Genomic DNA, 57,671 nt, shown 5'->3' on the forward strand with positions numbered 1-57,671 from the left:
AGAAATATATTAAGGGTGACAGGAAGTAATAAAAATGCTCCTGCCAGTGCAAAATATTGAGAGATCAAAAGCAGGCCGGCAAGAATTTCTACAACTCCTAAAAGCGGCCAGAAATAATCGGGAGCTTTTAGTCCCCCGATAAAAGCTTTCATTTGTACTACATGAGCAGGTGGTTCTATGCTTTGCTCTGTGGCAGCTTTGCGAGCCGGATTAGGAATAAATTTCCTAACACCGGCATACACAAAGAGAGCACCTAAACTCAATTGTAACACTATAAAAAAGATGGAAATTATTTTTTGCATTGTTTTATTTAATCTAATAGTTGATATTCAAACTCAGGATAACCACGCTCACCATCCTCTGAATAAAGTCGGGTAAATCTGATTTTATAAAAGTTTTCATCAGCATCTTTAATTACAAAAAATCTATCATCAAAAAGCTGTGGAGCGGATCCCGGCCCACCACCTTGCCTCCAATTGGCTCCTAGTGCATTAATTTCAGATTCAAATGAAACTTCTGTTGTATGCTCAATACTAAATTCTTCAAAAGAAAAATCCTCAACCATCACCAATGAAACAGAAGTCTGATTTCGGTTAATAATAATGTAATCGTTATAGCTATATGGAATAGCAGGCTGACCAAATGATACAATTTCTGTATAGGTACCATACATGATGTCCCAAGTGTCTTTTGCAGGTTCAAATTCTGTTTCCCCCTGATCCAAATCGAAGAACTTGAAATTGTATGCTGCGTCTTTCTGGATTTCTGTGGTAGAAAATTCAGTTGCGTCTATATCTGCATACTGAATGCTGTACCCATCTCCATTTCGGTTAATTTTAACCTTCTTCCAATCACGGTGATCGCCTAATCTTTTAATAATGTAAACTTTGTTTTCACTATCATTTGCACTTATTTCAGCAATTGCCGTTGCTGATAAATCTCCATTGGGTGAATCTATCCATGCTACCGCTGCATTGGTGGCCATAAAACCAATTTGCATTTCGTTGGCAAAATCTACAGTATCCTCAGCAGTAACATTAGTTAAATCTACTTTATCTATAGCACGAGCCATTACTTGTGCAGATGAATTGAGAATGACACGGAAGGTGTTATCGGTAGTGAAACCCAAATCCCAGCTATATTTATCTACCGAGCGTACAGAATGTTTGCTTAGATCTGCAAAGGATTGTAAAGGGAAATCTGCTCCTCCGGAATTTAGCTCCAAACGACCGGAAGCTGAGAGGAAATTCTCAGAAAATTGAGCTGTCAATTCATTATTTACACCAATCTGAAAGAAATCATCAGAGGTGGATTGCAGTTTAAAACTGATACTTTGGTCTTCTTCAATATTTAATCCGGCTCCTTTGTGCACATGAAAACTCAGCTGATTGACTCCACTTTCAAATGGTATTTGTAAGGTATTATTTTCTGCTGCAGGCATGGTATAAAAGTCATTTTGCTCTCCATAAGTAAGGTTACCCGCTTCAATAGATAAATTTAATATCCCGGATTGATCAGTAGCTCTTGAGAAAATAATTTCTATCGACTTTTCAGATTCCTCGCCAGAAAAGCCAATTTCCGAAGCTGAAAAACTCACTGACAAGGCTTGTACCTGCTCATCATCATCACAGGAAAACAGGAATAAGCTCAGAAATGAGCAGCATAGCATGAAAAAAGTGTTTTTGATATTCATTTGTTTATTGGTTTAGAAAATTGATATTGTAATCGTAAGAAAAATGAGCGGCCATAAGCCACCGAAGTTTGTCCGGAATTTCCTCCTGAATGTGCTCCACCGCTCAAATTGTCATTAATAGTTTCAATATTTAACAGGTTTTTAATCCCGGCACTCATACTGAACTGACTGGAAATGGATTGAGTGAGTGTTAAATCCAGCCAATGAAAAGGATCTATTTGTTGCAGTTCAGCTTGTGTACCACCTGATTCGTCATTGACTAATCTGTAGTCTTTATTGGCCCCTGTGAATTTGTAAAAGAAAGCGGTTTGTAAGCCCACAGCGGGGAAATGATATTGGATGGATAAATTGGCCTCTGGTGAATAGATAAATTCAGGCACCTCTGTTGGGGCATCTTCACTTAATTGTTGGTAGCGGCCAATAAATGCTGTACCAGCCTGAAGTTGAAGTTGCTTTACATTGTACCGCAAACCGGCATTTATCCCTTTGGTTTTAAATACACTGATATTTTGATAGGTAGTAGGCAAATCGGCCCTTTCCGGAGTGTAAAAACCGATTTTATCGTTAATGTCATTATAAAAAGCACCGGAATTAATCTTTAACTTATCAGAAAACCGGAAATTGAGGTTAGCGGTATAGCTATGGGATGTTTCCGGTTGCAGTAGCTCATTCCCAATAATATTATGATTGGCATCTATAAATTCATGGTACAGTTCCCGAATGGAGGGTGCTCTAAACCCTCTTCCATAACCTGCCCGGATTTGTACATAGGAGTTGATGTCATATTTTACATTGACAGAGGGTGTAGGTAAAGTGTGGAAAATGCTGTTGACTGTATAGCGGATTCCAGGCCTTACTTTTAGCCTGATTTTATAATTAAGTTCTGTTGAGGCAAAAAAGGCCACATCGGTAAGCTCTTTATATCCATCCGATAAAGTGGTACCACCAGCTAATTCATAGGTAGACTCAAGGCCTAATTGACCATTGGCTGTCCAATCAAATGCCGTGAATAATTTTCCTTGAAATGTATTGCGGCTGAACCATGACTGATAAAAAATAGTATCTTGTTCAGTAGCCACAGTAGGCGTTTCTTTGCCTGTAACCATATTGGTGTTATATTGAGCTGTAGTCCTGCTATAATCGGTAAAGGAATTGGCGGAGTTTAGCTTCCAATTACCCAATGAAAATCCAGCTTGCAATTGATGCATCCAGCGTACCGTATTGAAAGCCTGATCTGTTGCAAATGGGTCAAGTAGGGGATTATTGGAATTTATATTCCCCAAATCAAGAATTTCTTCTGATAATTGTTGTAGTTGATAACTAAGATTCCACTGATTGGCAGTGTAATTCAATCGGCCGGAATTCATCCATTGTGTTTTGGGATACCACTCCTTGTTTCTTCCCTCTCCTGCACCTGTCCAGCCGCCAAAGTGGTTCCAACGGCTTTGAATTTCTCCATTTAAATTAGAGGTAATTCTTCCACCAAAGCGGAGAGAATAATTATGGATTCCATCTTCCAATAATGAATATTCATTTCCGACTGTTTCTTCCTGTATACTAAGGTTGAGAAAAACAGATTGATCAGTTTCCTTTTTTGTAATGATGTTTATGACTCCGGCCAATGCATCAGCTCCATAATTAACGGCCATGGGACCTTCCACTATTTCTACTCTGTCAATCATTTGCACATTGATCTGGTTAAGATCAATTTCATTGCCTGTACCTGTTCTTCCTACCATTGGCACACCATCAATAAGGATTTTAACATACTGTCCTGAAAGCCCTTGCATATTAATCCTTCCATTTCCTACAGCGTTGTCGCGGGAGAAGCGGATATTCAGTTGTTGGGAAAGCACTTCTTCCAGGTTGGTAGCCCCCATGGCTTTTATCACTTCTGAATTTACAGTTTTGACCTGGTATACGGCATTTTTTGCTGACTGAGCTTCATACTGCCCGGTTACCACTACCTCTTTTAATGTAGAGGATTTTGCTTCCAGTTGATAATTGAATGAAGCGCTGTTCCTTATTGTATCTGAATGTGAGTGAAAGTTTAGGTGGGAGATTTGTATAATAAATGGAGGTTTAATAGAGATAGTTGCTTTTCCTTTTGTGTCAGTCCAGCTTGTTTCTGACTTTCCGGCTTTTGATAAGGATGTTACGCTAATCACAGCATCTGAAATAGCCAGGCCATTATTGTCTTCTACATAGAAGTAAACCTGGCCAACTGCATAATTGGCAGTCAGTAAGTATCCAATAATTGCTACTATAACTTTGGTAAACGACATCTTTATTTTTAATTAGATTTATTCTAAACAGTGCAAAGATGGGACTTGCAGGTTATTCTGGCAATAGCTATAGGTAGGGAATTTTGGGATAGCTAGTGGTAGTGAAGGTAAAGTTTGAACTGCAGAGTTCCGGTATTTTTTGGACTACAAGTGATGTAGGAAAACTTAAAACAAAGTTTATATACTCAAGTAACTTATTCCTGATTGAATTGAAAAGCTATCGCCACCTGAATAAGCTGCGTAGGTTTAGACAAGGATAGCTTTTGCATAATGCGTTTGCGATGGGAGTTAACGGTATGTTTACTAATAAACAATTGATCTGCAATTTGCTGGGAAGACTGTCCCTCTCCTATCAATTTAAGCACTTCCAACTCTCGATCACTTAATGATTGTAATTCTTCCTGAACCGTATTTGAGTTGCTATGATTTTGAAAGATATAGCTAAGAAGTTCGCTACATAAATATTTACCAGATTCCCGGGCTGCTATCAAAGCATGCGTAAACTCATATTCCTTACAATCCTTACAAATCATTATATCTGCTAAATCAGCCTCAACAGTTATTTTTTTGCTTTCGATTCGATACAGATCAGCAATTAAAATGAGTTTAACAGCAGGGTTAGATTTAATGAAATCTTTTACTTCCTGATCATTAAGATAAAATTCAAGTGGAACGATTATAATAATTGAATTCCATTGGTGATATAAAGCTAAAATATCATCTATATGTGTGACAATACGAGTTTTAGTGATAAAATCCATTCTTTCAGCCATAGCAAGTATTCCTTGCTGAATAATATGCGCCACACCATAGACAAAAAGTTCCATGACGTAAAATTAATATTTAATTGGACTTATTCTAAATAATATCTTTACTATTTCGAGGGCCTGTAATAGTTAATTCTAAGAAGTCGCTTTTGATAATAATATGAATTTGACTGAAACACCTGCGGAACGGAACTAATTAGAGAATGGTACCATTGTAATAATAACTAATACATTCAATACCGATAATAATTAATGAGAAAATCAACAAAACTAGCAATATTCTGCTCTTCCCTTATACTTCTTATACTAGTAGCATTTAACCTGCTCACAAGATCCCAGATTGACAATTCAAAACTTATCTCAACTGAAAATAATGAGAATATGAAAGTAAACTTTATAAATGTTACAGATGATCGTATTAAAGAAAGTTTTATGAAAGTAATGAAACGCTATAAGCCCTTACACGATTACGAAATCACACTTAACCAAGAGAGAATAAAAGAGTCTACTATGCAGGCTCAACCACTTATTAATTTCCGTAATTTATTTACAGGTATTAAAAGCTATCAAATAAAGCTTGGTGTTTATGTACGTGATAGTGATACACTGGCTATCGCTGACCTTCCTGAAGATGTACTTACAGGCTGGTTTGCCCATGAACTGGGTCATCTTGTAGATTATGAGCCATTTTCCAATTTTAAAATGGTTTTCTATGGCCTCAGATACTATATTTCAACAAGCTTCAGGAAAAAAGTAGAACATGCTGCTGATTATATTGCCGTTGATTATGGCTTTCATGAAGAGATTATTGCCACTAAACAATATATTCTTGAACATGACTTACTCGAAGAAAGCTATAAAGCACAGATAAGAAGGTATTATCTTTCAATTGATGATATAAACGTTTGTATGGAAAAAGAGCCTTTACTTAAGCCTGTTCCTGAAGTATAAGCATGGTAGTAAATGTAAAGGATTCTTACAAGGAATATTGACTAGAATTCCTGTAAGTAACGTGTACATAGCTCAATAAAAATACTCTTTAAATATATTGTTCAGCTGTTTGTCAATCACCTTTGGTTCTAAAGGTGACTTATCATCCATTGCACTTTTTCTGTAAAATGCAATCTCGTTATTATAAGCATCCAATATAATAACCTGTAAGTAAGATCGGGATTTTATGGGAACCGGATAATACGTTCCAAGGGTTAATATCCCTATACCTATGCTTTTGAAAACCTGCCCTGTATAGTTGCCTTTACTTCGAACAAAACCATCTACAAGCACAGCCATTGCAAAGCGTGTATTATTTTCTTCCATCATGCTTTTAAGTACTTCGGGTAATTGAATTCCATGTATACTTCCCTTATAGTCAATTTGATCAATTAAGTAGATTACATCAGCCTCTGCTTTTTCTCTATCATCAAAAAACTTATATTTTATGGAACCACTAAGTTTATATTGATCAGATTTATTGATTAGTATGGAATCTGTTAAATTCCTTGATTCTAAAGATAGTTCTTCATTTAAAGCCCCCAAATTACCTTTCTCTATGAGATGAATAAAACTGAAAGGTTGGAAATAATGCAAATTATTCAATTCATTGGAAGAAACTGATGAAGTTTGCATCCTGCTTGTAGTGCAGCTTCCCAAAACAATCAAAAGAAACAAATAGAGGAGATTCCGAGTATTGTAAAATGACATATCAGCTATCTTAAAGTGTAAGGAAACTCAAATCTAGATAATTTGATATATAATAAGGATGAAAAAGTTAGGATTTATTTTTCAGAAGTACTTACTATTTCCCACATACTGAGATTATTTTCAGAGCAACAGCTTTTGCCATTTCAATATTTTCGTGTAGGTCATCAGAAATATTTACATTCACATTAAATATAATATTGCTTTTCAAAACTTTGAGCTGTAAACTTTTAAAACCAGTGATGTTAATAACTCCCCAGCAAGCAACATCCCCTACCCCTTCCAATAAGACATATTCTATATTGGTTTCCTCTTTTTGTAATTTATGTCCATCGTATTTGTTAACTATGGGTGTTTGCTGATTGGTTTCAGAAGACAATCCATTTTGCGGTTGACTAAGCCTGTACATATGCTTAAAGTAATCAACAAAGCTTTTATCATTACCAATCATTGGGTAATTAAGGAGATCCATGTTACCTACAGCAATAAAATTATTAGCTTCCAATTCCACAGATCTATCTCCCATTGTCATCATAAATGTTCTGTCTGATGGCCACTGGTATCTTACATTCATATATTTAGGTTTGTCAATTATTTGGGTGTTATCTTCCACCCTAACCTCTCGAACTGGTACCTTTACCATTTGAGCTATTGTACCTGGATCGATTAATTCCGAGGGAAATTTTTCTTTTGCGGTCAGACAGGAATCAGTACTATTAAGAAGCAGTTTGTTAGTATGGGAGTTCCCCTGCCCTGCCTCTGCGCAACTAAAAATTACGATTACCAGGGAAAGACTGGCGAGTTGTAGTAGTTCTTTCATTTAATAGCATTATTGGTTAGATATATCGATAAAGCCTTTCTTTTTTACCAAAAATTTATTCATATGAGATACACACCAAAATTTTCAAAAAGAGATCATTATTTGAAAATATTTTAGTTTAGACCTGAGTGCGATTTTAATATGAGCAAGAATTGACGCTATCATTAAAAGTCGAACTCAGGTTTTAGAATAATTATGAAAAGAAAATGTGCTTATGCTATTCAAGAAAATTTAAAATCTCATGGTATACATCAGCTTCCTGCCATTTATTGTCAGCTTTGAATTGGGGGTAACCTTTCAGGAAATATTTGCCATGCATACTACTGTATTCATAGGAAGGCTCAGGAAAGGCATTAAAGCCCTGTGGTAATTTTCTTTGCCCGGCCGATCCAATTACCCAATCATGTTGCCAACCCAGAAACAATTTAAGGACGGTATCCAATCCAGTTGCCAACACCCTTTTCATTGTAGTGTCAAGCCTGCCTTTCCCACTCACCAAATGCCTGTTCCAATCTGCTACCATGGCTTTAAAAATAACAGGATGTTCAAGAGGATCACCATACAGTTTCTCCAGAAAAGGGCTGTTGGATTTCATAGCTGCAAGTCCGGAATTCTTTCCAATATAACTTAGTCCAATGCTGGCAATGCCCAATAATAGTTTCTGTAAAGGTACGGGAGCACCTATATTCATCACTGAAATCCATTTCGAAAGCCCCGCAATGGAATCCACAAAGCCAGAAGGTCCTCCTGAAAAAATAAGTACCTTCCTTACTTTTAGCAGATTTGCACTTTTTAGGCTGATGGCCAAATGCATAGCCAATAAACCACCTCTGCTTGCTCCCAGTAAGTCTACCAAATTAGGGGCAAAACAATAGTCCTTTAAAAAGTTGTCAATCAGCCATTGGGCATTCTCCTCCGGTGTATCCCAAAAATAGGGATGATCGAAAGCAAGAATTTGTTCATAATATCCATTTTTGATAAGAAAGTTGAGGAAGTTATGATCAGTATTCAGATATTTTTTGGTTATAAAATTATCAAAGGTGCCATAAGTATCCTTGAAAGTACCATGAACCAAAATCAAGGTTTTAACCGATAGATCAATATCACTTCCTGTCTCAATTTTAACAAATTGTCCATTTTCATTAAGTAAATCTACTTCCGGAACAAATTTTAGTAAAGCGTATTTATTTTTCCCTAATTTATCCAATTGGGATTTCAATATCGACTTCTGGGTTTCCCTCGCAATGGCTGATCCAATCCCTTTCAAGGCTTCCTCAGGTGTGCGGGCACTACGAACAAAGGTTAATATTTTAATAATAAAGCCTGTTTTCTCCAAATCAATAAGCTCTCCATTTTCACTTACAATCTGATCGGGATCCTCATCTGATACTTCCAGATAATTAACCGGGCCACAAAACCGCTCTTCGCTTCCATCCTCTTTACCATCGGGCTTTAGTTTTTTTCCAAATTGGAAAGGAATATGATAGGTCAACCTGTTCCTTAAATCCAGTCTATTATCTTCATCAGTAGGTTGCGGTGAAATATACTCTATAAAAGCTTCTTCTTCGTTATAATTGTTCTTTTCGCTGTGTTGCAAATACACTACTGCACCTTCATTGTTCTCCAGGAAAATATCAAGGCGAAGTTCTTTCATATCCTTTAATGAAATGAAACCTGGTTTTTCTATTTCCAATTTATTTAAATCAATGTATCGTTCCCGTACTTTATTCTTTTTCACTGGGATTTCAGGATAAATATCATACAGCATCTCAATTTGCCTGAGGGTAGCTCCTTTTGCTTCTGTTAGCTGACCAGACTCAGAGAACTCAATAATCCCCTGTTCCTGAAAAAGCTTATCATCTTTCCAGCCAAGGGTTCCCCATATCTCATTTATTTTTTCTGTTTTTGAAAAGGGAAGCCTGGCCTCAATTTCTTCGATCTGAGATAAACCAAATGCATGATGATTTCCTAAAGGAATAAAATTGGTACTTCCATTGGTTAGTTTATGGTCTGTTGAGAGGTTGAAAATCATGGGTTATGGGTTTTGCAGTTTAAATTTAATACGAGAAACAATATTTTTTTTTGTAGCACTATTTGTCTATCAGTCTATTCATACTTTACTTAAAGCTTGTTATTCATGCCAAATAGATTTCATAGGGTAAACAACCACTGAATTTAAAGTCAGATTTGAATTGTTTGATTCAAACTTCATTTGATTAAAAGGTTTTTCAGGAAATAATATCTCCGTCATCACTACTGTATAATCATCAGCAAAGAACTCAATACTTGAGGCATCTAAATAAATTCGTAGATTGATTATAGGAGTGTTACTGACCCTTGGCGCAAAGTGTGTTCCATCAAATTTATCAGAAAATGCTTTTCCACCAATTTTATCTCTTACCATATAAAATTTATTGGAAGCACTATCCATACCTATTATAAATTGCTCACTTCTTTCATTTTCAAATATTATCTCAAACCCTGCTCCTGTATTCCCCTGGTCAATCTGCATATTTATTTCTAACTTATCAGAAGGTAATGTAATAGCAGAAGCTGATGTTACTATTTCAGAGCGGTTATACATTTCAGCTTTTTCAATATCCCTTAGTTTATCTAATTCTTTTACGGGTATAGAAGCTAATCCTTTTCCTTTCTCGTTCTCCACTAACCTTAATTCTCTTGGAAGAGTCATAGCACTGCGCCATCTTTCAGTTGGGACTGTCTGGGCATAATCCCAATTACTCATCCAGCCAATAAACAAGCGTCTATTATCGCTTTGAGGTATGTCCGACCACGTCACCCCGGCATAGTTATCAGTTCCATAGTCTAACCATCTGGTGCTGTCATCAATGGCTGTAAATTTATTACCATCAAAATCACCAATAAAATATTGAGTAGCTGATCCTCCATTAGGCCCGCCAGGATTGATGCTTAACAATAATATCCAGTGATCATCTAGTCGGAATAAATCAGGACATTCCCAAACTCCTTTGTGTGAGCCATGACTCGCACCAAAATCACTACTTTTAGTCCAATCTTTTAAGTCATTTGATTTATAAAAACTGACATGATCTTTTACCGCAAGTGTCATTATCCACTGATTTTCAGCTTCATGCCAAAAAACTTTCGGATCTCTGAAATCTTTAATTCCCGGATTTTCTAGTACTGGATTAGCTTCATATTTTATCCATGTCCGACCTTTATCATTACTATAGGCAATTCCTTGCGTCTGATATTTAACCTCCCCTTTCTGTTCAGCATCCATATCATGGTAAGTATAAATAGCAACTATAGGTGGTTTATTATCTTTTCCAAAACCACTGCTGTTTTGCCAGTCAATCACTGCGCTTCCACTAAAAATGTATCCCAATGAATCGGGTTCCAAAGCTATAGGTAAATGATTCCAGTGAACCAAATCTTCACTTACAGCATGGCCCCAATGCATCGGGCCCCATACAATACTATCCGGATAGTACTGATAAAAAAGATGGTATTCACCCTCAAAATAAACCATTCCGTTAGGATCATTCATCCATCCACTATCAGGAGAAAAATGGTATTGAGGACGGTATTTTTCTTCGTACTGTAATCTATCTGTTATTTTTTTTTCTTTTTGGTTGCAAGCAATAATTAGCAGAAGTGTTATAATGAGGAGCCAGGTTTTTTTCATACTAAAGATTTTGATTAACTAATTTAGATTAATTAGTCAAACAATTCAAGTTCACCAAAATAAAACCTCTCCTAACTGTGGGAACTTAGCATTCAAACATTGTATGACAAGGAATTTCTTATTTCAGAAACCAAAGATCAGTATTGTAATAATTAAATTTTCCCTTCAATCATTACACCTAATTAAGTAATCATGAAAGAATTTAAAACCTCATGATTGAAAGAAGAATGATGAACAAATGATGTATTAATTTGATCTAAATAGTTCGTTCTGATCATTTAAAGCAAGTTATACAGTTAATGTAGATTTTATCGAAATCATATACTGATGTATTTATGATGTAGTCCATATCTTGGAAATATTATATTTTGTCGTGAAATTGAAGATGAAACGAATACAAAATATTTTAATCAAAAACCTATGGAAACCATGCTTACATTTAAGAAAAAACGATCAAAAATCAGAAACTTACCTATCAAGGCTCTTTGCCTTTTAGGGTTGTTATTTTTAAGTCATTTGGCTGTTCAAGCTCAAATCGGTCCCATCATTTGGGAAGATAATTTTAATTCACTCAACAACGATATATGGCAGCCTGATATTGGTGATGGGTGTGACATTGGATTATGTGGATGGGGAAATCAGGAATTACAATCTTATCAGGCAAACAATGTTTATATAGATAATGTGCCGGGAGAAAGTGGTAATAATGCCCTGGTGCTGGAAGCAAGAAATGAAAACTCCGGATCCAGAGCTTTTACTTCAGGCAAAGTAACCACTAAAGGAAATTTATCAGTCCACTATGGACTAATAGAAGTCCGAGTGCGAGTGCCTGATTTAAATCAGGGATTATGGCCAGCAGCCTGGCTATTGGGTACTGCCAACTTGACCTGGCCAGCCAATGGCGAGATAGACATCATGGAAATGGGATTTAGCCAGGCGGCCAGGGATGAGCAACAAGAACCCAATTCAACAGTCAATAATTATATAGGTGCCAATGCGTTTTTCCCAATTCCCGGTGGTGGAGTGGGCAATATAGCCTATGATGTAGATTACAATCAACCCTATGTTGCCAGCACTCCCTTAAATGACCGCTTTGTTACCTACCGAATTTATTGGGAGCCCACTCAAATCCGTTTTACAGTGTTGGATGGCAGCCTGGAGCACGACTTATATGCCAATCCTTTTCCTATTGATCCAGAGGGTGTAACAGCTCCATTTTCAAGACCCTTCTATATGTTGTTGAATTTGGCTGTTGGTGGTACTTTGCCGGGCACCTTGAGTAACGGCCAAGTAACAGCTCCTTTGCCTGGAAAGATGTATGTGGATTATGTGCGTGTATATGAATGGAATGGTCACGGAAGTGTTGAATTCGATTATAATGACCTAATAGCCGAAACAGGAGATTTCGGAGTTTACACAGATAACACACCTACTAATAGCCAACTGGTTTTTGGTACAGATGCGGAAATTTATGCCTGGGGAGAGACCCTGGAAGAAGGCAACATCGCTCCTTATGAAGGAGATAACGTAATCGCCTGGAATACTACCACCTCTAATAGTTGGTTTGGTGGCGGTATAGCAGCCTTAAACGGCAAAGATATGTCTAACTACGTAGAAGACGGAAGTCTGAAATTTAAAATTAAAATCCCCGGCAATGTAGCTTTCAGAATTGGTATAACCGATAATTACACCAATGAAAAGTTTATAGAATTTCCTGCGGGTCAATCACAATATGGCTTAACACGAAATGGAGATTGGGGACAAGTGGAAATTCCATTAGCTGATTTTGAAGGATTGTTGGCATTTCAGAATATCAACTATATGTTTGCTATTAGCAGTTTAGATGGGGCTCTTCCTTCTTCTACCTTTCAATTTGCTATAGATGATATTGTTTGGGAAGATGGTAACTCACAAAATCCGCGTGTAGTAAGTAGCATTTCAATTTCACCAGCCAATATAAGTATCACCAATGGGCAAACTCAGCAATTTGAGGCCAATGCGTTAGATCAATATGGTGATCCTATTGCTGCCAATTTTAGCTGGAGTACTACTGGAGGTAACATATCATCTTCCGGCTTATATACAGCTACAGAGGCGGGAAGTTTTGAGGTAACTGCCACTTCAGGTTCTGTAAGCCATAGTGCGAATATTACTGTTACTGCTTTATCAAATGGTACCACACTACCCGGTACAATACAAGCGGAAGATTATGATGAAGGTGGACAAAATGTAGGATATTATGATACAAGTGCCGGTAATACTGGAGGTGCTTATAAGAGCGATGATGTTGACATTGAAAATGCTAATGACGATTCCGGTACTTACAATGTAGGTTGGATTGAAAATGGAGAATGGTTGCAATATACCATCAATTCCACCGCTTCCTCAGGAACTTATGATTTTAGTTTTAGAGTAGCTTCACCTAACGGGAATGGGCGATTTCATCTGGAAATAGATGGTGTAGCGGTAACAGAAACCCTAGAGGTACCCAATACCGGTGCATGGCAAAACTATGTCAATGTAAATGCCACGAATGTTTCTATTAGTGAGGGACAGCATACCATGAGGTTGGTGTTTGATAACAGTGGCCTGAATATTAATTATATGGTGGCCAGTGAAGTGCAAAACAACAATAACAATTGTAATCAGACTGCTTCGAATGGTGATTTTTCTGTTGAAATTTCCAATGATAGTAATAACCCCAGCATTTCTTTTATTCCTGAAAGAGCTGGGGTTGGCAGCCCGACAAGCATATTGTATTACAGCACCAATCCAAATGCTACATTTCCAGGGTATGGAGTTTCTCCCAATATTCCCTTCACTATAAATGCCAATGAAGGAGAAACTGTCTATTTTTATTATACTTATTCTGTCCCTGAAGGTGGCGAAAATAATACTTTTGGCAATAAGCAAAGCTTTGTGGTAGGGAATTGTGGAAACAATAGTGCCAGAACATTAATTTTGGCCAATGATAAAATAAGTGAGAATGATAAAATGATCAGGGTCTATCCTAACCCAACGAAAACTTATTTAAACATTGATATCACTGATGCAGAAATATATACTACTATTAAAATCTTCACTGTTCACGGAAAGTTGTTAAACCAATTTTCAACTGAAGGAAAAAATAGTATTAGGGTCAACACCTCAAGTTTCCCTAGTGGGATTTACTTTTTGGAGTTATCAGGCAACTCTGGTACCGAAACAGTAAAAATAATTAAGTAAAACAAAAAGAGGTTGTCTCATATTTAAGACAACCTCTTTTATTTCTAGTTTAAGAAAAACTTACTCTTCATCATAAATAGTTGATGGCCAGCTATCATTACTGGTATTTACGTCAGGTATGATCTTTTTCGGATCAATAGTAATGGATTTTACTTCCTTGGCTGTTGTAATCAGATGATTCCAGCTGTTACCGCGTTGCCAAATTTCAACAGGTAAATTGATCATTTCCTCTGTGCCATCCTGGTAAACAACTTTCATGTTCACAGGCATAGGTACTTCTCCTTTATTGGACAACACCACCAAATATCTACCCTGATATGGATATACACCGTCAATGGCTAAATCTATATTTCCATTTCCGAAAAACCATGTTCTCCAAAACCATGAAAGATCCTCTCCTGCCACATTTTCTATAGTATTGAAAAAATCATCCGGCTGAGGATGCTTATAAGCCCATCTTTCAATGTAAGCAGTAAAAGCATTATCAAATCTTTCATGTCCTAAGATATATTCCCTCAACATAAAAAGTCCCATGGCAGGCTTCACATAAGCAATCATCCCTAAATTACGCGTATCAACCACATCCGGGAAAGTAGCAATTGGCTCCCTTGATTCACTGGTCAACCAACTGGCATATTGTCTGGGCTGGTGCAAATCATCTGCGTATTCACCTTCATTAAACACTTCTGAAGAATAGAAATTGATAAAAGTATTGAAGCCTTCATCCATCCATGCATATAATCTTTCATTGCTACCTACAATCATTGGAAACCAGTTATGACCAAATTCATGATCTGTAACGCCCCATAATGATTTACCCTGTGATTGATAACCGCAAAATGAAAGTCCGGGATATTCCATTCCTCCAATGTCAGCAGCGACATTCACAGCTGCCGGATAGGGGTAGTTAAACCATTTTTTTGCATAATGTTCAATAGAGGCTTTTGTGTATTCCGTGGAACGACTCCATGCATTTTCCCCATCACTCTCTATAGGGTAAGCTGATTGAGCCATGGCAGTTTTTCCATCAGGTAAATTGATTCTTGCTGCATCCCAGATAAATGCTTTTGAGGTAGCAAATGCCACATCTCTGGAATTCTTCATTTTGAACTTCCATGTAGATGTACCTGATTGTTTCGGGCTGGTTTTAGCGGCATCACCTACTTCCTCAGGAGTAATGATATACACTGTTTCATCACTATTGGCTGCCTTGTTCATCCTGTTTTGTTGCTCGGAAGTCAACACTTCATTTGGATTGAGTAATTCTCCTGATCCCACTACTATATAATCAAAGGGAACAGTCACATTGTATTCAAAGTCACCATATTCAAGGTAAAACTCACCTGCTCCTAAATAGGGATGAGTGTTCCATCCTCTTACATCGTCAAAAACTGCTAAACGAGGGTACCATTGTGCCATGGCAAATATAGTTCCATCTTCAACATCAAGCTGGCCCATTCTGTCCATTCCTGTAGTAGGAATAATATATTCGAAATTCATGGAAACAGTGGCTGTTCCTCCTTTGGCTTCAATTGGCTCATTGAAAAATACTTGCATTCTAGTATCAGTTATGATATGTTTATCTGAAGCATCTCCTTTTCTGCCACTTTTGGCATTGAGGTTACTGATTTTGTAACCTCCATCCATATCTCCTGTATAACGATTGCCCTGTATAGGTGTAGTTAAAGTTCCTCTTGATTCCTCAGTAAATCTGTTTTGCTCCATTTGCAACCAGATAAATTCCAGCTCTTCAGGGCTATTATTAGTATAAGTAATGGTAATATTTCCTGTTAAAAGATCTTCCTCCGGATTCAAAGTAGCATTTATTTTGTAATCGGCACTGTTTTGCCAATATTCCGGTCCCGGTTTACCGGAAGCGGAGCGGTATCGATTGCCATCGCGGTCACCGAAGAAATCAAAAACTTCTTGTTTGTTTGAATCTACCTTTTGTGCCGAAACTGTAAATGTAGCAGCCAGCATTAAAAGGAAAGTAAGTTTGATAATTTTCATAAATTTATTTTTAAATTAATATTTTTTATTATCACGAAATTACTAAAGATTTATTTCTTAAAAGAAGGTTATTTTATAAATGGTGGCATCCTACAATCGAAGAAGTAAATGCTTTTTCAATTGAACAATACCCAGTAAAATTTTCTTCTCAATTTTTATTGATTCTAAAACCGGTTTTGAATACGTAAGGGATAATTTTAGAACTATACTTACATAATTCACTTCTCATGACAACCATAATCCAAAACAATCTTAATGTTTTCATTACTTCTAATTATATCGACTAACAATGTATTAGATTTCTTTCGTATGAGATCTCCCACAGTAACATAATCATAAAACCCGCTTATTTCATTTTGGAATTCTATCTTAATTGATGTTTTTCTTCCTACTTGATCAAAAAATAAAGTAGGATAATTATGCTCATTAGTATCTCTAAACTTTTTAATTACAACTCCATTAAATGTTTGTATTTTCATATTTCTACTCCATCTACATTTGTCTAGCTGATATAGCTGAGCAGAATCCCGGCTGGGTAAAATTAATAAAATCATAACAACTAGTATAATTCCCATCGAAACTATCATAATAAACTCTTTGTTCTTCTTGAAAATCATAATCCGCCCATTTTTAATTTAATATATTGAGGAGTTTTTGCTGGTCTAAAAGTCCATGTGTAAGTTGAGATATTGGTTGAGCTCGTTCCCACCATTCCCAGGCCTATGCTCCTTGTCCAGCTGCTTGACTGCTGTCTAAATGGGTAATAGTTGCTGGCCTGTATCGCATTGCTCTGGTTTACTGTCACCTGTAGGTCGTCAAAATACACTTCTGCAAGCTGTATACTTTCGTTTCTATAATTATAGTGGCAACATCTTTAATATCCTAATAGTGTAGGTGAAAAAGTAAATCATTTTAATCATTGACCACAGCCAGACTGTCTGTGCTTTGGCTGACTGACTTAATTCTATTAATGAAAAATGAATATAAAATACGAAGCATAGCTGCATGTATAGGAATATTAGTGATTTTAGCATAGTGGCTAGAGAGAAAGTTGGTTGTAGTTTAGATTCCACAGTGGAAAATACCATATTAATAAACCAAAACATTCCAATTTAGACGGTTCAAGCCCACTATCTTTTCTATCTTTGTAAAAATTATTTATCACAATAATCTTATATAGTTTATGAAAAATATAGCAGTGATTGGTTCAGGTACCATGGGCAATGGAATTGCACACGTTTTTGCACAAAATGGTTATCAGGTAGCTTTAATTGATATCAATAAAGAAGCCTTAAGCAAAGCCATGGCTACCATTGAAAAAAACCTTGACCGTCAGGTGAAGAAGGAGCTTATTGATGAAGCTAAGAAAGCAGATACCCTGAAAAATATTACTACTTATTCTAACATGAAAGAGGGTGCTGCCCTGGCTGATTTAGTGGTTGAAGCCGCTACTGAAAGAGTAGACCTTAAATTAAATATATTTAAGGAGCTGGATGCAATTTGTGGAGACAATACCATCTTTGCTTCTAACACAAGTTCAATTTCCATCACCAAAATTGCCTCAGTAACTAACAGGCCTGAGAAAGTAATCGGCATGCACTTTATGAATCCGGTGCCGGTCATGAAATTAGTGGAAGTGATCCGTGGCTACAGCACTTCGGATGAAGTAACAGCAAAAGTGATGGAGCTATCCAAAAAGCTTGGTAAAATACCTGAAGAGGTAAATGATTACCCGGGTTTCATTGCTAATCGTATTCTGATGCCTATGATCAATGAAGCCATCTACAGTTTGTTTGAAGGTGTAGCAGGTGTTTCGGAAATTGATTCTATTATGAAATTGGGAATGGCACATCCAATGGGTCCTTTGCAACTGGCTGATTTCATTGGTCTGGATGTTTGCTTAAGTATCCTCAATGTATTGCAGGACGGATTAGGTGATCCTAAATACAGAGCTTGTCCTTTATTGATAAACATGGTGCAGGCAGGTAAACTAGGAGCGAAATCCGGTGAAGGTTTCTACACCTACGGGCATGGCACCAAAGATTTAATTGTAGCCGATCGTTTTAAAAAATAATGGAAGGACTGAATCCTGAAATTTTAAAAGATTTAGTAAGAGTAAAGATGCCCTTTGGTAAATATAAGGGCTCTTTACTTTGTAATTTACCTGTCTCTTATCTGGAGTGGTTTAAACGAAAAGATGGTTTTCCTGCAGGTAAATTAGGCATGCAACTGGAAACTTTGTGGGTGATTAAAACCAATGGATTAGAAGAATTATTGAATCCTTTAAGAAATGGGTTAAGGAGATAAAGCCAGCTACTACTCATTAGGTCAGACCGCAGGTCAGTACCGGGCTTTGCTTTTACTGGTTATTGCGAGCATGCTATTCCGTGACAACGGAATTCATGTGAAGCAATCTGTTGGCTATTAACTAATTTACCAATTGTCAACCGAGCTCGTTACCCTTAAAAAAAGATTGCTTCACCGCCTTATCGTTCATACTGGCTATAGAATACCCGAAAGCGGATTCGCAATAACCATTCTAATCTTATTCTTTTGAAATATCACGACTGAGAAACAACATGTCTGACCTTTTCAAGGTTCACATGGCCTAATAGCTCAAGCTTTACTCCTGCTGGTAATTGCGAGCATGTTATTCCGTGGGAGCGGAATACATGTGAAGCAATCTGTTGGTTATCAACTATGACCACAGCCTAATTCATTAGGATACGCTATATGAATTAGCACCTTGTTTGCCCTCGTCTTGTGTCTTCACAAGCCAGCAGGAAGAGCCTAAAAGAGGAATTGATAAAGTTTTGCCACACTTCGCTCTTAAGGATGTTCTAATGTTAATTTTCTAAATATCACGACTGAGTGCTGTATTGATGCCGTAGAATCATCATACCTTCTTTATCCTCTGAATATAAATAGCCGGAATCAGCAGCAACATCAATGTTGGATTAATAATTAATCTGTGAATGAAAGAAATATAGGTATGGTTAATATTAAATTCAAACCTGAGCAGGAAGTACGGAATCAAAAGAAAGAAGAAGCCAAACAACTCCACTGCAAAGCCGAATTTCACATATTTTTTATCATAAAAGATCGCGAAAATCATCAATAACATCAGGTTATCATTTAACAAAAACCTGATAGTTCTGTTGAAGATGAACCTTTGATTTGAATTGAGTTCCGCAGATAGCAAACTACTATAGTCGAAGTGTTGCCCAATGAAAATAATTCCCAGGCAAACCATACTCAGGATGATTAAGGAAATCCTCAGTGGCCGATCCGGTTGCAAGAGTGTTTTATTTGCCATTGACCTTAAATATCCAAAGTGCCCAAGAAAGGAAAACTGCTATATAAATAAAGGCTGTGAAAAGGTATTTATGACTGAAGTATAAAAAAGAAGGCATAGAAATGGTTACATGATAGAGTAAAATGATTCTTCCCAGATTAAAGAAATGGATAGTAAGCAAACCTGCCGGAATAAACCATAACATTTTCATGGAAATACGACCATAGGCTATCATAAACGAAATAAATATAATCATTACATTCAACCCATTGCAACCTTCATAGACTGACAAAATAGGATGATCCCCCCTAAAGATGTAGATACTTTTCAAATCCTCCTTTGGGCCGGTACTGATGTCTTGGTTATACCATGATAAAACCTCAGCTGTTTGCTCCGTCACCCATTTTGTCATTGGGTCAGCCTCTCCTTTATAAGCCTCAAGATAGAAGCCATATAAAACATTAAGAATTAAATAAAGACCAATAAATTTGGCTAAAAATAAAATAGAAGGTCTGAAATCCTGATACAAACTCACTTTTTGACGGGTTTAGCGGGTACTCCTATTGCCACTTGCCTGGCCTCAAGGTTTTTGGTTAACACAGCCCCCGCACCCAATACAGAGGACTTGTCCATTCTAAGCCCATTCAGAATACTTGCCCCGCTACCCACAAAAGACATTTCCTCTAACACTACATTACCTGCCAGATTGGCTCCAGGCATTACGGATACAAAATCATTCAGTTGACAATCATGGCCGATAGTGGCATTTAAGTTAACCACCACAAAGTTATCAATTCTTATATTAGTAGTAAGGTTGGCTCCTGCACAAATGATGCTGCCCTTTCCTATTGTCATCACATCATTTAAAATGGCATAAGGAGAAATCAATGAGGCATATCTCACATTAGAGTTCGAAATTCTATCCACCATTTTTTTCCTGGTCTGCCCATTGCCAACAGCCACTGCTATGGAAATATGGGAGTCCCACTTATTAAGTGTTTGGATATTCCCCAGGTAGTTCTTTCCAAACTCTTCTGACTTGTCCTCATCATCAAAATAGCCAAGAAAGTTATAAGAGTTATGCTTTTTGATCAGCTGCTGTATGATCAAATTAACTTCCCGGCCGAAACCTCCTGCCCCTAAAATAGCAATATCTGTCATGGTTTTATGCTTTTTATAATTTTTCCTGGATTGCCAACTACCAAAGAATAATCAGGTACATCTTCAGTAATGACTGCTCCAGCACCAATTACGCACCATTTCCCAATAGTAACCAATGGAATGGCCGTGGCTCCGGCTCCAAAAAGTGTACCCTCTCCTACCTTAACGCCACCACAAAGGGAAGAGTTTGGAGCGATATGTACAAAATCTGCAATCTCACAATCGTGGTCAACACTTGCTGAGGTATTGATAATCACATGCTTGCCAATCCGTGTATCTGCATTGATTACCACACCGGGCATCACAACAGACCCTACATTTATTTGTACTTTGGAGCCGATTATAGCATTATGATGGATTGCCGTATCAAATCGTGCTTTCAGCTTGTCAACCACTCTTTTTCGGGTTTTATTATCACCTATTGAAACGATACAATGTGCAGAAGAATCATTGAAAGTGTCAGTTTTACCCAATACAGGAATACCACTCAATTCTTTTTTAGACTCATCTTCATCATAAAATCCTTTCACAACTTTCCCTTCTGAAAGCAGGATATCAACTATTACTTTTGCATGGCCACTGGCTCCAAATAAGTACATATAATTAATTTAGGATTTACTATTAATTCTTGATTCGGTAATCCAATCTTTATCTTCTAATTTAACGGCATTGACTTCAATCAAACACGATTTCAAATTCTACTCTTCGGTTTTTAGCCCTTCCCTCGGCTGTATCGTTGCTTTCAATAGGTTTCATTTCTCCATAACCCACTGCATCCAATCGTAAAATAGCAATGCCTTTATCCATGAGATATTTTTTGGTAGCTTGTGCCCTTTTGTGTGATAATATTAAATTCGCATCGTCATCTCCCTGATCATCAGTATGACCTGAAATTTTTAATTTATAATCCACATTCTCCTGCATCACTTCCACAACTTTATCTAAAATAGGATAAGATTGTTCTCTGATGACATCCTTTGCCAGCTCAAATTCAATTCCTTCCAGGGCTTCTTTCAACACTTCTTTGGTTTCTTCTGTTATTTCCGGACAGCCATTATTCTCAGCTACACCAAAAAGCGTTGGACAATCATCTTCTATATCTATAATGCCATCTTCATCAGTATCTTTTGGCTGGGGCTTCTCCCAATCCATAGAGATTATTTTAATGGTAATTCTATCTGAGTAATCAATATCTGTTTTGATACTCGGTTTTATGGAATCATTGAAAGGGATGGACTCACCAGCTCCTTTTATCCTTAAACGATCTGAATGAACACCCTTGTTTTCAAAATACTGCCCTACAGCCTTGGCTCTATTATAGGAGAGCCTTTCATTTTCAGATGATAAGGGTAATTGCTGTGTATGCCCTATTATCTCAACTTGCATTTTCGGGTAGCTTTGTAATAGGGAAGCAAACCTGTCCAGTTCAAAATAAGCATCAGGCCGAAACATATCCGCATTATTCACAAAAGTAATGTGGTGCACAGGAATTTCACTTCCCTTTAGGATGGGAATCAATTGAAGAGTTTCCTTCAATTCTTTGTATTCGTTCATATTACTCAAATCCTGATACTGTAAAAGGCCAATATATCCTTTCTTTACGGCCATATATTGATAAGTGAATCCTTTCGCCAATATATGGCTGAAACCTGTTTCAACATCTGAAACAATGCTTTCATTCTGTTTATAATCATTAATGTTAGTAAAAACTACTTCAGCCTCCATTTTGGCACCATTAATGGAATAAACAACTTCCCCTGAAAGTAGTAATACAGGATCAGGCCTGAATTTATAAGGCAAGGTCATGGTATAAATATCCTTGGATCCGCCTACACTACCCTTAGTGGTTACAAAAAATGCATCTTCTCCTGAAGCATCAATGGTATAGTAGGCTTCAAATTCAGAAGAATTCACTTCAGCCCCTAAATTCTCAGGTTTCGACCATTTCTGCCATGAATCATCCAATCGTTTGGAATAATAAATATCGCTGTTGCCATAACCTCCATGTCCATAGGAAGCAAAAAACAATGTTTTATTGTCAGCCGCCAGAAAAGGAGAAAATTCGGGTGAAGAAGAATTAATTTGTGGCCCCAGATTAACAGGTTTTGACCAATTATATTCATCAATCTTAAAACTCACGTATAGATCCTGATCACCATAGCTGTTTTCCTGTTCAATAGCCAATAGCATCGATCGTTCATCATTGGCTATATAATAATCAATGTATTCATTCAAATTGTAAAATTCCTGAATATAAATCATTTCAGGATAACCCCAAAGATTACCTTTTTTCCTTGAAATAGAAGCCCCATCAAGCACATCCCCGTATTCATCATATCCGTTGATGACAAGCATGGAATGGCCATCTGTAGATACGGAACTCACTCCATTGGGATGTTTATCATTCAAAGGTTCCCCAATATTTCTTGCAGGTTGCCAACTGTTATTAAGCATTTGAGACATATATATATCCTGAGCATCTTTAGTACCTGCAAAATTTTCCGGGTAATTTTGCCTGGCGAAAAACAAGGTTTTACCATCCGGTGAAATGATGGGCTTGGTTTCGTCATAAGAAGTATTGATGGCCGTGCCCAAATTTTTAGGTGTGGTATTCTGAGCCAGAGTTGTTAAAGGACTAAAAATCAGGAGTAGGATCAATTGGTAAAGTAGCTTCATCGTCAGGTTGTGAGTTTTAGCACGCTAAATAAATCATTTTATCATTCAATAGGAAATAATAATAATTTGTATGTCAAAATCCTTGAATGAAAATCCATTTAAAAACTACCATCCAGGATGTTTTGATGAACCAATTCTTTGATAATTAATTCTGTCATTTCACTTTTGAATTTAAATTCATCCCGTATGTCCATTACATAAGCTTTTACTTTCATTTTATAATAAGTGTGATTGTTGTTCACCTCATTAATAAACAGAATGGTGATGGGTTTCTCCAAATAAATATATTTGGAAACAGTGGCTGCCTGGGTGGCAATTTTTCTTACTGCAATTGTATCAACAGTGATGGGTAGAAAAATTTCGGCTACTACCTGGCAATTGGGCTCTCCACTATTGGAGTTTGACAATGAGCTATTCATCATGACTGCATTAGGTACGGCCACTAAAGAATCATCAGGTGTAACAATCCTGGTGGAGCGAAGTCCAATCTCAACCACCTCACCATAATATTTGTCTATTTCAATTTTGTCGCCCGATACAAATGGCCTGTCCAACAGAATCACGATTCCACCAAAAATATTCTTCAGGATATCCTGGGAGGCGAATCCTACTGCCACCCCTATGGAAGCTGAAAAAGCCAACATAGTTGCAGCTGTGGGTTGAAAAATCACCATGATAATCAACGTAAGAATAATCACCCAGCCTATAATTTTTACAATCGGAATAGAACCTTTAAAGGCAATTCGATAGGTTGTGCTTCGCTCAGCAAGTGCATTTAGTATGAAAGTGACCACGCGGATAGCAAAATAGCCTATCAACAGGAGCACCATTGAGTAAAAGATATTATTTCCTGTTAAGATTTTTTTTAAATCACTCTCTTCATCCTCTGCTTCTTCTTCCAACTTCTTATCCAGTTCTGCTATGAGTGTATCTAATTTTTGAATCGAGGAGTCTTTCGGTTTTTTATCAAAAAAGATACTGTCCAGTTTAGAACGCTTATCTGTTTTCTCAGAAGTTTTAATGGGAGCTTTCTGTTTGGCAATGGGAATGACAGCCGGAACAATGGGTGATTTTTGGACGCTATCCATTTTTCTCCTGGCATCAGGGTTAATTTTCTCTTTTTTAACTTTTGTGCTATCCTGGACAGTGCTGGTAGTATCCTGAACGGGAGTTATTGTATCACTAGATACATTTGCAGTGTCCTGTGCATGCGTCATGGAAATACTTCCCATTAAAAGGAAAAACACCATCCATTTTTTAAGAAAAACCTTCATTTTGCTGTAGTCAGTCATCATTAACCAATAATCATATTTTTTGAGCGTAACAATTGTACTGTATTCCTATAAACAATAGGATTTACCATATAAAGGTCATTCTGATGAAATAGGATACCATCTTCCATCATTTCCAAAACCAAAAACCTTACCTTTTGTATATCTATGGCCAGGACTTGTGCCACTTGGTCTTCACGAAGCCCGTCATGCATCACCAAAGAGAGTAATATAAATATTCTGTCTGTTTGCAGGGAAGTCAGAAAGCTTAAATCAGGTTTTTTAAAGTTCCTGATGACGATGCTTTGGCCACTTACGTCCCTGGTGGATAAAAGCCAGTACATAAGCGCCATACTAATATTGCTTTTAGCAAAAGCATTTAATTCTTTAAAAAAGCGTTCTTTTAAATAAAGTTGTTTTTCCTTTTCATTCAATCGTCTATATTTTTTGTCTTGCAAATCTTTTCTGGATGCTTCAAATTCAATTTTAAAACCACTGATCCTGTTTCTTTTAATAATCAACTGGCTGATATTTTCGGCACTCATGGGAGCCAGCGGAATGTGGTAACTGAAAAAAGCACTCATTTTCAAGGATCTCTCAAGATAATTAAAAGTATAAACAGACATAGAAGCTATCCAAAAGATGTTTTTCTGGGTAGCCGTAATAATTTCAATTAAAGCAATAAGCGCGGTTTGACCATGCAAAACCCGCAGGAAAATGTTTTGCAAATCCTCCAGAATAATAATTTTCTTGTTCCCTTCATTCAAGTGCGCGATAACAGATTGGCTATCTGCCAGGTTTTCATTTCCCAATAGTTCGGAAAAGGTAAGAAACAAGTCTTCTGTCTTCGGATTATTTCCGCTAAATGCATGGCGAATGGGTGTTTGATTGAACTTGATGGATTTAATCCCATAATTAATAAGAGAGGTAAGCCCGCTCCATTTTTCTCCGGTGAAAAGTACGGATGCATATTTTCCTTTTTCCCAGGCCGCATAAGCTTTGGCTAAATGACGTAATTCATTTTCTCTTCCCTCAAATAAAACACTATCGTTAAGGGGCTCTATGGCGTATAAACGTTTGTAAATAATAGGCAATTGTTCAATGATGGTATTAGAATCACTCAGGAAATCTGAAACCGCCCTGTTAGGTTCAATGGATATGGTAGCAGAAAGGAATCTTCTACTAAACTGCTCCTGATAATATAGTGCTTTTCTGTAAAGCTTAATAGACAGACGCTTCCCTTCACTGTATAATTTATGAGCTTCATTGACCACCTTTTGAGTAATGACTTCTGATTTTTGTAAAGCTTTGGCTTTATTCAAACGGATACGTAAGGCCGATACGTTTTCATTCTCCTTTAATTCCTGTAAATCAGAGATGAAAGCCGTGGTAGTTTTCTTTAACTCATTTTCACAAATAAGAATAATTTCTTTAAGGCGCTCATAGGCTTCGGCAGATTTGTTTTCTGCCCTTTGAAAACCATCACTGATAATTTTAAGAGCTTCAAGCTCATTCTGTTCTTTATCCAGTGCACCGGATGCAGTGCTTAGCATATAACTTACCATTTCATCAATATCCCCCACTAAAACGAGCAGTTCATCCATTTTTTGGAAGATACTGCTCTTCAAAGCTTCCAGTTCATCGTTTAGCCTGGGCTCTATCTCAAATGACAACAATTCAAAATTGGAGATTTGTAATAAATCACTATCTGCCAATGGTTCATTAAAACGATTGTTTTTAGTGACCACATATTGGTTGCCCATTTGATTGATCCGCTCATTGATCTGGTATTCTAATCTGTCTATCTGGTTGAGCAGACTGTTTTGAGCAAGTGTTTCCTGCAATTTTTGGAGTAGACCCTGGTCCAATTGCTTTTTGGTTTGGTAATTGACCTGGGTGATTTTCTTGTGTAACTCCTCAATATCCTCATGTTTGTCATATTCAAAATTCGCATGTGCTTCTTTTAAAAACTGATCAATCCCCTTCAGGTAAGAATTATTTATTTTTTCGTTCCATGCATAAATGTTAGTCGTTAATTTGAATGTGCCGGATTGAATAAATGCCTGTAAGGCAGAAAGTTCCAGCTCCGATCTCCAATCTTCATACAATGCATAGGCTGTATTTTCCCAATGATGATGATTTTTCTCCCATTTCTTATGATATTTAACTGCTTCCTTTTCCAGATTTTTAGGAGAAAGTTCCCTTCTTCTATATTCAATAGTTCCTGCCAGTTCGAAATCACGCGTAAATGCATCAATGCCTATTTCGTACCATTTATTTATTTGATGAGTGATTGTTTTTTCGAATTCAGGATTAAAGTAATCAATAGTAACATCTAGAATTTCATTATCTTGATATTCATAATGCTTCTCAAAATCTTTAACCGACTCTAAGGCAATTAAATATTCTCTCTGAATCAGATTTTCCAATACCGTCATTTGAGGATAAAAAGCAATGATCAAATGCTTTTCAAATAACTTTTTATTACTGATTTCATGTTTCCAGTACCTTAGTAGTTTCTTCTTTTTTCTAAAAATATTTAAGAAAAAGAATGGCAAACGACTTAAGTAGAAGAAAAAGGATTTGAAAATTTTCCGGATTTTCAGGAAAAAACCATCAGTTTTCAAAAGGCGGAAGCGCTCCTTTTTTTGTTGTTTTATAATCACATCATGTAAAACAGCCAGGATTTCATGAGCTTTCTCAAAAAGTGCAGGATGTAGTTGATCAATACGCGTTTCAGTCGGCTTTTGGTGGAGAATGGACTTAAGATGATGGAAAATTGCCTGTTTATTTTTATCCTTGACTGAGAAATCATCAGAATTCCCTAGTTCTTTCTTTTTAGAGAGAATAAAATCATACTGGTTTTGGACAAATTCTTTCTTTTGCTGAAGCTGATTTTGAAAATATTTTTGCAGGTATTGCCGCCACTCCCCTGCTTTTTCGTACTGCTGTTCTTTCATTCTATGCGATCAGTTCTTGCTAATGTTATGCATTTTACCAATTATTCATGTCTGTTACAATTTTATGAGAATATTTAGATAGTATTAAGTAAAGGCAGGTCCGTACCGGCTTGTCTCCTACTGGTTATTACGATCATACAATTTCGGGCCAGCGAAATTCATAGTGAGCAATCCGATGGTTATGAGCTACCTCCTATCAATCAATTACTTTCCGAATTTTTTAGCCGCACAAGGTGTTCGCTATACTACTAACAACCACTTAAATCAATATTCCTTTAGCAACGAAAGCAGAAATATTTAAGTCATTGATAACCAGTTAATAAAAATATCAGAATCTTTATAATATTCCCAACAAAACGATTAATTATCTACGGTTTTGTTAATTCATGCCGTGAAATATTCTTACCTTTGCCCCCTGATTTAAAAAGCATATGATTACTACAAATAATTTAACCCTTCAATTCGGTAAAAGAGTCCTTTTTGATGAAGTAAATATAAAATTTACTCAAGGCAATTGCTATGGTGTAATTGGTGCCAACGGAGCCGGAAAATCTACTTTTTTAAAGATACTGGCGGGTGAAGTAACCCCTACCAAAGGTTCAGTTTCTTTAGATGCCGGTAAGCGAATGGCCGTACTAAAGCAAGACCATAATGAGTTCAATGAACATACGGTTTTAAATACTGTAATGATGGGCCATGATAAGCTTTGGAATAACATCCAGGCGAAAGAAGAATTGTACAGTAAGCCTGATTTCTCTGAAGCTGATGGTATTAAAGTGTCTGAATTGGAAGAGGAGTTTGCTGAAATGGATGGCTGGAATGCAGAATCTGATGCTGCCTCTTTATTAAGTGGCCTGGGAATTGAAGAAGAACATCATTATAAATTACTGAAGGATATCAGCGGTAACTATAAAGTACGTGTGTTATTGGCACAGGCTTTATTTGGTAATCCTGATGTATTGATCCTCGATGAGCCTACCAATGATTTGGATATTTATACCATCGCCTGGTTGGAAGATTTCCTTTTGGAGTTCAAGAATACAGTTATTGTTGTATCTCACGATAGGCACTTTCTGGACACGGTATCTACCCATATTGTGGATATTGACTTTAATAATATCAGCATGTATTCCGGTAATTACAGCTTCTGGTACCAATCAAGCCAGCTGGCCTTAACTCAAAAAAGTTCTGCCAACAAAAAAGCAGAAGAAAAGAAAAAAGAATTACAGGATTTCATTGCCAGATTTAGTGCCAATGCTTCTAAATCGAAACAAGCGACCAGTAGAAGAAAATTATTAGATAAAATCAGCGTAGAAGACATTAAACCGTCTACCAGAAAGTATCCGGCCATTATTTTCAATCAGAACAGAGAAGCCGGGGATCAAATCTTACAAATTGAAAAACTCTCCAAAGCTGTTGAAGGAAAATCCTTAATTAAAAACCTTGATTTATTTGTCAATAAAGGTGATAAAATAGCAGTAATCAGTAAAGACAGTTTAGCGACTACTGCTTTTTATGAGATATTGAATGGTAATATGAAAGCTGATTCAGGTGAGTTTAAGTTCGGACAAACCATTACCACTGCTTACCTGCCTAACCATAATGATGAGTATTTTAAATCAGATGAAAACCTGATTGATTGGCTAAGGAATTACTCCAAGGAAAAAGATGAAGTATATATCAGAGGCTTTTTAGGTAAAATGCTTTTCTCTGGTGAAGAAACCTTCAAGTCAGTAAACGTGCTTTCAGGAGGAGAAAAAGTGCGTTGTATGGTGTCAAAAATGATGTTGGCCGGTGGTAACTTATTGATGCTGGACGAACCTACCAACCATTTGGATCTGGAATCTATCCAGGCGTTTAACAATAGCCTAAAAGATTTTCCCGGAACAGTATTGTTTACTTCTCATGATCATGAATTCACACAAACTGTTGCCAACAGAATACTTGAAATTACACCAAACGGTATCATAGATAGCTTAAAAACCTATGATGAATACATGGAAGATGATAATATTCAGGCACAAAGAGCTAAATTGTACGAAAAACAGCTGGCTTAAACATCAACCAACAAAATCTGTTTTATATTTAGCATGAAATGAGCATAAATTTTAGAATCCTTAACATACCAACCGAGGATGAATAAAATTTATTGAATTCCATATGGCCGTTGACAATATACATATACACATGAATTTATTAAAGAAACTATTAAAAGGCCTGCTGATTTTGCTGGCCTTTTTTGTTATTGTATTTTATATGGTGAAATTTTTCCATACTCCTATCGGCAGAGCTCCTGAGAAGTCAGCCATGCAATCATCTGATTATTATCAGGATGGTGAATTTATAAATCCGGTACCTACTTCGAGTGCCGATTTCTCTCAGCTGCCTGAAATACTCAAAAGCTACTGGAACAGAAAAGCGGAGAAAAGACCCAATTCAGGATATATATTTGAGGAAACAGGAAAATCTAAATTAGAAGAAGATACAACAGGCAGCGTTTTTGTAAATTGGTTGGGACATGCAGCACTTTTACTTCAAAAAGAGGGTAAATATATCCTTACTGATCCTATGTTGAGTAAAAGAGCCTCTCCTTTTTCTTTCCTTGGTCCAAAAAGATACAACCCCTCACCTATCCCTACAGAGGATTTACCGGAATTGGAAGCAGTGATTATTTCTCATGACCACTATGACCATCTGGATTATGAAACCATTGTGAAGTTAAAAGATAAAACCAAATTCTTTTATGTGCCCCTTGGCGTAGCGGCTTCACTGGTTTATTGGGGAGTGGCACCGGAGAAAATCAAAGAATTTAACTGGTATGATAGCTTTCAACAGACTGATGATCTTAAAATTACAGCAACACCGGCCCGTCATTTTAGTGGTAGATTATTCAGTCGGAACAATACTTTTTGGGCTTCATGGGTAATCAAATGGGGTGAGGAAAATATCTACTTTGGTGGTGATACGGGTATTTTTGACCGCTTCGCAGAAATAGATGAAAAATTTGGACCTTTTGATATCGCATTTATGCCTGTAGGTGCCTATAATGATGCATGGCACGATATCCATATGAATCCGGAAGAGGCAGTTGATGCTTTCCGGCAAATGAGAGCCGATAAGCTATATCCTATCCATTGGGGTACTTTTGATCTTGCATTACATAGTTGGTACGAGCCTATTCAAAAATTAACAGAAATGTCTGAAGAGAGAAATATTCCATTAACTAGCACACCTCAGGGACAATGGTTTTCTCTTGATGAATCTGGCTTTGATTTGAACTGGTGGAGAAAATATTCCACTATCCTTAATTTAAAATGATAGAATCATTAGAAATTATTTATCGGGATGATACTATAGTTGCGGTGAACAAACCACACGGACTATTAGTACACAGAACCAAAATGGCCAATGATGCAGATGAATTTGCTTTACAAATACTTCGGGATCAATTGGGACAAAAAGTTTATCCCGCGCACAGAATTGATCGAAAAACATCAGGTATATTGCTATTTGCTTTAGACCCTGAAACGGAAAGGCAATTAAATGCACTCTTTGCCTCCCAGGCCATTAAAAAAGAGTACTGGGCTATTGTAAGAGGATATATTCCTGAAGCCGGCACCATTGATTATACACTCAAAAAGGAAAATGGGAAAATGCAGGAAGCAGTCACCCATTTTAAGCGATTGGCCAGCACAGAGATTGATGTTCCTTTAGGAAAACACCTAACTTCACGCTATTCTTTGGTGGAAGTAAAGCCAGAAACGGGCAGGATGCACCAGATCAGAAAGCATTTGGCGCATATTAATTATCCTATTATTGGTGACAGACCTCATGGCTGTAATAAACAGAACAAGCTTTTTAAAGAGAAATGGGAAATGGACAGAATGATGTTGCATGCTTTCAAAATGCAATTTAATCATCCTGTTGATGGAAAAGAGGTGATTATTGAAGCAAAGCTATCGGAAGATTTCCAAAGAACGCTGAAATTTCTTTCTTTTGAAGTATGATTAGCGGTAGTTTTAGAAGGTGTATGAGCTACTGATGTTGAATAAATAAATTTAAAGGTCTGTGAGTCACAGATCTTGGGTGATAATTAGTCATGAGCAAGAAAAATAAAAAAGGCAGAGAGGGAATTGTTTATTCCACCAGCGATGAGTTTGAATATCAATATGATGAAGATCAGCAGCAGGAAACGCTTCCTCCGCAGCAACAAAATCTGAAAGTGCAGTTGGATAAAAAAGCCAGAGGTGGAAAGCAAGTAAGCCTGGTGACAGGTTTTATCGGAACCGAGGACGATCTAAAAGATTTAGGCAAACTCCTCAAGTCCAAATGTGGTGTCGGTGGAAGTGTAAAAGATGGTGAAATTCTGATCCAGGGAGATTTCAGGGATAAAATCATGGAAGTATTGCAAAAAGAAGGTTATAAGCCTAAGAAAATGGGAGGTTAAACTTTTATGGCAATGAAATTATCCCTCCTTTAATCATGTTGTCTACTTGACTGATCACTGAATGAAAACCTTGATATACGTATCATGCTTATTTATTTGAATGATACAATTTTTTAATTTTCATAGAGACAAATACTGGTTCCGACTTAAGCGCTATGTAATGGGCATTCTAAAGTCGCATAAATCAGATAAAACAATTGCCTGGAGCTACTCTTTAGGTACTTTTGTAGCCATTCTGCCCACGCCCGGATTTAGTACGTTTATCGGTCTTGCATTAATCGCTGTATTTAAGCAACTCAACAAGATGGCAGTTCTATTGGCCATGATCATTTGGAATATTTTTACAGTAGTGCCTGTTTATTGGTTCAGTTTTAAAATTGGTCAGATGTTATCTATCACCAGTACAACCACCCTTTTCAGCAATGGTCTTGCCAATGAAATCCTACAATATTTAAAAGAATTTATGGTGGGTAATTTATTGATCACTATTCCGGTTTCCATCATTAGCTATTTTGTAGCAATGGTATTATTAAGAAAGTCCCGCCTCATGAGGGAGAAGAGAGCGATGGGAAAATTCAAAAGTGGAATAAGATAAAAATCTATTACAGCTTGCTAAAATAAACATCTCCAAAGTCTGCTTTACTGCCAATATGCATAATGAAGAATATGAAAGGGCTGTTTTCATCTATGCATTACAATCCAAACTTAAGTCATTATAAATCACACAAAATACTGATTTATATCATCTTATATGATAATTGTTTGACCGATATTTAAGTAAAGAATTTCTCAGAGAATATCTTATAGTTGCTTCTCAAAGAAAAACTTTTTTTAAAGTTATTGTTCACATTTAAATTGTAGAAACCATGATTAAGCGAATATTGGTCCCGATTGACTTCTCAGATTGCTCTTATAATGCACTGCGATATGCTACATTACTTGCTGAAAAACTAAGCGTCCAGGAAATGGTCATCCTGCATGCTTATTCAGCTCCACTGTCTTATGCTGATCTTAATATTTCTTACGACCTGACTTATACAGCCACTGCAATAGAAAATGAAATTGAGGCAGATTTTGATAAACTTGAGACAAAGGTACCTGAACTAAAAGGCATCAAATATAAAATGGTGAAGAGAGATGCATATCTTGATGAAGCAGTTCTTAAAGTGTGTCTGGCCCATCAAATTGATCTGATTGTGATGGGAACGCAGGGTGCCAGTGGTATAGATCAAGTAGTTCTTGGCACCAACACCCATAGAATTATCAACGAGCAAATTTGCCCGGTTTTGGTAGTGCCTGAAAATGCAACATTCCACCCTATTAAAAACATTGCCTTGTCCAGTGACTATAAAGGAATAATGTCCGAACTTTTACATCCTCTTAAAGCCATCAGACACGCATTTGCTTCTGATGTACATGTAATTCACATTAGTGAAAAAAGTGTTTTGGAGAAAGAGAAGGCAGCAGAGGCAAAAAACCTGGAATTATACCTAAAGGATTTGCCTCACCAGTATCACTTTTTAGTGGCTGAGGATATAGAATTGGCTTTAGAGGACTTTGCCAAAACCAATCATATAGAGCTACTGGTGGTTTATCCACGCAAAAAAGGCCTCTTCCAAAGAATTTTTGGAAAAAGTGAAAGTAAGTCAATTATCTTTCATACCCGAATACCTTTGTTGGCTCTCTCCCCTTATAAGAAGACAAAGCATTAACTCTTAGCGTGAGGTCAGACCAAAGGTCAGTACCGGGCTTGGCTTCCATTGGTTATTGCGAGCATGCTATTCCGTGTCAACGGAATTCATGTAAAGCAATCTGTTGGCTTTCTTTTCCGGGTTTTGCTAGGGGTTCAATCAGACGGTTTGGAATTGTCCTGACCAAGGATAGCCAATTCCCTCTCTGCTTGCCCTCGTTCTGTCTCAAAAACGAGCATTTGTCATGTTGGCAAACATAGCTCAATTAGCAGAAAGTTTGTGAGGACACTAACTTTGGCGACTTGAGTGGTATCCTAAATAAAAGATAGGTATCGGGTACTACTTTATTAGCATTAACTTTTCCCTGTAGTACCCGATTTCGCCTATCGTTGGACGGCTGGTTGATGAGCATTATTGCACATGATAAAATCGTTCTATAGCTTTTTCCAGTCCTTTTGTTAGCGCCATTACCTTATGATGATACTCCTTATATTTCTCATGATTATGCTGGTAAACTAAATGATTATCTGCCTCACTTCTATGATCATCAATAATATCCTGACCCAGACTGTTTCTTTCATTTTTATCCTTCAAAGCCAATTCGTGCTGATTGAGTCGGTTTCTGTGTTCAATGAGAGTTCTTAAATGATTCATAAGTAGAGCTTCATGGTACGTAAGCGCTTCATTAATGAAACCCAATATATTATCCAATACTTCAATCTCTTCTTCCCACAACCTTAAATCGCGGGACCACATTTGAAGATCGGAATCCCATGACTGATACTCTTTCTGCATCATAAGCTGTTTAATATCCATGTTATTAAGTTTTAACCAAATTTCTCCATTTTAGATCAATTAGCTGATGATCTGTATCAAGTAGCCTAGTGATATTAATCAAATCAATGATATAACTTAGCAATACGTTTTAACCCTTTGGGATTTTTTATGATGAGATCCTGACCCTCTGAAGAGATAAGGCCTTCTGCTTTGAATTCAGTAAGCAAACGTATAGCCGTTTCTTTGGCGGTCCCGGCCAGTTTGGCCAAATTACTCCTGCTTAAGTTGATAATAGCAACTGATCCATTTCTGTATATAACTTCCAACTCTAACAGAAGTGAAGCTAAGCGACCTCTTACCGGCTCGTATGCCAATGAAACTAATCTTTCTTCTATTCTCTCCAGATCTGAACACAAAAGTTTGACGAAATGGGCCATTATTTCCGGATTTTTACTACATAGAAATTCAAAATCCCTGGCATCCATATAAAAGATTTCTGCATCTTCAATGACTTCTGCGTAATCAGAGAATTTTTTCTTAAAAAGAAGTGCCTGGTGCCCCAGCACATCTCCCTCAGATAATATCTTAATAATTTGCTCTTTGGCATTAGAGCCATATCTACTAATTTTAAGCTTACCGGATTTGATGAAAAACAACCCTCTGGCTATTACTCCGGGATTAAATAGTATTTGGCCTTTCCTGAAAAATTTCTTTTCCACGTAATCATGCATTTCTGCAAAAGGCAAAACACTTTTTTCATTATTTATAAAAGAAGAAAAAGAAGTTTCTCTTTGATTCAAGGAGCTAAAGGGGTTGGTTCTCATGGCGAATTAAGGTTAGGTGAAAAAGTTTGATAGTATAAAAAATAGTTCTATAGTAAAATTCACTCCTATTTTCTTCATATGTAAGACGTGAAAAACCTATTTTTCCAGCTACCAGTTTTATCTATTGACTCTAAGTATTTTTACGTAGTCAAAAGGTTTCACTTAACTACCAGTTTATTTTAAATCCAACTGGAATTTGGAAAATAAAGTGATGGGTCATCCAATTAGATAGTGGAATAAAATCATTTTATATTGTGTGTAAGAGCATATTTTACCAGCCCGGCAGTATTCTTTGCATTGAGCTTTTGCATAATATTTCGTCTGTGGGTATCTATTGTTCTGGGGCTTAAAAACAATTTTTCAGATATCTGTAGGTTGGTGTATTCTTCCGCTATCAGTCCCAGTATTTCGGTTTCACGTTCAGTTAATACATCCGTAGCTTTCACTTCTTTTCTATCTTCCTTACCGGATAAATAATTCAATAGCTTGTCCGAGGCTTCTTTTCCGAAATAACTTTGTCCTTCTGCCACCCTAAAGATGGCATGCACAAGCTCTTTTTTACTGGTAGTTTTAAGAATATAACCTAAAGCCCCTTCCTGTAATATATCAATAATATGAGATTCATCATCATGCATGGACAATGCAAGTACGTTCAGGTGAGGAAACTCCATTTTAATTTGCCTGGTAGCAGATATTCCATCCATTTGAGGCATACTGATATCCATTAAAACAACTTTCACATTCCTGTGTATATTTCTTAATAATTTAAGCGCTTCATCTCCATTAGCTGCGATACCCACCACTTTAATTCCATCAGATTTACTAAGTAGGGCTTTAATCCCATCACGCACTATTAAATGGTCATCTACTATCAAGACATGTGTGTTTCCTTTTCCCAACATATATATTCATTTCCAATAATTCGACTTTCAGAAATATATACGTAGGTTCCTATTGAATAAATGTAATAATTAGGAGTTTTTATAAAACAATTGGAATGAGTATTTTAATTTTCGTGCCAAGTTTAGTAGAGTTCACCACGATTTTGCCATCCATAGACTTCACTCTTAATTGAATATTTCGCAGTCCAATTCCCGCTTGTTGAGTTTCCTGAAAATGAAAACCATTTCCATCATCTTCAACTTTCACTTTAATACTATCAGCCTCTTTTTTTAATGAAATATGAAGAGAGCCAGCGTTGGCATGTTTGATAGAATTCTGAACGAGCTCTTGAACAATACGATAAATATTTAGCATGTGAAATCCTGAAAGCATCTCATCCACCTGCTGAATATCCGCTATCACACTCGTAGTGCTGTTTCTGTTAATATTTTCAGCCAGATGTTTCAATGATTTTGACAACCCTACTCGTTCGATTGCAGGAGGCATTAAATCATGTGAAATTGCCTGTGTCTCATTGATGGCCAAAGAGAGCAAGCCCAAAGCTTCATCAAAAGATTTTTGTTCTGTTTCATGCAAATCATCCACACTTTCCTGGAGAGATTTCAGGTTTAAGGAAACAGCTGATAATGTTTGAACCAGCCCATCATGAAGCTCACCGGCTATTCTTTTCCTTTCTTCTTCTATGCCTGTTAACAATGCATCTGTTATAGGCTTTGTAGAGTTTTTCTGATTCGAAGTAGCAACCTCATAACCATGGATAGTTCCTGTCCTTCGATCCTCCTGAGTTATATGATCATCAATATGTGCGAGTGAAATTTCCCTCATTTTCTTTTCGAAATATTGATCGATCTCATTAATACCTGAAAGGAATATAACAGTTCTATTATTATTTATTGGAGTGAATTTTACTCGCGAATCCAGCTGTATGCCTTTTTTGCTAAACATCTGAACCTGCGTTATGGCTTTTTTTCCACTTATATCACCAAAATTAGCAGAAGAGCTTGTCGTATCATTATCATCAATTAATTTAATTCCTGGTATTAATATTTTAATTGGTTGCCCAATCAATTCTTCCTTTTTATAGCCAAATACTTTCTCAACATTTGTATTTACAACTTCAATTTTACCCTCTGCATTATAAACAATAACGCCTTCTTCCATGGCTTCTATTATTTCCTTATACATAGATTCATGGTCTTTCATGATGTAAAATTTACCATTATTCAAATTGCTGAACCCGATAGCACAATATGATAACTATCAATAAAATCACTGATGTGTATCATAGCGTTGGTCTATGATTGAACGTAATTTTGTACTGTAAAACGAAATTTTTTCAACTATTTAAAAAAGGAGGTAATTATGAAATTGATGACACGACCATCGACTTTTTCCGGAACAGCAAGTTTATTTGATGATTTTTTTGAAGATTTTCCAAGTACCAAATTGGGAAACGGTTTTAAAAATGTTCCTTCCGCCAATGTAATCGAACATGAAAATGAATTTATCATTGAACTGGCTGCCCCGGGTATAAAAAAAGGAGACTTCAACATTGATATGGCTAATGGGCAACTGATCATCAGTGCAGAGCAAAAGGATGAAAAGGAGGAAGAAAATGAAAACTTCACCAGAAGGGAATTTAGTTATAACAGCTTTTCCAGAGCTTTCACTTTACCAGACTCCATTGATTCTGACAAAATCAATGCACAATATAAGGAAGGTATTTTAAAACTGAACTTACCTAAAAAAGAAGAGAGTAAGAAACAAGCCAAGAAACGAATAGAAATCAAATAAAATTTAATGTAGTAACGAAGGCCATCTCCAATTGTGATTGTGGGATGGCTTTTATAATTTCACTAAGATTTCACGCCCTGCTTCAGGTATGACTCCACTCGATTGATAGTTTCTATTCCTTTAATGATATTATCCGGACTAAAAGTGATACTATCTATCCCTAATCGAATCAATAAATCTGCAAACTCGGATGAATCCCCTGCAGCCTGTCCACATAATCCCACAAGAATGGATGAATCATGAGCTTTGTTAATTAAATCTTTGATGGATCTTTTAATGGCTTCATTTTCAGCATCAAATAAATCAGATAGCACAACAGAATCACGTTCCACTCCTAAAGATAATTGAGTCAGATCATTGGAACCAATGGAGAAACCATCAAACAATTGAGCAAATTCCTCAGCAAGAATAACATTACTGGGAACTTCTGCCATCAAATAAATTTCAAGCGCATTTTCTCCTTGTTTGAGTCCGTATTCTTCCATAATTTTCAACACCTTTCCTGCTTCCTTGGGTGTTCTGCAGAAAGGGATCATCAATTTCACATTAGTGAAGCCCATTTCATCCCTTACGAGTTTCATTGCTTCACATTCCAGACGAAAAGCTTCCTTATAGCCTTCACTGTAGTACCTTGAGGCTCCTCTCCATCCAAGCATGGGATTTTCCTCTTTAGGTTCAAATTGTTTTCCTCCAATCATATTAGCATATTCATTGGTCTTGAAATCACTCATTCTAACCAATACTTCCTTTGGATAGAAAGCTGCTGCTATAGTGGCCACTGATTGAGACAGCTTTTCAATGAAATAAGCTTCCTTATTTTCAAATTGTGTGGTCAATTCTTCTATTTGCTGCTTTACTTCAAGGTTTTTGATGGATTTAAAATTGACCAATGCCATGGGATGAATTTTGATGCTATTGGCAAAAATAAATTCAAGCCGTAGTAAGCCTACACCTTTATTGGGTAAAAACGACAATTTAAAAGCCTGACTTGGATCGGACAACATCAACATTACTTTCGTTCGTGGCAGTTTAACATCGCTTAAAACAATTTCTTTAGCATTCCATTCTAACAGACCTTCATATACAACACCTTTTTTAGCGCTTGCGGCACTCACCGTAATTTCTTGCCCATCTTCAATTACATTTGTAGCATTTCCGGTACTTACAACAGCAACCGACCCGGTTTCATTGGCTATGATAGCAGCATGGCTGGTAATCCCTCCCCTGTCGGTGATGATGGCTAAAGCCTTCCTTAGTACCGGATCCCAGTCGGGATTGGTATGGTGGGTTACTAAAATTTCACCTGCTTGCAATAAGTCGATCTCTGCCGGGCTTTTTAAAATTCTTGCTTTTCCTGAAATAATTTTATTTCCTACCTTGATGCCTTCAATAAGTATATTTCCTTCTTTAAGTAGTTTATAATCAGAAAAGTGCGTTACTTTCGGTTCTTCTATATATCGTGTAGTTGGTCTTGCCTGCACTATATAAATTTCATCATCCACGCCATCTTTAGCCCATTCAATATCCATAGCAGACTGATAATGTTCTTCTATTTGAGCTGACCAATTTCCCAGTTTCTCAATCTCTGTATGGGTCAATACATACTGTTCTTGCTTTTCTTTATCAGTGTTCAGGTTTATTGTCTTAGTTTCAAGTGAAAGTGCTGATTCTTTTGTTGGGATTACATAAGTCATCGTTTTCTGCTTTGCCCCAAGATATTTGGATAGAATAGCTTTTTTATTACTTTTAAGTGCCGGTTTATAAAGAATAAACTCATCAGCTGTGATATTTCCCTTGACCACATTCTCTCCCAAGCCCCAGGAGCCTCTGATAGTCACAACATCATTAAAACCAGTTTCAGGATCGAAAGTAAAGGCTATTCCTGCACAAGCTTTATCTGACCGCACCATTTTTTGTACACCGATAGAAAGCCCTACCTCCAAATGATTAAAATTGTTTTCTTCGCGATACTTTATGGCTCTATTGGTGAACAATGAAGCATAGCAAGCAATACACGCATGCAATAGCTCTTCTTCTGATTCAATATTGAGATAACTTTCCTGCTGACCCGCAAAACTAGCGTAAGGCAAATTTTTAAATGCAGCACTGCTCCTTACCGCCAGTTGTATATCACTTCTGTATTTGGAATTCAAATGTTTAGATGCCGCTATTATCTCATCGGATAAGCTTTCAGGTAATGGCACATTCATGATCAATGTTCTGCAGGCATTACCAATTATATTCAAATTGGAGAATTCTTTCCTATCCAGCTTATTAAGTATCTGGTTTAATTTGTTGCGTATATTATCACTATCCAAGAAAGCCCAATAAGCATCGGTGGTAATAACGAATCCGTCCGGTATGTTAATTCCTTTTGGAGCCAACTTATTATATAGCTCACCAAGCGAAGCATTTTTACTTCCAACTTTGTTTACATCATCAAGGCTTACATTTTTAAAAAGTGATATGTATTTGTAGTTGTGCATATTACATTGTTATGATTCTACTAATCTACTTTACTGCATTAAAATCAAACTGATGTTGATTCTTTTATAGATCTTTCGGTATCGGCTTCTTCAAATACTCCATATGCAATTTCAAGGATAGTAGCAGGCTTTCCCTGGGTAATAATCTGGTGTTCTGTTAATGTTGGTATAAAAAATTCATCGTCTTTTTGTCCTTCAATAATCATATCTCCAATTACAAGTATAGGATCTCCACTAATGATCTTCCAGAACTCACTTCTATTTTCATGATACTGCAAAGAAAGTTCCTTTCCGGCCTTTATATTGATTAATTTAACAGTACATGGCTCTTTATGACAATACTGTTCGAATTGTCCCCAGGACCCACTATCCTTGTATACATTTACATCATTCCTGGTATAGGTTTTGGCTTTGCTCTTCATAATTTTAGTTGTTTAGTTCTATCAAAGCAAATGATTAACTTTTCTCTAAACGATGATATTCATTATTTCCAACGTTGATCCTTGTCACCACTATGGTTATTAATCCTGAAGATTTTTTAATTGATTATTGCTAAATTGTTAAATACGGCAAGCCTTGAATTAAAGGGATGGAAACCTGAATAAAAACATAAAATTGATCATAATCTCCTCTGACGCTGATATATATCATCGGGAGATGCTATCGGATTGATTAACTTCGTTCTAACAAGTAAGAGATAAAAGACAGGCAGAAAAATGCAAGTATATAATTTTTTTAGTTCTTGAAATTTTTCAATTCTTATGAAATGAAATTGGGATAGATTAAAAAATTATCATGCAGATTCTAAAAAATTTAATTATTCTTTAGATGAAGTCATAATAACTGTAGCTTGTAATTGATAAAGTACTATTGGTAAATATTAAGCTATCTACTAATGTAAAAGGAAACATCAATTGGGTGGGAATTCGTTCATAAGATCAGCCCCCACCTACTGTAAATTTATTAAGAATAGGATAGAAATATGATTCAGACATTCCTGATATCCAATTGACCTCAATACAAGTAACAACCCAATTTTCTACTTCTCAAAAAGTCTGTCTTCCATAACAACTGTTTCAACTGTAACTTCCAATATATTGGCTGAACTGCTATTGGTGATAATCTGGTAACTGCTGAGTGAAGCTATATAAAACTCATCTCCTTTTTGCGCATCAATTTTTGCTTTGGTTATCATTATAGTAGGATTCCCACTCAATATTTTCAGGAGCTTACACTGATTATTTCGAAAAATACTTTTACTGTCTCTATGTATGTGGATGATTCTAATTTGACAGGGTTTATGTTGAAAAAATTGCTCAAAATAGTCCCAGAGTCCATGTATTCTGAAAGCCTCGACCTCTTTTTCAATTCCCACCTCGTTTCTTTTATTGACTTTCTGGAATACCATATCTTTTGTTTTTATTCATCAAAACAAATAATATCCGAAGTTAAAAACGATGATATTCATTATTCCTATAGTTGATATGTATCAATTATAGGAATATCTGCCATGGTATATGAAGAGCTAAAGGCAATAAAAAGCCTAAAAGTGCAATGCTGAGAATGGCATAAGGCAATAATTATACGTAAACCAAAATCATAGGGCACATTTTTGTTAATTCTTCCATTTCATAAGGAATTATCACCTAATTATTTAATAGAATGCACTATTTTTACATTCTGAAATAAAAAAATAAAAATATGAGTAAAGCGGAAATAGTAACCAACAGAGGCACTTTAAAGATTGAATTTTTTGATAAAGACGCCCCTAAAACTGTCAAAAATTTTCACGATTTGGCCAAAAAAGGATATTATGATGGATTAAAATTCCACAGAGTTATTCCTGAATTTGTGATTCAGGGAGGAGACCCAACTGGTACCGGAGCCGGTGGCCCGGGTTATTCTATCGATTGTGAATTAGATGGGGAGAACCAATTTCATGATAAAGGAGTGCTTTCTATGGCTCATGCAGGTAGAAACACGGGAGGATCACAATTCTTCATATGCCATAACAGAAAGAACACACAACATTTAGATCGTAATCATACTGTTTTCGGTAAGGTTTATGAGGGACTGGACATTATTGATCAAATTAAAGCAGGTGATGTAATGGAAAAAGTGACCATTACTGAAGAGTAAATTGATCATCTATAAAAGTGAAAAGCCACAGATTTTAAAATTTGTGGCTTTTTTATTTTCCTAAGATTGTAGTTAAACTTCTTCCATGCTGTAAATACCATCAGCTAATATTTTGATCTTCTTTTCTTTATAAAGATGGCCGATTTGTCTTTTAAATTCTTTCTTGCTCAATCCGAAAACTTCTTTGATTTTTTCAGGATCTGATTTATCATGATAAGGCATATAACCTTCATTTTCAGCGAGTAGGGTAAGGATTTCTTTTTGCTTTTCTTCTTTCTCTATAAACCATTGCACATCAATTTTGCCATCGGCACGCAAAGATTTGATCTTGCCTTTGCTCTCCATGCCAATATCCAATGGCTCAAATACCGTATTTTGATAGATTAATCCTTTATATTTCTGGTCAACCACTACTTCATATCCCAGTTCTGTGATTCTATAGACCATTAAATCAACTACCTGACCTTCTTTCAAATCACCATAGCCACTCTCAAGGAAAGTATCAATATGCATAGAGGCTACTATCCTTTCCGTTTTAGGATCAATAGTGACATAGGCAACAATCCAGTCACCCACCTCCAAATCGTCTGTTTGTTCTGAATATGGGATGATTAAATCTTTTTCAAGTCCCCAATCCAGGAAAGCTCCCACAGTAGTAATTTGCTTTACCTCGAAAAAACCCATTTCATTTACCTCAGCTACAGGTTTGAGTGTAGTCGCAATCCACCTTTGCCCTGAATCTTTGTAAATAAAAACATCAATTTCCTGATCATCTTCCGGCATGCGGGCAGTACCCTCAGAGTTTAAAAATTCCTTGGGCACATATTTATTGGGTAATAGTACATCCTGATCACCATCGCTCAAATACAAGCCTTGAGGGGAATCACGAACAATTTTAAGCTTATTCCATTTTCCTAATTGTAACATAGATGCAAGTTAGCTATGTTTTTGATTAAGGTTAAAATTGCCAGGCTATTATTTTTAAATAATAGCCTGGCACATATAATTTTTCTCTTATAGTGACTACTAATTGATTATTCTTCTCTTCTGCCAAAAAGACCCTTTTCTTACCTGTTTAATATAAAAAACAATTGCCGGGGTAAATATTGCTGCCGGCAATAGCCAGCCTACCCAAAGTGGATTGGTTACTACATTTTGTACTAAGGCTGCGGTAACGGCTGCAATAAAAGTACCTCCCATTTTACCTATATGAGCTATCAGATATCTCTTTCTTTCAATACTTTTAGCCCTAAATAACTTTGCATCCTGTAAGAGGTTAAGAGTTAAAATAAGAGTGAAAATATTGATAATCATAAAAACACCATCAGTCTGAAAACCTGAATGAACAATAATATAGATGTGTACACCTACTAAAAGTACTACTGTAAAAGCCCACACTCCCCATTCTTTCCATCCTACTGATATTACTTTACTTTTATAAAGCTGCAAACTTCTAAACCCCATCACATTGGTATAAAAGACTAAAATTCCAACCATAAATAGGAAATAATTGGTTTTTAAGAGTGATAAAGCAAAGGCCGTAACTACCACGTACCACATGGTATAATAAAAAATCTTCCCAAAAGGACGGTGAACCTTCAAGCGTTTAGGTGAAACCATTGCTCCAATACCTGCTATAAGAGTAACCAAGCCGGCAATAGCATGGGTTATCAATAAAATATTTGTCATAAGAATCAGTTATCCAATTAAACTGCTAAAATCCACTCATTTTTATTCTCATACAAATAATAACGACCAAAGCCCCATAATCCTGAGATGAAATGACCACAGAACAGATGAATTATTTCTCACTTATTTAAGCTGTTTTTTAAAACTGATAGTTATTTCAAAACCTGATAACAAAACAATTCCTACAATGGGTACTGATTAATTGCCGGAATAGCTAGGATAGTTGAAGTATAATGGACTTTCCTTTGCTAAAGCTTCTTTTTTATCTGTTTTTTTCCACCAAAAACAATTATTATTATATTTTCAATTTCAAAAAACAATATCCAAAATGGAATCAAAGAGGGGTGGTTTTTCCAGTAAATTAGGTTTTGTAGCTGCAGCTGCAGGTTCTGCAGTAGGCTTGGGAAATATATGGCAATTTCCTTATGTAACAGGTGAAAATGGAGGAGCGGCCTTTCTACTGGTATATGCATTATGGATTTTCTTAATTGGTCTGCCTATTATGGTGGGAGAAATAGCAATCGGTAGAAATACTCAGTCAAATCCATTTGGAGCTTTCAAAAAGTTAGGCGGAAAAGCATGGGCTTTGGTTGGTTTATTCGGAATAATTTGCGGAGTGATGATATTGTCCTTTTATAATGTGGTCTCAGGATGGGCTTTTGGTTATTTCATACAAATTGTTTCTGGTGATATTTTCGAAGAAAGTAATTTCAGCAGCTACTTTTCAAACTATGTAGCCAACTATGAAGATAATCTGATGTATAGCATAGTCTTTATGGTGATAACTGCATTTATTGTATACAAGGGTATTAAAAAAGGAATTGAAGGTACTTCCAAGATTTTAATGCCCACACTTTTCTTAATACTTATTGCTATTATTATTTATGGCTTAACTCTCCCCAACGCAATTGATGGAGTCAAATTCTATTTGTTACCAGACTTTAGTTTAATTAATGGAGCTACCATTTATTCAGCTCTGGGACAAGCATTCTTTTCCTTAAGTTTAGGGATGGGAGCTCTTATAACATATGGTTCCTATATTGGTAAAAATGACAATATTGTTAATTCTGCAACACTAGTTACTATAACTGATTCAATGGTTGCATTTTTAGCGGGTTTAATGATTTTCCCATTGGTATTTTCCCAGGGTCAATCTCCCAGTGAAGGTCCTGGATTAGTCTTTGTTGCCTTATTGGGTGTGTTCAAAACAATGCCATTGATTATCGCCAAAATAGTAGGTGGTGGATTCTTCCTCTTATTGTGCTTTGCAGCACTTACTTCAACAATTTCTTTATTGGAGGTGCCTGTTTCATTTCTTATTGATGAGAAAAAATGGAGCCGGATTAAAGCTGTTTCAGTTATGGCTGTTATCATTTTCATCATAGGTTTACCAAGTATGCTAGGGTTTGGTGCGGTAGATCTTTTTACAGAATTTGTTTACTATGAAGGAGAATATAAAACATTCATGGATGTTGTTCAGGATATTTTCTTTGTAATAAGTTTACCATTAGGAGGTTTATTACTAAGTATCTTTATTGCGTGGCAATGGAAAGTGAAGAGCTTATCAAATGAAGTAAGCAATGGCTATAGTAAGTATTCAGGCTCTTTATTGGAAAAGTATTTTAATTTTATGATTGTATACATTTGCCCATTGGTGCTAGGGATGATGTTTGTATTAACAATCCTGCAAAAATTCTTTGCAGTTAATTTTTTCTAGAAAAAATTAACATAAATAGAAATTTAATGGACATTTATTCCAAAACTCGTTGTATAGTAACAGTTTTACCAAAATCAATTTGTTTTAGTCCTAAGCATTCTGTTTCATTACAAAATTCTAGCTGAGAGGAAAGTTTATAGATCAAGCCAACATTGGCTGCATAAACTTCTATTCGCTTGTCAAAAGCTATTACAGAATCCTGGTTATCTTCCTGAATAACATGCAATGTGCTGCTAAAAATGGAATCTTCTATCTCATAAGGCTGAAAAACCTTATAAAGCACATATTCATCACTTTCGCTTTCAGAAGGTTTTCCATTCCATTGAAGTGCTTCTTTCACAGGGAAACTTAATTTCACCTCATGATTATTGCCTAATTTTTGAGTAGCAATTTGTGGGTTTCTGGTAATTTCAATGGTATTTAATATTTCTCTAGTGCAATTGTTGACAATCTTATATCTATATCCTTGAATCGTTACCTTAAAATCATTTTGGACGGAATCTATCAATTCATCCTGAATGGTATAATGAACAGTATCAATTGTACCATCATTTCTATAATTGATTTCTTCCACTTCATAAATGCACTTATCATTAATGGAAACAGGAAAAAACTGAAAGCCCAACCTATCAGGGTCGGGCTCAATAGTAGTATTTTCACAAGCCCAAAAGGCTGCAATAAAACTAAATAGAATGAGATAGTTTCTTTTTTTCATCTTTTTGCTTGAATGCGGACACAATCCATCCCCCGCCAACAACATCGTCCCCCTCGTAAAAAACAGCAGCCTGCCCGGGGGCAATAGCCGATACTCCCGTTCCGAAGAAAACTTTCATAGTATCCCCAACCTGCTCAATAACAGCAGGAGAACCATCATCATTGTAGCGGACTTTTGTAACAGTATCCAACCGGCCGTTTAGCTCAGGATATTTGCTCATGACCAATTGCTTCACATACATTCCGTTGCGTTCCAATTCATCAAAAGTACCTAATACTACTCTATTCTTATCTTTTTGTATTTCTGTAACATATACAGGATAACCCAAAGCAATTCCCAAACCCTTTCTTTGACCTACAGTATAAAATGGATAGCCTTCATGTGTGCCGACTACTGTTCCGTCTTCCAGCACAAATTCTCCACCGGCCACTTTTTCTGCCAGGCCTTCTACCCTTCTTTTCAGGAAGCCACGGTAATCATTATCCGGCACAAAACAGATTTCGTATGATTCTGATTTATTCACCAATTCATAGAAGCCTTTATCTTCGGCCATTTTACGAATTTCAGGTTTAGTTAAATCCCCAAGTGGTAAAATAGTCCTACTTAAGCTTTCCTGGGAAACTCCCCAAAGTGCATAGGATTGATCCTTGTTCAAATCTTTTCCACGGGAAATAATATATCGACCATTCTCTTCCCTTACTTTGGCATAGTGGCCTGTTGCAATATAATCGCAGCCTAATTTATCGGCTCTGCGTAGCAATGAATCCCATTTGATGTGGGTATTACAAAGCACACATGGATTAGGTGTTCTACCGGCCAGGTACTCATCCGTAAAATGATTGATCACATAATCGCCAAACTCCTCACGGATATCCAGGATGTAATGGGGAAAGCCCAAATTAACCGCTAAGTTTCGGGCATCGTTGATCGAATCCAAGCTGCAACAACCTGTTTCCTTTTTGGAGCTGCCAGATGAGGCATAATCCCATGTTTTCATAGTCATTCCTATGACTTCATAGCCTTGTTCATGTAACAAAACTGCTGCCAATGAGCTGTCGATTCCGCCACTCATGGCTACTAATACTCTTCCTTTTTTACTCATAATTCACGTTTTCACAGGATTCACAGTCCTGCTTTGGTGACACATTTATTTTTGCTTACCAACAACTTTTATTGGTATAAAGTGCAAAGTTAATGAGAAATAATTGATTAATGGAAATAGAAATGAATTTAGAAAAATTTATTACTTTTTACGAATTTCTCACACTTGTTAATTTAATTGTATCACTTCAATTTTAACGGCATATTCATGATTTAAAAATTCAAAGTAATAAAGCATTTGGGATAGTAATTAATTGAAATATTAGATTAGATTTGCTGAATTTTATATATATAAAAATGAAAATCCAATTATTTCCAATCGCTTTGTTTACTCTGCTAGTGGTAGGGTGCAATGAAGATCCGGAGCCTGTAGCTCCAATCGATGACAGTACCGATTTAGCCTGTCAAGTGTTGACCATTTCAAGTAATTTCGAATATGAAGATGAGTATAATAGCTCTGAGGGGTCTATTTCTATTGTATTTTCTTATAATTCCGACAAAACCATTAGTAAACTAAATTCTAATTTCGAAGAATTTTATTGCTATATGAATAATGGTGTTGAAGAATGTGAAAACTACGAAAGTATTGAAGAGTATAGTTTTATTTATTCTAATGGTTTAATTACTGATGTGACAGTAGCAGAAGATGAAGAAGGTGAAACAGACCTTATTGAATTTACTTACTCTAACAATAAACTTTCGAAAATAAAATTCTCTGAAGAAGGGGATACTGACCTAGATGAATATGTTTTCATCTATGACAATGACGGAAAATTAGAAAAACTTGAGAACTGGGATAATTACTCTGGACCAACAGATGCTTTAGTACTTTATGGTTACGATGAATTCTTATGGACTGGTGATAATGTTACTACCATCAATAGTTACTATGATGATTTTGAAGAAAGCTCATCAAGAATATCAAATCAAAAAAATAAATCTATTTTTGGTATTAGAGCTTTGAAAAAGACTTCTGGTAAAAATCATCAACAAAAACGATTTGTCCCTGAACTTTCAAATAAGCTGACTTTAACCTACGACTCAAAATCAAATCCTTTATTTGGGAACCTACCATTTTTATTATGGGATGGTGAGTTCTATACTTATTTGTCGGCCAATAATCCAATTACTACTACTGAAATAGAGTATACTGATGGTGGCCAGAATGAAGATTTTGATAGCTATTCATATACTTACAATGAAAATGGATTCCCAACAGTAACTACCAATGATGGAGATGATACTCTATTGACTTATAGTTGCGAATAGTTTTTATTTAAATATTTTAAGCTGCAGGCTGTATTAAAAACCTGTAGATAATAAGAAGGCTGCCAAAATCAGCCTTCTTTTTGTTTCTACTTAAGAATGGTAAAGTAAAAGAATAAAAAATAATACTTTGCTCATTTCAAGCATCAATCTATCTTTCAAGTCTTAATCTATCTAAAATATCTGAAACTACTTTTATAACTTTGTTGTCATCCATAGGCGTCTCGCTAGAAAAAGCCCCATCACTAAAGCCTGACCAAACTGTCCGGCCACTTTCTTTATCAATCACTGAAATCAACAGGGTTCCTTTTTTAACATCATGTTCCTCAGCTCTGTCTATTCCTATTAACTCATCATCATCGGTGAAATCTCCTTTTAGTGTTCCTTCTCTTCCAAACACTAAATAAGAAACCAACATTTCTCCACCAGATTTCTTATGCTTGTAATCATCAGTAATTAATTCGTGCTTTATAGCATGTTCAACCTGCTTTTTCACATCCTGAGAAGGGAAATCAGGATCTGTATAGGTTACAATACTTGTCATGTAATCATCACTAATTATAACTGCTTCTTTAGTATTTGGTTCTGCCTTTTTTGTGGGATCCAAAAGACTGAAAGAATCATAATCTTTATCAATTACCCCATCTCTTAATTCAGTATAGATGGTCTGTGCATTTGCATTTGCAACGAATAGAAATGCTAAAAATAATACCAGTAAATTTTTCATAATGTCAAAATTTTAGTTTAAAAAGTTCTTACTTAATTATACTAGCTTACTTTTGTAAGGTTTAGTTAAAAAGTGAAAATTTAAGTAAAAAGAGGATAACTTAGTATTAAGTACGATGAGAATTAGTGGTTGTAAAACAAAAAGCTTTTTCAAAAGTTATCAACTGATACTTAAGCGAAATAATCTACTACCTTTACCGAAGCCCTTACCTTCCCTCTTGAAATTATTGATCTCAAGAATTTTAGTGGCCTGGTGTTTCATTACAATTACTTATGCCGAAATTATTAACAAGTGAGAAATTTATTGATGTTTCCGATTACGGACGTAAACCTGCCGTATTTTTAGCTGAATTGGTCAAGAACACCAAGGTTCAGCCTATTCATATTACCTATCTTTTTGGGATATGCGGCTTAATAGCTATTTACTGCATATTCAATGAGTTATACTATTATGCTGCTGCTTTCTTGATTTTAAAGTCAATTTTAGATGCAATGGATGGAGAATTAGCAAGGCTTAAGCAAACCCCTTCTTATTCAGGCAGGTACCTGGATTCTATTTTTGATAGTATACTGAATTTTTTATTTCTATTGGCAATTGGCTATATGGCTGGTTCCCCTCTCTATGTCACATTAACTGCTTTTTTTTGTATCCAATTACAAGGCACCTTATATAACTATTATTATGTAATATTAAGGCATAGATCTCAAGGAGCAGATACTACAAGCAAAATATTTGAAATGAAGACCCCTGCGGCATTTCCAGGTGAAAAACAGAAAACTGTCAATTGGCTATTCAAAATCTATATGTTCCTATATATACCTTTTGATAAAATTATTTATTCATTAGACAAATCAGCTTACAGAGTGAAAGCATTTCCTAATTGGTTTATGACAATGGTTTCTTTCTACGGCTTAGGATTCCAATTACTTATTATGGCTTATATGATGGCAATGGGTTGGATTACTTTCATCATTCCTTATTTTATTGCTTATACAGTCTTAATCGTATTTTTTATCACCACTAGAAGAATACTATTAGATAATGATTGACAAAAATCAGTCTTTATCCTCTTTCTCCTTTATTCCGGAAGAAGGGATTTCAATAGGTTGGTTAATATAAGAGGCATAATTTTTAATAAACATGGCCACAAAATAAAAAATAAAGGAGACATAAAATATAAAAAGCATAACCAATACTATGCTGCTTGAAGCTCCAAATATTCCCTTTATATTACTATTGACCAGAATCAATTCTATCAATATCTGACCCAGATTAAATAAAACTGAAGCAATAACACCTCCTACTATAGCAGGTTGCCAGGATAATTTTGCATTAGGCAATATCTTAAATAATAGAGTAAACCATGCTGTAAAAGTAAGTAGGGAAAATAAAATACTAATACCCCTTACAAGTGCAGCTTCAATATTAGGCAATATTTCATTGATTTGATCACCAATAAAAGCTACTATTACATCAGAAAGGATGGCTACTAAAATAATCACCCCTCCTATAAGCACCAAAACCATTGCCGTTAGCCTGCCACGTAAATGATACCGAAATCGCTGGATACTTTTTGAGGGGATTTCCCATAACTCATTAATGTTTAATTGTACAAGAAAGAACAGATTGGTGGCTATAAATATAAGAAAAACAAATACCCCAATTGAAGTCCAGGTGCTTTCAGCCAAATCCTGAAAATTATTAAAGATATTTTGTAATTCTTCAGTTCCGGTATTACCCAATATTCCACTTATCCGCTCAAATATCTCCTCATTTAAATACTCCGGTTTAATAAATATCCCTAATACAGTAGTCAAAATTACGAGTATGGGAGGTATGGCAAACAGGCTAATAAATGCAGTAGATGAAGCTAGCTGCAAAGGGTTTTTATTTTTTAGCTCTTTAAGTGTTTTAGGAACTAATTTTAATACTCCTCTTATTTTCATTCTGTAGTTACTCCTTCGGTAATATGGTTAAGCTCAAATAAAAAAAACCGAAAGTTTATTTGCTTTCGGTTTTCAAATAGTGTCAAACCTTTGTTAATTATTTTCTATGGCTTGTTGAATATTATTGCTCATTTCGTTAAGCTTTCTCTTAACATCGTTATAATCTTCACTTACTTCTGCTTTTACTTCATTCCAGGTTTCTTTGGAGGAGTTTCTTACCTTTTCTAAATTCTCTTCCAGATCACGTTTAGCTTCTTCCAATTCTCTTTCAACCTCTGAGGTCGCCTGATCATCACCAATTTCCTCCAACTCTTCCTCAATGTCATCAATGCTTTCTTCGAGCCTGGATACCCATTCATTTTTGGTTTCCTTGAAATCATCAGTCGTATCATTGGTGTTGGATTCTCTGTTTCCCTGATTGTCGCATGCAAGCATTCCAACAATAAAAAGGGCGATTGTGAATATTTTAAATAGTTTCATAATTTAAAAGAATTTAAATTCGTTGGTTCTAATCTATTGTTACGAAAGTAATTATACAGGGTTTACATGAGATATCATATTTCATCAGTAACCATTTTATTGATTTATCATAACTCTAACATTTAGCATAAATGGAAATTAAAATTCATGCAGTAGAAAGTTTAATCCATAAAAAAAGCCTTTCGTTTCCGAAAGGCTTCCAATATATATTTTAAAAAGTTGTTTATTTCACTTGCTCAACAACACTTTTAAAAGCATCAGGATGATTCATTGCTAAATCAGCCAATACTTTTCTATTCAATTCAACACCGTTTTTATGAACAGCTCCCATGAACTGAGAGTAAGACATACCGTGCAGTCTTGCACCGGCATTAATTCTTTGAATCCACAACTTCCTGAATTCTCTTTTCTTTGCTTTTCTGTCTCTGTATGCATATAACCATCCTTTTTCGATAGCATTTTTTGCAACAGTCCACACATTTTTCTTTCTACCCCAGTAGCCTTTGGCAAACTTGAGGATTTTTTTTCTTCTAGCCCTTGAGGCTACATGATTTACTGATCTTGGCATAATTTTTAATTTTTTGGAAATTGGTGATCATTATTGATACTTGACAAACCAAAAATCCCGGTTTAACATTGAACCTTCGTTCTTTTTGTAATCGTTGCGAAATACTAATTAGAGATTAAGCATATCTTTCACTCTTCCCATATCAGTCTTGTGAACAAGACCCATATCAGTTAAGCGTCTTTTTTGCTTAGTTTCCTTTTTGGTCAAAATATGACTTTTGTAAGCATGTTTTCTTTTAATCTTACCGCTTCCAGTCAATTTAAACCTTTTTTTCGCGCCTGATTTAGTTTTTACTTTAGGCATTTTATATAGATTTATTTAATTGTTTACTTATTTAGCTGCTTTAGGAGCAATAAAAAGTGTCATTCTCTTGCCTTCTAATTTAGGCAATTGTTCCACTTTTCCGTATTCTTCCAATTCTGATGCGTAACGTAACAACAGCAATTCTCCCCTATCCTTAAATACAATGGTTCTACCTACAAAGTGCACATACACTTTTAATTTAGATCCTTCAGATAAAAATTTCTTGCCATGGTTTAATTTAAAATTAAAATCATGGTCATCTGTATTTGGACCGAATCGAATTTCTTTGATTACAGTTTTTTGAGCTTTGGCTTTAATTTCTTTCTGCTTCTTTTTTTGCTCGTATTTAAATTTTGAATAATCAATAATTTTACAAACAGGTGGGTCGGCTTTGGGCGAAATTTCTACCAAATCAAGACTTTGTTCCTCAGCCATTTTAAGGGCTTCGTCTAGTGGGTATACATCCACTTTAACATTGTCTCCAACTACACGAACCTCTCTGGCCCGGATTCTACTATTTACCTTGTAAGGTTCTTCTTCCCTACCTCTAGGTCGGTAGCTGCCTTTTTTACGCATTTTACTAATTGTTACCTCCTTCGTTTAGTTTATGAAATGGCAAATATCGTTATAAATTTTGGATTACAAAATTCAAACAATCTAATACCTTTGTTTTTTTACTTATTACTGATACTATCAGCTATTTTTTGATTAAAAAACAGGGAGAATTCATCCAAACTCATACTTCCAACATCTCCTTCTCCATGTTTCCGAATCGAAACTTTATTTTCTTCTGCTTCCTTTTCACCAACTATCAACATATAAGGAATTTTCTTGATTTCCGCATCCCTTATTTTTCTTCCTATTTTCTCATCCCTGTGGTCAATAAACCCGGTGATGTCGCTGGCCTCCAAAGTTGCATAAACAGTATTGGCATAATCTGCATATTTCTCGGAAATAGGCAAAATAGCAATCTGCTCAGGTGACAACCAAAGCGGGAAATTTCCCCCACAATGCTCAATCAATACAGCCACAAACCTCTCCAAAGAACCAAATGGAGCTCTGTGGATCATTACTGGTCTGTGTTTGGCATTATCAGCACCTATGTATTCTAACTCAAAGCGCTCAGGAAGGTTGTAATCTACTTGAATAGTTCCTAATTGCCAACTTCTTCCTAAAGCATCCTTCACCATAAAATCAAGTTTAGGGCCATAAAATGCTGCTTCACCCAACTCAACAATGGTTTTTAAGCCTTTTTCTTCAGTAGATTCAATAATAGCTTTTTCCGCTTTTTCCCATACTTCATCACTACCAATATATTTTGCCTTATTTTCCGGATCCCGTAAAGAGATTTGTGTAGTAAAATCTTCAAAACCAAGGGAATTGAAGACAAAAAGCACCAAATCAATTACTTTAATAAACTCTTCTTTTACCTGATCGGGTCTGCAGAAAATATGCGCATCATCCTGTGTAAAACTTCTTACACGTGTTAAACCATGCAATTCCCCACTTTGCTCATAACGATATACAGTTCCAAACTCAGCCAACCTTAAAGGTAAATCCTTATAGCTCCGTGGCTTTGTTTTATAAATTTCACAATGGTGTGGACAGTTCATTGGTTTCAAAAGGTATTCCTCACCATCTTCCTCGCCAGGTGCAGCTATTGGCTGAAATGAATCTTTTCCGTATTTTTCGTAATGGCCGGAAGTCACATATAACTGCTTGGAGCCAATATGAGGAGTAATGACTGGCTGGTAGCCTGCCTTTACCTGGGCTTTCTTAAGGAAGCCCTCTAACCTATCCCTTAGCATAGTGCCTTTAGGTAACCATAAGGGCAAACCTAAACCTACTTTTTCGGAGAAAGCAAACAGCTCCATCTCCTTACCTAATTTTCTGTGGTCCCGCTTTTTGGCTTCTTCCAACAACTCAAGGTATTCTTTTAACTCCTTTTGTTTTGGAAATGTAATTCCATAAATACGTGTAAGCTGTTTTCTTTTTTCATCGCCTCTCCAGTATGCTCCGGCAATGTTCAGCAATTTTACAGCCTTAATAAACCCTGTATTAGGAATATGCGGGCCTCTGCATAAATCTGTAAAGTTTCCTTGCTGATAGAAGGTGATACTGCCATCTTCCAAACCATCAATCAATTCCAGTTTATACTCGTCTCCTTTTTTATTGTAATAGTCAATTGCTTCTTTCTTAGACACTTCTGACCTTAAAAATTCATTTTTCTGACGAGCCAAATCGAGCATCTTTTGTTCAATTTTCTCCAACTCAGTTCCCTCTAATACTTTGTCACCGAAATCAACATCATAATAAAAGCCGTTCTCAATCGGGGGTCCTATCCCGAATTTAATACCAGGATATAGCTCTTCCAGTGCCTCTGCCAATAAATGGGCAGAAGAATGCCAAAATGTATTTTGTCCTTCAGGATCATTCCAGGTCAATAGCTGTACATGGGCATCACTTTCAATTGGTCGTGTAGCGTCCCATACCTGTCCATTTACCTTTGCTGATAAAACATTACGAGCCAGGCCTTCACTAATACTCATAGCAACATCATAGCCTGAAACACCTTTATCGAATTCTTTTACCGAACCATCCGGTAAAGTAATTTTTATTTTATTACTCATATATACTTATTCAAATAGAATAGGGAAAATCAATACGTTCCAGTGGAAATTAGATAAAATCTCAACCGATTCACAAATATGCGAATTTTGAAGGAATTAGGAATAAATTAAGGAATAGATTTAATAACAAATGAAAAGAAAGAATTTTCCATTTGTTAAATAGAGTAAATCCAAAGTTTACCGGGCACCTATTTCCTTTCCTGAAGAACTAAGGGTTTTAAGCACATCACCATTTTCATTATACAGGAAAAATATTCCCCCTTCTTGTTTTGCAGAGTTCACAGCAGATTCAGCTTTGAATTGGAAGGTCCATATTTTTTCCATATTAGGTTTCAAGTAATAAACACTTTGGTTATTAGTAGCCTCGTTTTCAACAACTTCAGTTAAACTCAAAATCAGGTTATCTTTTAACAGAATGAGTTTATTGAAATGATTAACAGAATCAAGTTCAAGATAGTTTTGTATTTTCATGTCAAATCCGGCATTGGCAATAAAGAGAATACTATTAATCTGCCCAGTAATTATGAGGGATTCATCCATCTCCACTACCTCCATTACTTCATTCTGAGAATTATTTTCTATTGCCAAATCCCTGTTGAGGTAAATGGTATCTTCTTCATGAATGAAATTCTGACTCATTATCTGCATGCTTTCATACTGCTCTGTTACCAAATTCAGTTTATTTTGTAAAACCATCTTTTCGGTTGCCAGATATCCTTCAAAGGAAGGTTGAAACTTGTTAAGGTAGAAAGCATAATCAGACAAGGCTCTATCATTAGAAGACTTTTCTATCAACCCAAATAAATTTTGCATCTCAACCAGCTTCAAGCGAAAAGTATTGAAGGTATTAGTTCTTTGATAAACATTAGTAGAATCTGCCAGTACAGGAAATAAATGAGTATTTGAGAGGATTTGAGCTTCATTTTTGAGCAATTTATACTGCAATAGCCTTAAAGGCAAAGAATTCACATCAAAGCCGATTAAATTATCTTTAAGTTGAACCGGAATGTTGGCAAAGCTTATTTCACTTGAATCCTGAATATTTTGATTGCTTTTCAGCACCTGTTCTATTTGATTATCAGTAGTGATGGTTAGTTCTTTTAAGGGAAGTATTTCTTCCTTTATTTTTTCCATTAATTGATTGGCATAGCCACTATAATCTTTAACAACAAATTCAGATTCGTCAAAATCAAGCACTAAAATTTCCAAATCTGACCATTCACTCATTTCTATAGATTGAAATGTACCTTTATAATTGGCGTTGCTTAATGAATTGATTTTGTCTACATAGATGGTAATTAATTGTTCTAATTCTGTGTGTTCATTTTCAATCTTTTCCAATAATTGATGGTCTTCAGAAGTTGATTGAAAATAAAAGGCTTTTTCATCAGGGAATTTTTCTGCCAGCTTTTGAATATTTTCATTTAATGAGACCAATAGCTCTTTAGCCTCTGAGCCTTGGCTATGGATTTCATGCACCAATTGTTGCTTACTGAAAATACCTGAAATTTTATTTTCATAGTCCAGATGCACATCGGAAATTTTTATACCAAATTTTCCGGTTCGCAGGTCCCTCCTATTATAGGCCATGTAATAATCATCATTTTTCCGAACTTCCTTTTCATCAACCAATGCAATAGCTTTTTTGTAAGCATCAATAGCCTTCTCAGTTAATGAATCGTATCTTTCTTTTGAAGGAAATATAAGAGTGGTATCAAGTTTGCTGGATATAATTTCTCCTAAATAAAAGAATGCGTTTGCTTCATCCTGATTTTCTTCCAGAAACTGGATAAGTAAAGGTTCTGCAGTTGCATAATCTTTACTTTGTAAAAGAGGGAAAACATTTTTGTACTTGACTTTTTTTTGAGAGAGGCCATCAGTGGCCAAAAGCGTAACAAACAATAAAATCAAAAAAAGCCGCTTTGTAGTAATCATTC

At 36.1% G+C, this 57,671-nt stretch carries 51 protein-coding genes (1 of these 51 only partly in view); 15 read left to right on the top strand and 36 right to left on the bottom strand.

All coding sequences use genetic code 11. The annotated features are described in order from the left end of the window. From JKA74_RS05225 to JKA74_RS05240, 4 genes are all read right to left on the bottom strand, one after another. Positions 1–302 carry the 5' portion of a DoxX family protein gene (locus JKA74_RS05225; protein ID WP_201430092.1) on the bottom strand. It extends 142 nt beyond the left edge of the window, so only the first 302 of its 444 coding nucleotides appear in the window; it begins with the start codon at positions 300–302; the stop codon falls past the left edge of the window. Between the two features lie 8 nt (positions 303–310). Further along, on the bottom strand, positions 311–1,693 hold the full coding sequence (locus JKA74_RS05230) for an HmuY family protein (protein WP_201430093.1): 1,383 nt from the start codon (positions 1,691–1,693) through the stop codon (positions 311–313). Further along, complete coding sequence (locus JKA74_RS05235; RefSeq protein WP_201430094.1) at positions 1,690–3,978, bottom strand: TonB-dependent receptor plug domain-containing protein; 2,289 nt, start codon at positions 3,976–3,978, stop codon at positions 1,690–1,692. The genes JKA74_RS05230 and JKA74_RS05235 overlap by 4 nt, the downstream gene beginning before the upstream one ends. 194 nt (positions 3,979–4,172) lie before the next feature. Then, entirely contained in the window at positions 4,173–4,805 is a 633-nt protein-coding gene (locus JKA74_RS05240; protein ID WP_201430095.1) for a response regulator transcription factor, read from the bottom strand. A 321-nt stretch (positions 4,806–5,126) separates the two neighbouring features. Between JKA74_RS05240 and JKA74_RS05245 the strand changes: the two genes are divergently transcribed. Continuing rightward, positions 5,127–5,696 carry a hypothetical protein gene (locus JKA74_RS05245; protein ID WP_201430096.1) on the top strand — a complete coding sequence of 190 codons (570 nt, stop codon included), beginning with the start codon at positions 5,127–5,129 and terminating at the stop codon, positions 5,694–5,696. A gap of 72 nt (positions 5,697–5,768) precedes the next feature. Here JKA74_RS05245 and JKA74_RS05250 read toward each other — a convergent pair whose 3' ends face one another. The 4 genes from JKA74_RS05250 to JKA74_RS05265 all read right to left on the bottom strand — a co-directional run bounded on the left by JKA74_RS05250 (position 5,769) and on the right by JKA74_RS05265 (position 10,933). After that, positions 5,769–6,371, bottom strand: a complete 603-nt coding sequence (locus JKA74_RS05250; RefSeq protein ID WP_201430097.1) for a hypothetical protein — start codon at positions 6,369–6,371, stop codon at positions 5,769–5,771. A 169-nt stretch (positions 6,372–6,540) separates the two neighbouring features. Then, complete coding sequence (locus tag JKA74_RS05255) at positions 6,541–7,263, bottom strand: hypothetical protein (RefSeq protein ID WP_201430098.1); 723 nt, start codon at positions 7,261–7,263, stop codon at positions 6,541–6,543. A gap of 217 nt (positions 7,264–7,480) precedes the next feature. Further along, on the bottom strand, positions 7,481–9,295 hold the full coding sequence (locus JKA74_RS05260; protein ID WP_201430099.1) for an esterase/lipase family protein: 1,815 nt from the start codon (positions 9,293–9,295) through the stop codon (positions 7,481–7,483). Between the two features lie 99 nt (positions 9,296–9,394). Next, positions 9,395–10,933, bottom strand: coding sequence for a glycoside hydrolase family 32 protein (locus tag JKA74_RS05265; RefSeq protein WP_201430100.1), 1,539 nt, complete (start codon positions 10,931–10,933; stop codon positions 9,395–9,397). Positions 10,934–11,353: 420 nt separating this feature from the next. Here JKA74_RS05265 and JKA74_RS05270 point away from each other — a divergent pair, with 420 nt between their 5' ends. After that, a complete protein-coding gene (locus JKA74_RS05270) occupies positions 11,354–14,158 on the top strand; it encodes a carbohydrate-binding protein (RefSeq protein WP_201430101.1) in 2,805 nt (934 codons plus the stop codon). Positions 14,159–14,218: 60 nt separating this feature from the next. Here the strand turns inward: JKA74_RS05270 and JKA74_RS05275 are convergent, their stop codons facing one another. Both JKA74_RS05275 and JKA74_RS05280 read right to left on the bottom strand, forming a co-directional pair. Then, entirely contained in the window at positions 14,219–16,168 is a 1,950-nt protein-coding gene (locus tag JKA74_RS05275; RefSeq protein WP_201430102.1) for a M1 family metallopeptidase, read from the bottom strand. A gap of 218 nt (positions 16,169–16,386) precedes the next feature. Beyond that, on the bottom strand, positions 16,387–16,785 hold the full coding sequence (locus JKA74_RS05280; RefSeq protein ID WP_201430103.1) for a hypothetical protein: 399 nt from the start codon (positions 16,783–16,785) through the stop codon (positions 16,387–16,389). 566 nt (positions 16,786–17,351) lie between these two features. On the opposite strand from JKA74_RS05280, the gene JKA74_RS05285 reads away from it, so the two are divergent. After that, the gene (locus JKA74_RS05285) at positions 17,352–18,242 is read left to right on the top strand and encodes a 3-hydroxyacyl-CoA dehydrogenase family protein (RefSeq protein WP_201430104.1); all 891 of its coding nucleotides are present in this window, start codon (positions 17,352–17,354) and stop codon (positions 18,240–18,242) included. After that, complete coding sequence (locus JKA74_RS05290; protein ID WP_201430105.1) at positions 18,242–18,475, top strand: DUF3820 family protein; 234 nt, start codon at positions 18,242–18,244, stop codon at positions 18,473–18,475. The genes JKA74_RS05285 and JKA74_RS05290 overlap by 1 nt, the downstream gene beginning before the upstream one ends. A 589-nt stretch (positions 18,476–19,064) precedes the next feature. On the opposite strand, the gene JKA74_RS05295 is transcribed toward JKA74_RS05290, so the two are convergent. The 7 genes from JKA74_RS05295 to JKA74_RS05325 form a co-directional block, all read right to left on the bottom strand. Next, positions 19,065–19,484 carry an exosortase F system-associated membrane protein gene (locus tag JKA74_RS05295; RefSeq protein ID WP_201430106.1) on the bottom strand — a complete coding sequence of 140 codons (420 nt, stop codon included), beginning with the start codon at positions 19,482–19,484 and terminating at the stop codon, positions 19,065–19,067. Beyond that, complete coding sequence (xrtF, locus tag JKA74_RS05300) at positions 19,474–19,998, bottom strand: exosortase family protein XrtF (protein WP_201430107.1); 525 nt, start codon at positions 19,996–19,998, stop codon at positions 19,474–19,476. Before xrtF ends, JKA74_RS05295 begins: the two co-directional genes overlap by 11 nt. Further along, a complete protein-coding gene (locus JKA74_RS05305) occupies positions 19,995–20,624 on the bottom strand; it encodes an acetyltransferase (RefSeq protein WP_201430108.1) in 630 nt (209 codons plus the stop codon). Before JKA74_RS05305 ends, xrtF begins: the two co-directional genes overlap by 4 nt. Continuing rightward, on the bottom strand, positions 20,621–21,223 hold the full coding sequence (locus JKA74_RS05310; RefSeq protein ID WP_201430109.1) for an acetyltransferase: 603 nt from the start codon (positions 21,221–21,223) through the stop codon (positions 20,621–20,623). Before JKA74_RS05310 ends, JKA74_RS05305 begins: the two co-directional genes overlap by 4 nt. 76 nt (positions 21,224–21,299) lie before the next feature. Beyond that, entirely contained in the window at positions 21,300–23,300 is a 2,001-nt protein-coding gene (locus tag JKA74_RS05315) for an OmpA family protein (protein WP_201430110.1), read from the bottom strand. 98 nt (positions 23,301–23,398) lie between these two features. Continuing rightward, positions 23,399–24,595: a mechanosensitive ion channel family protein gene (locus tag JKA74_RS05320; RefSeq protein WP_236587505.1), complete on the bottom strand. Its 1,197-nt coding sequence runs from the start codon at positions 24,593–24,595 to the stop codon at positions 23,399–23,401. Continuing rightward, on the bottom strand, positions 24,595–27,531 hold the full coding sequence (locus tag JKA74_RS05325) for a hypothetical protein (protein ID WP_201430111.1): 2,937 nt from the start codon (positions 27,529–27,531) through the stop codon (positions 24,595–24,597). Before JKA74_RS05325 ends, JKA74_RS05320 begins: the two co-directional genes overlap by 1 nt. 431 nt (positions 27,532–27,962) lie before the next feature. Here JKA74_RS05325 and JKA74_RS05330 point away from each other — a divergent pair, with 431 nt between their 5' ends. The 6 genes from JKA74_RS05330 (at position 27,963) to JKA74_RS05355 (ending at position 33,690) form a co-directional block, all read left to right on the top strand. Further along, the gene (locus JKA74_RS05330) at positions 27,963–29,588 is read left to right on the top strand and encodes an ABC-F family ATP-binding cassette domain-containing protein (protein ID WP_201430112.1); all 1,626 of its coding nucleotides are present in this window, start codon (positions 27,963–27,965) and stop codon (positions 29,586–29,588) included. A gap of 130 nt (positions 29,589–29,718) precedes the next feature. Further along, entirely contained in the window at positions 29,719–30,849 is a 1,131-nt protein-coding gene (locus JKA74_RS05335; RefSeq protein ID WP_201430113.1) for an MBL fold metallo-hydrolase, read from the top strand. Then, positions 30,846–31,538 (top strand): pseudouridine synthase, encoded by a 693-nt coding sequence (locus JKA74_RS05340; protein WP_201430114.1) that lies wholly within the window; start codon positions 30,846–30,848, stop codon positions 31,536–31,538. Before JKA74_RS05335 ends, JKA74_RS05340 begins: the two co-directional genes overlap by 4 nt. A 92-nt stretch (positions 31,539–31,630) precedes the next feature. Beyond that, entirely contained in the window at positions 31,631–31,978 is a 348-nt protein-coding gene (locus tag JKA74_RS05345) for a translation initiation factor (protein ID WP_201430115.1), read from the top strand. 100 nt (positions 31,979–32,078) lie between these two features. Further along, complete coding sequence (locus JKA74_RS05350) at positions 32,079–32,573, top strand: DUF2062 domain-containing protein (protein ID WP_201430116.1); 495 nt, start codon at positions 32,079–32,081, stop codon at positions 32,571–32,573. Between the two features lie 271 nt (positions 32,574–32,844). Next, positions 32,845–33,690 carry a universal stress protein gene (locus JKA74_RS05355; protein ID WP_201430117.1) on the top strand — a complete coding sequence of 282 codons (846 nt, stop codon included), beginning with the start codon at positions 32,845–32,847 and terminating at the stop codon, positions 33,688–33,690. A 390-nt stretch (positions 33,691–34,080) separates the two neighbouring features. Here the strand turns inward: JKA74_RS05355 and JKA74_RS05360 are convergent, their stop codons facing one another. From JKA74_RS05360 to JKA74_RS05375, 4 genes are all read right to left on the bottom strand, one after another. After that, a complete protein-coding gene (locus tag JKA74_RS05360; RefSeq protein ID WP_201430118.1) occupies positions 34,081–34,485 on the bottom strand; it encodes a hypothetical protein in 405 nt (134 codons plus the stop codon). Between the two features lie 83 nt (positions 34,486–34,568). Next, positions 34,569–35,270 (bottom strand): Crp/Fnr family transcriptional regulator, encoded by a 702-nt coding sequence (locus tag JKA74_RS05365; RefSeq protein ID WP_201430119.1) that lies wholly within the window; start codon positions 35,268–35,270, stop codon positions 34,569–34,571. A gap of 242 nt (positions 35,271–35,512) precedes the next feature. After that, a complete protein-coding gene (locus JKA74_RS05370) occupies positions 35,513–36,172 on the bottom strand; it encodes a response regulator transcription factor (RefSeq protein WP_201430120.1) in 660 nt (219 codons plus the stop codon). 79 nt (positions 36,173–36,251) lie between these two features. Then, positions 36,252–37,376, bottom strand: a complete 1,125-nt coding sequence (locus JKA74_RS05375; protein ID WP_201430121.1) for a sensor histidine kinase — start codon at positions 37,374–37,376, stop codon at positions 36,252–36,254. Between the two features lie 159 nt (positions 37,377–37,535). Between JKA74_RS05375 and JKA74_RS05380 the strand changes: the two genes are divergently transcribed. Continuing rightward, complete coding sequence (locus tag JKA74_RS05380; protein WP_236587506.1) at positions 37,536–37,967, top strand: Hsp20/alpha crystallin family protein; 432 nt, start codon at positions 37,536–37,538, stop codon at positions 37,965–37,967. Between the two features lie 62 nt (positions 37,968–38,029). Here the strand turns inward: JKA74_RS05380 and ppsA are convergent, their stop codons facing one another. The 3 genes from ppsA to JKA74_RS05395 form a co-directional block, all read right to left on the bottom strand. After that, complete coding sequence (ppsA, locus tag JKA74_RS05385) at positions 38,030–40,453, bottom strand: phosphoenolpyruvate synthase (protein WP_201430122.1); 2,424 nt, start codon at positions 40,451–40,453, stop codon at positions 38,030–38,032. A gap of 44 nt (positions 40,454–40,497) precedes the next feature. Further along, on the bottom strand, positions 40,498–40,875 hold the full coding sequence (locus tag JKA74_RS05390; RefSeq protein ID WP_201430123.1) for a cupin domain-containing protein: 378 nt from the start codon (positions 40,873–40,875) through the stop codon (positions 40,498–40,500). Between the two features lie 617 nt (positions 40,876–41,492). Beyond that, positions 41,493–41,861 carry a hypothetical protein gene (locus JKA74_RS05395; protein WP_201430124.1) on the bottom strand — a complete coding sequence of 123 codons (369 nt, stop codon included), beginning with the start codon at positions 41,859–41,861 and terminating at the stop codon, positions 41,493–41,495. Positions 41,862–42,154: 293 nt separating this feature from the next. On the opposite strand from JKA74_RS05395, the gene JKA74_RS05400 reads away from it, so the two are divergent. After that, complete coding sequence (locus JKA74_RS05400) at positions 42,155–42,592, top strand: peptidylprolyl isomerase (RefSeq protein ID WP_201430125.1); 438 nt, start codon at positions 42,155–42,157, stop codon at positions 42,590–42,592. A 72-nt stretch (positions 42,593–42,664) separates the two neighbouring features. Here the strand turns inward: JKA74_RS05400 and JKA74_RS05405 are convergent, their stop codons facing one another. Continuing rightward, positions 42,665–43,519, bottom strand: a complete 855-nt coding sequence (locus JKA74_RS05405; RefSeq protein WP_201430126.1) for a CvfB family protein — start codon at positions 43,517–43,519, stop codon at positions 42,665–42,667. A 99-nt stretch (positions 43,520–43,618) separates the two neighbouring features. Next, entirely contained in the window at positions 43,619–44,281 is a 663-nt protein-coding gene (locus JKA74_RS05410) for a hypothetical protein (protein WP_201430127.1), read from the bottom strand. 328 nt (positions 44,282–44,609) lie between these two features. Between JKA74_RS05410 and JKA74_RS05415 the strand changes: the two genes are divergently transcribed. Beyond that, entirely contained in the window at positions 44,610–45,998 is a 1,389-nt protein-coding gene (locus tag JKA74_RS05415; protein ID WP_201430128.1) for a sodium-dependent transporter, read from the top strand. A gap of 34 nt (positions 45,999–46,032) precedes the next feature. On the opposite strand, the gene JKA74_RS05420 is transcribed toward JKA74_RS05415, so the two are convergent. Further along, a complete protein-coding gene (locus JKA74_RS05420) occupies positions 46,033–46,713 on the bottom strand; it encodes a hypothetical protein (protein WP_201430129.1) in 681 nt (226 codons plus the stop codon). Continuing rightward, positions 46,682–47,815, bottom strand: coding sequence for a tRNA 2-thiouridine(34) synthase MnmA (gene mnmA / locus JKA74_RS05425; RefSeq protein ID WP_201430130.1), 1,134 nt, complete (start codon positions 47,813–47,815; stop codon positions 46,682–46,684). Before mnmA ends, JKA74_RS05420 begins: the two co-directional genes overlap by 32 nt. A 296-nt stretch (positions 47,816–48,111) precedes the next feature. On the opposite strand from mnmA, the gene JKA74_RS05430 reads away from it, so the two are divergent. Next, positions 48,112–49,083 carry a hypothetical protein gene (locus JKA74_RS05430; protein ID WP_201430131.1) on the top strand — a complete coding sequence of 324 codons (972 nt, stop codon included), beginning with the start codon at positions 48,112–48,114 and terminating at the stop codon, positions 49,081–49,083. Positions 49,084–49,231: 148 nt separating this feature from the next. Here JKA74_RS05430 and JKA74_RS05435 read toward each other — a convergent pair whose 3' ends face one another. Further along, a complete protein-coding gene (locus tag JKA74_RS05435; RefSeq protein ID WP_201430132.1) occupies positions 49,232–49,807 on the bottom strand; it encodes a DUF4136 domain-containing protein in 576 nt (191 codons plus the stop codon). Between the two features lie 272 nt (positions 49,808–50,079). Between JKA74_RS05435 and JKA74_RS05440 the strand changes: the two genes are divergently transcribed. Continuing rightward, positions 50,080–50,856 (top strand): CDP-alcohol phosphatidyltransferase family protein, encoded by a 777-nt coding sequence (locus tag JKA74_RS05440; protein ID WP_201430133.1) that lies wholly within the window; start codon positions 50,080–50,082, stop codon positions 50,854–50,856. 6 nt (positions 50,857–50,862) lie between these two features. On the opposite strand, the gene JKA74_RS05445 is transcribed toward JKA74_RS05440, so the two are convergent. The 7 genes from JKA74_RS05445 to JKA74_RS05475 all read right to left on the bottom strand — a co-directional run bounded on the left by JKA74_RS05445 (position 50,863) and on the right by JKA74_RS05475 (position 57,669). Further along, the gene (locus tag JKA74_RS05445) at positions 50,863–51,753 is read right to left on the bottom strand and encodes a YihY/virulence factor BrkB family protein (RefSeq protein WP_201430134.1); all 891 of its coding nucleotides are present in this window, start codon (positions 51,751–51,753) and stop codon (positions 50,863–50,865) included. A 93-nt stretch (positions 51,754–51,846) separates the two neighbouring features. Further along, positions 51,847–52,233: a hypothetical protein gene (locus JKA74_RS05450; RefSeq protein WP_201430135.1), complete on the bottom strand. Its 387-nt coding sequence runs from the start codon at positions 52,231–52,233 to the stop codon at positions 51,847–51,849. Positions 52,234–52,456: 223 nt separating this feature from the next. Beyond that, positions 52,457–52,801: a 50S ribosomal protein L20 gene (gene rplT / locus JKA74_RS05455; RefSeq protein WP_201430136.1), complete on the bottom strand. Its 345-nt coding sequence runs from the start codon at positions 52,799–52,801 to the stop codon at positions 52,457–52,459. Positions 52,802–52,909: 108 nt separating this feature from the next. Then, the gene (gene rpmI, locus JKA74_RS05460) at positions 52,910–53,104 is read right to left on the bottom strand and encodes a 50S ribosomal protein L35 (protein WP_188467378.1); all 195 of its coding nucleotides are present in this window, start codon (positions 53,102–53,104) and stop codon (positions 52,910–52,912) included. Between the two features lie 27 nt (positions 53,105–53,131). Next, a complete protein-coding gene (gene infC / locus JKA74_RS05465) occupies positions 53,132–53,680 on the bottom strand; it encodes a translation initiation factor IF-3 (protein ID WP_201430137.1) in 549 nt (182 codons plus the stop codon). Positions 53,681–53,778: 98 nt separating this feature from the next. Further along, positions 53,779–55,734, bottom strand: a complete 1,956-nt coding sequence (thrS, locus tag JKA74_RS05470; RefSeq protein ID WP_201430138.1) for a threonine--tRNA ligase — start codon at positions 55,732–55,734, stop codon at positions 53,779–53,781. Between the two features lie 177 nt (positions 55,735–55,911). Next, positions 55,912–57,669 (bottom strand): tol-pal system YbgF family protein, encoded by a 1,758-nt coding sequence (locus JKA74_RS05475; RefSeq protein ID WP_201430139.1) that lies wholly within the window; start codon positions 57,667–57,669, stop codon positions 55,912–55,914. Between the last annotated feature and the right edge of the window lie 2 nt (positions 57,670–57,671).

This window comes from Marivirga aurantiaca (assembly GCF_016679925.1).
GTDB lineage: Bacteria > Bacteroidota > Bacteroidia > Cytophagales > Cyclobacteriaceae > Marivirga > Marivirga aurantiaca.

Excerpts from the sequence above, each read along its gene's own strand:
- JKA74_RS05450 (WP_201430135.1), bottom strand. The coding sequence starts at position 52,233 with ATGAAACTATTTAAAATATTCACAATCGCCCTTTTTATTGTTGGAATG.
- JKA74_RS05420 (WP_201430129.1), bottom strand. The coding sequence starts at position 46,713 with ATGAAAAAAAGAAACTATCTCATTCTATTTAGTTTTATTGCAGCCTTT.
- JKA74_RS05330 (WP_201430112.1), top strand. The coding sequence starts at position 27,963 with ATGATTACTACAAATAATTTAACCCTTCAATTCGGTAAAAGAGTCCTT.
- JKA74_RS05380 (WP_236587506.1), top strand. The coding sequence starts at position 37,536 with ATGAAATTGATGACACGACCATCGACTTTTTCCGGAACAGCAAGTTTA.
- JKA74_RS05275 (WP_201430102.1), bottom strand. The coding sequence starts at position 16,168 with ATGAAAATTATCAAACTTACTTTCCTTTTAATGCTGGCTGCTACATTT.
- JKA74_RS05440 (WP_201430133.1), top strand. The coding sequence starts at position 50,080 with ATGCCGAAATTATTAACAAGTGAGAAATTTATTGATGTTTCCGATTAC.
- JKA74_RS05445 (WP_201430134.1), bottom strand. The coding sequence starts at position 51,753 with ATGAAAATAAGAGGAGTATTAAAATTAGTTCCTAAAACACTTAAAGAG.
- JKA74_RS05290 (WP_201430105.1), top strand. The coding sequence starts at position 18,242 with ATGGAAGGACTGAATCCTGAAATTTTAAAAGATTTAGTAAGAGTAAAG.
- mnmA (WP_201430130.1), bottom strand. The coding sequence starts at position 47,815 with ATGAGTAAAAAAGGAAGAGTATTAGTAGCCATGAGTGGCGGAATCGAC.
- JKA74_RS05280 (WP_201430103.1), bottom strand. The coding sequence starts at position 16,785 with ATGATTTTCAAGAAGAACAAAGAGTTTATTATGATAGTTTCGATGGGA.
- ppsA (WP_201430122.1), bottom strand. The coding sequence starts at position 40,453 with ATGCACAACTACAAATACATATCACTTTTTAAAAATGTAAGCCTTGAT.
- JKA74_RS05345 (WP_201430115.1), top strand. The coding sequence starts at position 31,631 with ATGAGCAAGAAAAATAAAAAAGGCAGAGAGGGAATTGTTTATTCCACC.
- JKA74_RS05320 (WP_236587505.1), bottom strand. The coding sequence starts at position 24,595 with ATGATGACTGACTACAGCAAAATGAAGGTTTTTCTTAAAAAATGGATG.
- JKA74_RS05260 (WP_201430099.1), bottom strand. The coding sequence starts at position 9,295 with ATGATTTTCAACCTCTCAACAGACCATAAACTAACCAATGGAAGTACC.
- thrS (WP_201430138.1), bottom strand. The coding sequence starts at position 55,734 with ATGAGTAATAAAATAAAAATTACTTTACCGGATGGTTCGGTAAAAGAA.
- JKA74_RS05245 (WP_201430096.1), top strand. The coding sequence starts at position 5,127 with ATGAAAGTAAACTTTATAAATGTTACAGATGATCGTATTAAAGAAAGT.
- JKA74_RS05365 (WP_201430119.1), bottom strand. The coding sequence starts at position 35,270 with ATGAGAACCAACCCCTTTAGCTCCTTGAATCAAAGAGAAACTTCTTTT.
- JKA74_RS05255 (WP_201430098.1), bottom strand. The coding sequence starts at position 7,263 with ATGAAAGAACTACTACAACTCGCCAGTCTTTCCCTGGTAATCGTAATT.
- JKA74_RS05390 (WP_201430123.1), bottom strand. The coding sequence starts at position 40,875 with ATGAAGAGCAAAGCCAAAACCTATACCAGGAATGATGTAAATGTATAC.
- JKA74_RS05310 (WP_201430109.1), bottom strand. The coding sequence starts at position 21,223 with ATGTACTTATTTGGAGCCAGTGGCCATGCAAAAGTAATAGTTGATATC.
- JKA74_RS05355 (WP_201430117.1), top strand. The coding sequence starts at position 32,845 with ATGATTAAGCGAATATTGGTCCCGATTGACTTCTCAGATTGCTCTTAT.
- JKA74_RS05360 (WP_201430118.1), bottom strand. The coding sequence starts at position 34,485 with ATGGATATTAAACAGCTTATGATGCAGAAAGAGTATCAGTCATGGGAT.
- JKA74_RS05270 (WP_201430101.1), top strand. The coding sequence starts at position 11,354 with ATGGAAACCATGCTTACATTTAAGAAAAAACGATCAAAAATCAGAAAC.
- JKA74_RS05400 (WP_201430125.1), top strand. The coding sequence starts at position 42,155 with ATGAGTAAAGCGGAAATAGTAACCAACAGAGGCACTTTAAAGATTGAA.
- JKA74_RS05430 (WP_201430131.1), top strand. The coding sequence starts at position 48,112 with ATGAAAATCCAATTATTTCCAATCGCTTTGTTTACTCTGCTAGTGGTA.
- JKA74_RS05375 (WP_201430121.1), bottom strand. The coding sequence starts at position 37,376 with ATGAAAGACCATGAATCTATGTATAAGGAAATAATAGAAGCCATGGAA.
- JKA74_RS05240 (WP_201430095.1), bottom strand. The coding sequence starts at position 4,805 with ATGGAACTTTTTGTCTATGGTGTGGCGCATATTATTCAGCAAGGAATA.
- JKA74_RS05410 (WP_201430127.1), bottom strand. The coding sequence starts at position 44,281 with ATGACAAATATTTTATTGATAACCCATGCTATTGCCGGCTTGGTTACT.
- JKA74_RS05305 (WP_201430108.1), bottom strand. The coding sequence starts at position 20,624 with ATGACAGATATTGCTATTTTAGGGGCAGGAGGTTTCGGCCGGGAAGTT.
- JKA74_RS05475 (WP_201430139.1), bottom strand. The coding sequence starts at position 57,669 with ATGATTACTACAAAGCGGCTTTTTTTGATTTTATTGTTTGTTACGCTT.
- JKA74_RS05230 (WP_201430093.1), bottom strand. The coding sequence starts at position 1,693 with ATGAATATCAAAAACACTTTTTTCATGCTATGCTGCTCATTTCTGAGC.
- JKA74_RS05335 (WP_201430113.1), top strand. The coding sequence starts at position 29,719 with ATGAATTTATTAAAGAAACTATTAAAAGGCCTGCTGATTTTGCTGGCC.
- JKA74_RS05435 (WP_201430132.1), bottom strand. The coding sequence starts at position 49,807 with ATGAAAAATTTACTGGTATTATTTTTAGCATTTCTATTCGTTGCAAAT.
- JKA74_RS05350 (WP_201430116.1), top strand. The coding sequence starts at position 32,079 with ATGATACAATTTTTTAATTTTCATAGAGACAAATACTGGTTCCGACTT.
- JKA74_RS05370 (WP_201430120.1), bottom strand. The coding sequence starts at position 36,172 with ATGTTGGGAAAAGGAAACACACATGTCTTGATAGTAGATGACCATTTA.
- JKA74_RS05340 (WP_201430114.1), top strand. The coding sequence starts at position 30,846 with ATGATAGAATCATTAGAAATTATTTATCGGGATGATACTATAGTTGCG.
- JKA74_RS05395 (WP_201430124.1), bottom strand. The coding sequence starts at position 41,861 with ATGGTATTCCAGAAAGTCAATAAAAGAAACGAGGTGGGAATTGAAAAA.
- JKA74_RS05250 (WP_201430097.1), bottom strand. The coding sequence starts at position 6,371 with ATGCAAACTTCATCAGTTTCTTCCAATGAATTGAATAATTTGCATTAT.
- JKA74_RS05235 (WP_201430094.1), bottom strand. The coding sequence starts at position 3,978 with ATGTCGTTTACCAAAGTTATAGTAGCAATTATTGGATACTTACTGACT.
- rplT (WP_201430136.1), bottom strand. The coding sequence starts at position 52,801 with ATGCCAAGATCAGTAAATCATGTAGCCTCAAGGGCTAGAAGAAAAAAA.
- JKA74_RS05405 (WP_201430126.1), bottom strand. The coding sequence starts at position 43,519 with ATGTTACAATTAGGAAAATGGAATAAGCTTAAAATTGTTCGTGATTCC.
- JKA74_RS05265 (WP_201430100.1), bottom strand. The coding sequence starts at position 10,933 with ATGAAAAAAACCTGGCTCCTCATTATAACACTTCTGCTAATTATTGCT.
- JKA74_RS05415 (WP_201430128.1), top strand. The coding sequence starts at position 44,610 with ATGGAATCAAAGAGGGGTGGTTTTTCCAGTAAATTAGGTTTTGTAGCT.
- infC (WP_201430137.1), bottom strand. The coding sequence starts at position 53,680 with ATGCGTAAAAAAGGCAGCTACCGACCTAGAGGTAGGGAAGAAGAACCT.
- JKA74_RS05325 (WP_201430111.1), bottom strand. The coding sequence starts at position 27,531 with ATGAAAGAACAGCAGTACGAAAAAGCAGGGGAGTGGCGGCAATACCTG.
- JKA74_RS05285 (WP_201430104.1), top strand. The coding sequence starts at position 17,352 with ATGAAAAATATAGCAGTGATTGGTTCAGGTACCATGGGCAATGGAATT.
- rpmI (WP_188467378.1), bottom strand. The coding sequence starts at position 53,104 with ATGCCTAAAGTAAAAACTAAATCAGGCGCGAAAAAAAGGTTTAAATTG.
- JKA74_RS05295 (WP_201430106.1), bottom strand. The coding sequence starts at position 19,484 with ATGGCAAATAAAACACTCTTGCAACCGGATCGGCCACTGAGGATTTCC.
- JKA74_RS05315 (WP_201430110.1), bottom strand. The coding sequence starts at position 23,300 with ATGAAGCTACTTTACCAATTGATCCTACTCCTGATTTTTAGTCCTTTA.